At 63.6% G+C, this 56,627-nt stretch carries 50 protein-coding genes (2 of these 50 cut by a window edge); 23 read left to right on the forward strand and 27 right to left on the reverse strand.

All coding sequences use genetic code 11. From position 1 onward, the window contains the following. A protein-coding gene (locus tag JEQ47_RS14455; protein WP_198877143.1) for an SCO family protein crosses the window boundary here: on the forward strand, positions 1-302 show its 3' portion. The gene continues 289 nt to the left of window position 1, outside the view; only the last 302 of its 591 coding nucleotides appear in the window; the start codon falls outside the window, past its left edge; the stop codon is at positions 300-302. On the opposite strand, the gene JEQ47_RS14460 is transcribed toward JEQ47_RS14455, so the two are convergent. Beyond that, entirely contained in the window at positions 299-625 is a 327-nt protein-coding gene (locus JEQ47_RS14460; RefSeq protein WP_198877144.1) for a DUF1905 domain-containing protein, read from the reverse strand. The two genes, JEQ47_RS14455 and JEQ47_RS14460, sit on opposite strands and share 4 nt — an antisense overlap. A gap of 230 nt (positions 626-855) precedes the next feature. Beyond that, positions 856-2,109, reverse strand: coding sequence for an NAD(P)/FAD-dependent oxidoreductase (locus JEQ47_RS14465; protein ID WP_198877145.1), 1,254 nt, complete (start codon positions 2,107-2,109; stop codon positions 856-858). Positions 2,110-2,411: 302 nt separating this feature from the next. On the opposite strand from JEQ47_RS14465, the gene JEQ47_RS14470 reads away from it, so the two are divergent. Further along, entirely contained in the window at positions 2,412-4,361 is a 1,950-nt protein-coding gene (locus tag JEQ47_RS14470) for a hypothetical protein (RefSeq protein ID WP_198877146.1), read from the forward strand. 48 nt (positions 4,362-4,409) lie between these two features. Here JEQ47_RS14470 and JEQ47_RS14475 read toward each other — a convergent pair whose 3' ends face one another. Beyond that, positions 4,410-5,336, reverse strand: coding sequence for a LysR substrate-binding domain-containing protein (locus tag JEQ47_RS14475; RefSeq protein WP_198877147.1), 927 nt, complete (start codon positions 5,334-5,336; stop codon positions 4,410-4,412). A gap of 333 nt (positions 5,337-5,669) precedes the next feature. Then, positions 5,670-6,578, reverse strand: a complete 909-nt coding sequence (locus tag JEQ47_RS14480; RefSeq protein WP_198877148.1) for an extensin-like domain-containing protein — start codon at positions 6,576-6,578, stop codon at positions 5,670-5,672. Positions 6,579-6,681: 103 nt separating this feature from the next. Here JEQ47_RS14480 and lepA point away from each other — a divergent pair, with 103 nt between their 5' ends. After that, positions 6,682-8,487, forward strand: coding sequence for a translation elongation factor 4 (gene lepA, locus JEQ47_RS14485; RefSeq protein ID WP_198877149.1), 1,806 nt, complete (start codon positions 6,682-6,684; stop codon positions 8,485-8,487). Between the two features lie 263 nt (positions 8,488-8,750). Here the strand turns inward: lepA and drt3b are convergent, their stop codons facing one another. After that, on the reverse strand, positions 8,751-10,718 hold the full coding sequence (gene drt3b, locus JEQ47_RS14490; protein ID WP_328769120.1) for an antiviral reverse transcriptase Drt3b: 1,968 nt from the start codon (positions 10,716-10,718) through the stop codon (positions 8,751-8,753). Further along, positions 10,711-11,946 carry an antiviral reverse transcriptase Drt3a gene (gene drt3a / locus JEQ47_RS14495; protein ID WP_198877151.1) on the reverse strand — a complete coding sequence of 412 codons (1,236 nt, stop codon included), beginning with the start codon at positions 11,944-11,946 and terminating at the stop codon, positions 10,711-10,713. The genes drt3b and drt3a overlap by 8 nt, the downstream gene beginning before the upstream one ends. Positions 11,947-12,161: 215 nt before the next feature. On the opposite strand from drt3a, the gene JEQ47_RS14500 reads away from it, so the two are divergent. The 3 genes from JEQ47_RS14500 to JEQ47_RS14510 all read left to right on the forward strand — a co-directional run bounded on the left by JEQ47_RS14500 (position 12,162) and on the right by JEQ47_RS14510 (position 14,531). Then, entirely contained in the window at positions 12,162-12,806 is a 645-nt protein-coding gene (locus JEQ47_RS14500; protein WP_198877152.1) for a hypothetical protein, read from the forward strand. Positions 12,807-13,350: 544 nt separating this feature from the next. Next, positions 13,351-13,566, forward strand: coding sequence for a cold-shock protein (locus tag JEQ47_RS14505; protein ID WP_198877153.1), 216 nt, complete (start codon positions 13,351-13,353; stop codon positions 13,564-13,566). Positions 13,567-13,799: 233 nt separating this feature from the next. After that, complete coding sequence (locus tag JEQ47_RS14510) at positions 13,800-14,531, forward strand: SDR family NAD(P)-dependent oxidoreductase (protein WP_198877154.1); 732 nt, start codon at positions 13,800-13,802, stop codon at positions 14,529-14,531. On the opposite strand, the gene JEQ47_RS14515 is transcribed toward JEQ47_RS14510, so the two are convergent. The 3 genes from JEQ47_RS14515 to JEQ47_RS14525 are packed head-to-tail and all read right to left on the reverse strand — an operon-like array spanning position 14,532 to position 16,181. After that, complete coding sequence (locus tag JEQ47_RS14515; protein WP_198877155.1) at positions 14,532-14,948, reverse strand: DUF2177 family protein; 417 nt, start codon at positions 14,946-14,948, stop codon at positions 14,532-14,534. A gap of 10 nt (positions 14,949-14,958) precedes the next feature. Then, complete coding sequence (locus tag JEQ47_RS14520) at positions 14,959-15,609, reverse strand: ChrR family anti-sigma-E factor (protein WP_198877156.1); 651 nt, start codon at positions 15,607-15,609, stop codon at positions 14,959-14,961. After that, positions 15,606-16,181 (reverse strand): sigma-70 family RNA polymerase sigma factor, encoded by a 576-nt coding sequence (locus JEQ47_RS14525; protein WP_236020886.1) that lies wholly within the window; start codon positions 16,179-16,181, stop codon positions 15,606-15,608. Before JEQ47_RS14525 ends, JEQ47_RS14520 begins: the two co-directional genes overlap by 4 nt. Positions 16,182-16,421: 240 nt before the next feature. Here JEQ47_RS14525 and JEQ47_RS14530 point away from each other — a divergent pair, with 240 nt between their 5' ends. Together JEQ47_RS14530 and JEQ47_RS14535 are read left to right on the forward strand one after the other, a co-directional pair. Further along, positions 16,422-17,771, forward strand: a complete 1,350-nt coding sequence (locus tag JEQ47_RS14530; RefSeq protein WP_198877157.1) for an NAD(P)/FAD-dependent oxidoreductase — start codon at positions 16,422-16,424, stop codon at positions 17,769-17,771. Then, positions 17,768-18,595 (forward strand): DUF1365 domain-containing protein, encoded by an 828-nt coding sequence (locus JEQ47_RS14535; RefSeq protein ID WP_198877158.1) that lies wholly within the window; start codon positions 17,768-17,770, stop codon positions 18,593-18,595. The genes JEQ47_RS14530 and JEQ47_RS14535 overlap by 4 nt, the downstream gene beginning before the upstream one ends. Here the strand turns inward: JEQ47_RS14535 and JEQ47_RS14540 are convergent. Together JEQ47_RS14540 and JEQ47_RS14545 are read right to left on the reverse strand one after the other, a co-directional pair. Beyond that, the gene (locus JEQ47_RS14540; RefSeq protein ID WP_198877159.1) at positions 18,505-19,443 is read right to left on the reverse strand and encodes a Gfo/Idh/MocA family protein; all 939 of its coding nucleotides are present in this window, start codon (positions 19,441-19,443) and stop codon (positions 18,505-18,507) included. The two genes, JEQ47_RS14535 and JEQ47_RS14540, sit on opposite strands and share 91 nt — an antisense overlap. Positions 19,444-19,530: 87 nt before the next feature. After that, a complete protein-coding gene (locus JEQ47_RS14545) occupies positions 19,531-20,790 on the reverse strand; it encodes a glycerate kinase type-2 family protein (protein ID WP_198877160.1) in 1,260 nt (419 codons plus the stop codon). A 123-nt stretch (positions 20,791-20,913) separates the two neighbouring features. Between JEQ47_RS14545 and JEQ47_RS14550 the strand changes: the two genes are divergently transcribed. From JEQ47_RS14550 to JEQ47_RS14570, 5 genes are read left to right on the forward strand one after another with little or no spacing between them, the layout of a single operon-like run. After that, on the forward strand, positions 20,914-21,606 hold the full coding sequence (locus tag JEQ47_RS14550) for a DUF1045 domain-containing protein (RefSeq protein ID WP_198877161.1): 693 nt from the start codon (positions 20,914-20,916) through the stop codon (positions 21,604-21,606). A gap of 4 nt (positions 21,607-21,610) precedes the next feature. Then, entirely contained in the window at positions 21,611-22,747 is a 1,137-nt protein-coding gene (locus JEQ47_RS14555; RefSeq protein ID WP_198877162.1) for an alpha-D-ribose 1-methylphosphonate 5-triphosphate diphosphatase, read from the forward strand. After that, on the forward strand, positions 22,744-23,310 hold the full coding sequence (gene phnN, locus JEQ47_RS14560; RefSeq protein WP_198877163.1) for a phosphonate metabolism protein/1,5-bisphosphokinase (PRPP-forming) PhnN: 567 nt from the start codon (positions 22,744-22,746) through the stop codon (positions 23,308-23,310). The genes JEQ47_RS14555 and phnN overlap by 4 nt, the downstream gene beginning before the upstream one ends. A 54-nt stretch (positions 23,311-23,364) precedes the next feature. Then, positions 23,365-23,514 (forward strand): hypothetical protein, encoded by a 150-nt coding sequence (locus JEQ47_RS14565; protein ID WP_198877164.1) that lies wholly within the window; start codon positions 23,365-23,367, stop codon positions 23,512-23,514. Then, complete coding sequence (locus JEQ47_RS14570; RefSeq protein WP_198877165.1) at positions 23,501-23,707, forward strand: hypothetical protein; 207 nt, start codon at positions 23,501-23,503, stop codon at positions 23,705-23,707. The genes JEQ47_RS14565 and JEQ47_RS14570 overlap by 14 nt, the downstream gene beginning before the upstream one ends. A gap of 49 nt (positions 23,708-23,756) precedes the next feature. Here JEQ47_RS14570 and JEQ47_RS14575 read toward each other — a convergent pair whose 3' ends face one another. Beyond that, on the reverse strand, positions 23,757-23,972 hold the full coding sequence (locus JEQ47_RS14575; protein ID WP_198877166.1) for a hypothetical protein: 216 nt from the start codon (positions 23,970-23,972) through the stop codon (positions 23,757-23,759). Between the two features lie 500 nt (positions 23,973-24,472). On the opposite strand from JEQ47_RS14575, the gene JEQ47_RS14580 reads away from it, so the two are divergent. Next, the gene (locus JEQ47_RS14580) at positions 24,473-25,519 is read left to right on the forward strand and encodes a LacI family transcriptional regulator (protein ID WP_328769128.1); all 1,047 of its coding nucleotides are present in this window, start codon (positions 24,473-24,475) and stop codon (positions 25,517-25,519) included. A 143-nt stretch (positions 25,520-25,662) separates the two neighbouring features. Here the strand turns inward: JEQ47_RS14580 and JEQ47_RS14585 are convergent, their stop codons facing one another. Further along, positions 25,663-27,480 (reverse strand): ABC-F family ATP-binding cassette domain-containing protein, encoded by a 1,818-nt coding sequence (locus JEQ47_RS14585; RefSeq protein ID WP_198877167.1) that lies wholly within the window; start codon positions 27,478-27,480, stop codon positions 25,663-25,665. 236 nt (positions 27,481-27,716) lie between these two features. Then, positions 27,717-28,193, reverse strand: a complete 477-nt coding sequence (gene rirA / locus JEQ47_RS14590) for an iron-responsive transcriptional regulator RirA (RefSeq protein WP_198877168.1) — start codon at positions 28,191-28,193, stop codon at positions 27,717-27,719. Between the two features lie 193 nt (positions 28,194-28,386). On the opposite strand from rirA, the gene JEQ47_RS14595 reads away from it, so the two are divergent. Further along, complete coding sequence (locus JEQ47_RS14595) at positions 28,387-28,692, forward strand: HU family DNA-binding protein (protein ID WP_236020887.1); 306 nt, start codon at positions 28,387-28,389, stop codon at positions 28,690-28,692. A gap of 16 nt (positions 28,693-28,708) precedes the next feature. Here the strand turns inward: JEQ47_RS14595 and JEQ47_RS14600 are convergent, their stop codons facing one another. Together JEQ47_RS14600 and JEQ47_RS14605 are read right to left on the reverse strand one after the other, a co-directional pair. Then, positions 28,709-29,890, reverse strand: coding sequence for an ROK family transcriptional regulator (locus JEQ47_RS14600; protein ID WP_198877170.1), 1,182 nt, complete (start codon positions 29,888-29,890; stop codon positions 28,709-28,711). Between the two features lie 64 nt (positions 29,891-29,954). Continuing rightward, positions 29,955-33,149, reverse strand: a complete 3,195-nt coding sequence (locus JEQ47_RS14605) for an alpha-mannosidase (protein WP_198877171.1) — start codon at positions 33,147-33,149, stop codon at positions 29,955-29,957. 139 nt (positions 33,150-33,288) lie between these two features. Between JEQ47_RS14605 and JEQ47_RS14610 the strand changes: the two genes are divergently transcribed. After that, entirely contained in the window at positions 33,289-34,311 is a 1,023-nt protein-coding gene (locus JEQ47_RS14610) for a LacI family transcriptional regulator (RefSeq protein WP_198877172.1), read from the forward strand. 7 nt (positions 34,312-34,318) lie between these two features. On the opposite strand, the gene JEQ47_RS14615 is transcribed toward JEQ47_RS14610, so the two are convergent. The 3 genes from JEQ47_RS14615 to JEQ47_RS14625 are packed head-to-tail and all read right to left on the reverse strand — an operon-like array spanning position 34,319 to position 36,152. Next, positions 34,319-35,257, reverse strand: a complete 939-nt coding sequence (locus JEQ47_RS14615; protein ID WP_198877173.1) for an aldo/keto reductase — start codon at positions 35,255-35,257, stop codon at positions 34,319-34,321. Then, on the reverse strand, positions 35,254-35,787 hold the full coding sequence (locus JEQ47_RS14620; RefSeq protein ID WP_198877174.1) for a hypothetical protein: 534 nt from the start codon (positions 35,785-35,787) through the stop codon (positions 35,254-35,256). The genes JEQ47_RS14615 and JEQ47_RS14620 overlap by 4 nt, the downstream gene beginning before the upstream one ends. Next, positions 35,760-36,152 carry a VOC family protein gene (locus JEQ47_RS14625; RefSeq protein ID WP_198877175.1) on the reverse strand — a complete coding sequence of 131 codons (393 nt, stop codon included), beginning with the start codon at positions 36,150-36,152 and terminating at the stop codon, positions 35,760-35,762. The genes JEQ47_RS14620 and JEQ47_RS14625 overlap by 28 nt, the downstream gene beginning before the upstream one ends. A gap of 230 nt (positions 36,153-36,382) precedes the next feature. Between JEQ47_RS14625 and JEQ47_RS14630 the strand changes: the two genes are divergently transcribed. From JEQ47_RS14630 to JEQ47_RS14645, 4 genes are all read left to right on the forward strand, one after another. Further along, positions 36,383-37,960, forward strand: a complete 1,578-nt coding sequence (locus tag JEQ47_RS14630; RefSeq protein WP_198877176.1) for an ABC transporter substrate-binding protein — start codon at positions 36,383-36,385, stop codon at positions 37,958-37,960. A gap of 73 nt (positions 37,961-38,033) precedes the next feature. Continuing rightward, positions 38,034-39,014, forward strand: coding sequence for an ABC transporter permease (locus JEQ47_RS14635; RefSeq protein WP_198877177.1), 981 nt, complete (start codon positions 38,034-38,036; stop codon positions 39,012-39,014). A gap of 5 nt (positions 39,015-39,019) precedes the next feature. Then, entirely contained in the window at positions 39,020-39,979 is a 960-nt protein-coding gene (locus JEQ47_RS14640) for an ABC transporter permease (protein WP_198877178.1), read from the forward strand. Further along, positions 39,979-41,619 (forward strand): ABC transporter ATP-binding protein, encoded by a 1,641-nt coding sequence (locus JEQ47_RS14645; RefSeq protein WP_198877179.1) that lies wholly within the window; start codon positions 39,979-39,981, stop codon positions 41,617-41,619. Before JEQ47_RS14640 ends, JEQ47_RS14645 begins: the two co-directional genes overlap by 1 nt. A gap of 187 nt (positions 41,620-41,806) precedes the next feature. Here JEQ47_RS14645 and JEQ47_RS14650 read toward each other — a convergent pair whose 3' ends face one another. Beyond that, the gene (locus JEQ47_RS14650; protein WP_328769137.1) at positions 41,807-42,838 is read right to left on the reverse strand and encodes a Gfo/Idh/MocA family protein; all 1,032 of its coding nucleotides are present in this window, start codon (positions 42,836-42,838) and stop codon (positions 41,807-41,809) included. Positions 42,839-42,919: 81 nt separating this feature from the next. On the opposite strand from JEQ47_RS14650, the gene JEQ47_RS14655 reads away from it, so the two are divergent. After that, positions 42,920-43,645, forward strand: coding sequence for an SIMPL domain-containing protein (locus JEQ47_RS14655; RefSeq protein WP_198877181.1), 726 nt, complete (start codon positions 42,920-42,922; stop codon positions 43,643-43,645). 191 nt (positions 43,646-43,836) lie between these two features. Here the strand turns inward: JEQ47_RS14655 and JEQ47_RS14660 are convergent, their stop codons facing one another. The 7 genes from JEQ47_RS14660 to JEQ47_RS14690 all read right to left on the reverse strand — a co-directional run bounded on the left by JEQ47_RS14660 (position 43,837) and on the right by JEQ47_RS14690 (position 55,100). Beyond that, positions 43,837-46,449, reverse strand: a complete 2,613-nt coding sequence (locus tag JEQ47_RS14660) for a bifunctional diguanylate cyclase/phosphodiesterase (RefSeq protein ID WP_198877182.1) — start codon at positions 46,447-46,449, stop codon at positions 43,837-43,839. Positions 46,450-46,619: 170 nt separating this feature from the next. Further along, positions 46,620-47,024: a methylmalonyl-CoA epimerase gene (gene mce / locus JEQ47_RS14665; protein ID WP_198877369.1), complete on the reverse strand. Its 405-nt coding sequence runs from the start codon at positions 47,022-47,024 to the stop codon at positions 46,620-46,622. Between the two features lie 17 nt (positions 47,025-47,041). Then, positions 47,042-49,156 (reverse strand): methylmalonyl-CoA mutase, encoded by a 2,115-nt coding sequence (gene scpA / locus JEQ47_RS14670; protein WP_198877183.1) that lies wholly within the window; start codon positions 49,154-49,156, stop codon positions 47,042-47,044. 195 nt (positions 49,157-49,351) lie between these two features. Beyond that, positions 49,352-51,334, reverse strand: coding sequence for an acetyl-CoA carboxylase biotin carboxylase subunit (locus JEQ47_RS14675; protein WP_198877184.1), 1,983 nt, complete (start codon positions 51,332-51,334; stop codon positions 49,352-49,354). A 10-nt stretch (positions 51,335-51,344) separates the two neighbouring features. Further along, positions 51,345-52,877 (reverse strand): acyl-CoA carboxylase subunit beta, encoded by a 1,533-nt coding sequence (locus tag JEQ47_RS14680; protein ID WP_198877185.1) that lies wholly within the window; start codon positions 52,875-52,877, stop codon positions 51,345-51,347. 89 nt (positions 52,878-52,966) lie between these two features. Further along, positions 52,967-53,521 (reverse strand): gamma carbonic anhydrase family protein, encoded by a 555-nt coding sequence (locus JEQ47_RS14685; RefSeq protein WP_198877186.1) that lies wholly within the window; start codon positions 53,519-53,521, stop codon positions 52,967-52,969. A 169-nt stretch (positions 53,522-53,690) separates the two neighbouring features. Further along, complete coding sequence (locus tag JEQ47_RS14690) at positions 53,691-55,100, reverse strand: protein adenylyltransferase SelO (RefSeq protein ID WP_198877187.1); 1,410 nt, start codon at positions 55,098-55,100, stop codon at positions 53,691-53,693. A gap of 105 nt (positions 55,101-55,205) precedes the next feature. On the opposite strand from JEQ47_RS14690, the gene JEQ47_RS14695 reads away from it, so the two are divergent. Then, on the forward strand, positions 55,206-55,901 hold the full coding sequence (locus JEQ47_RS14695) for an HAD family hydrolase (RefSeq protein ID WP_198877188.1): 696 nt from the start codon (positions 55,206-55,208) through the stop codon (positions 55,899-55,901). A gap of 275 nt (positions 55,902-56,176) precedes the next feature. After that, positions 56,177-56,627 carry the 5' portion of a cell wall hydrolase gene (locus JEQ47_RS14700; RefSeq protein WP_198877189.1) on the forward strand. 443 nt of this gene lie beyond the right edge of the window, so 451 of the gene's 894 nt are visible here — the first part of the coding sequence; the start codon lies at positions 56,177-56,179; its stop codon lies beyond the right edge, outside the window.

Consider the following 56,627-nt stretch of genomic DNA (forward strand, 5'->3'; position numbering starts at 1 on the left):
ATCTCAAATCCTTCTTCATCACCGTCGATCCCGAGCGCGACACGGCAGACGTCGTCGCCGACTATGTCGGCTGGACCGGCCATGTCACCGGCGTCACCGGCTCGGTCGAGGAAACCGCCAAGGCCACCGCCTCCTGGGCCGTCTATGCCGAAAAGGTGCCGCTCGAGGGCGCCGACTACACCATGGACCACACCGCCTCGATCTTCCTCATCAATGCCGAGGGCGAGTTCGAGGGCACCATCGCCTATCGCGAATCGAGCGACACGGCCCTGGCCAAGCTGCGGCGCCTTCTCTCGCTCTAAAGCCGCGGCATCCGCGCCTCGATGCGCATCGTCACCTCAAGCCTGTCGCCGATCTCGATCGGCGGCAGTTTCTTTTGCAGGGCGACTTTCAACGGCAACAGATAGCTGCCCTGGCGCGGAAACAGCGATGTGGTGAAGGCGTGCCCGTCGATCTCCGCCGCAACCGGAATGCAGCCCCAGCCATAGCTGACCGCATGCGACACGGCCTGGATCTGCGCACTGATCTCACCCGGCAGCAGGGCAAACAGAAACGGCGCTGGCCCACGCCAATAGATCACCTCGGCGGAGAAGCTGTATCTGTCTCCGACTGGCGGTTTCCCCATCGTTCCGACCCGGCCTGTTCATCGTCACCACCCGACTTGATCGGGTGGTCCATGCTGCACCGGACTGGATTGCCGGGACAAGCCCGGCAATGACGAAGGGGGCGGCCTCTTGTGCCACTCGCCCCACCCCAGGGTCATTCCCGCGAAAGCGGGAACCCCCGTTGGATGCTCCAGCACAGCAAAACCCACGGCTCCGCCCTCGAGGGCGGAACTCCAGCGGATGAGGGGGCTCAGCCCCCCATGAACCGCTCCATGCGGAACGGCGTGATGTCGATTGCCGTCTCTTCCCCGGTCATGGTCTGGGCCAGCAGTTCACCCGTCGCCGGCCCCAGCGTAAACCCATGATGGGCATGGCCGATGCCGACATAGAGCCCCTTGTGCCTGGGCGCCTTGGAAATGATCGGCATCATGTCGGGCGTGCAAGGGCGGGCGCCCTTCCAGGGCTGCTTGTCGAGCCGTTCGCCCAGCGGGAACAGTTCGCGCGCCGCCCTCTCGGCCTTGCCCAATTGGATCGGCGTCGGCGCCGCGTCGCGCATGGCGAATTCCGCGCCGGTGGTGATGCGGATGCCGCGCGCCATCGGCGCCATGGCATAGCCCACTTCCGGGTCGAGCAGCAGGTGGTTGAGCTTGGCGCCCTCGCCGGTGCCGTAATGCATGTGATAGCCGCGCTTGACGAACAGCGGCAGCCGGTAGCCCAGCGGCTCCAGCACGTCGGGCGCCCAGGGTCCGAGCGCGATCACCGCCTCCCTGGCGCGGATGGTCCTGCCGTTGACTTCCGTGCTCCAGCTTTCTCCGTCCTGCCGCAGACCCTTTGCCGCGCCCTGGATGAAGCGGCCGCCCAAGGTCTCGAAGAGCTTGAAATATTGGGCCACCAGCGCGCCGGGATCCTTCACCGTCCACGGATCGGTCCAGTGGATGGCGCCGGCCAGCCCGCCCTTGAGGTCGGGTTCGACGGCCTTGAGCGCTGCCCAGTCGAGCACTTCGAAGCCGATGCCGAATTGATCTCGGTCGCCTTCGGCCTTGGCCACTTCCTTTTCCAGCTTGTCCGCGCTGCGGAAAGCCAGGTGCCAGCCATAGCGCGAAATCAGCTTTTCCGCCTCCGGCCCGGCGGCGGCGATGAGCTCGGCATGGGTGACGATCGATCGCCCGATCAGTGGCGCGTAGCTCGTCACCACCTTGCGATAATGCTCGGGCGAACTCTCCCACCAGTATTTGAGGAGCGGCGGCGCCAGCTTGGGCAGTGCCAACGGCTCGTAGCGCGCCGCGGTGGAAAGATGCAGGCCCACCTGCAGCAGCGTCTGCAGGTCGCGCGGGAAGGCATGAGGGCGGACGCCCTCGCGCTGGATGATGCCGGCATTGCCGAAACTGGTTTCGAGTCCCGGCGCACTCTTGTCGACCAGAACGACGCTGCGCCCGCGCTTTAATAAGTAAATACCCGTAGCTATGCCGACAATGCCTGCACCCAGGATGATAACGTCGTCCATTTTCCCTCTGCAACCAAAGCGGCGCCGTGAAAGTTACTGCACCATTCCTAACAGTCTGCGCGCGGCAATTCTTGCCAAGTTCGGGCGAAAACCACAGTGCAAACTAAATTATATTTAACACAACTACAATTTTACGCAATTTTGTTCGAAAGTGACCATTTCATGCGGGAAATTTCCAGCGACCGCACCAACGACCAGAGCTGATCATTCAACCAGCCTAACGCCGGATCACCATTGATCCAAGAGCGGTCCCCGGACCCCGCATGACAGGCCCTCGAACTTTGTTGAGGAGGCCACAAGCCATGCGTATTCAGTCACAGATTTCAGCCCTCGCCTTTGCCGCGGCCGTGCTCGCCGCGCCCCCTGCCTTTGCCCAACTCAGTCTCGGCATCAATCTTGGCGGCAATGCTGACGGGGGCGGTCTCGGCCTCGATGCCGGGGTCGATCTCGGCATTGGCGATACCGAGGTCAATGTCGATGCAGGGGTCGGTGTCGGCGGCGACAGCCTCGTCGATGCCGATGTTGGTGTCGATGCCGGATCCTCCGGCGGCTCCACCACCCAGGTCGATGTCGGTGCCGAAGTGCTGGGCGATGACGACGTCGTCGACGTCGATGTTGGCATCGGCTCGTCCGGCAGCTCCAGCAGTGGCGGGTCGACCGGTGGCGGTTCGAGCGCCGGCAGCACGGGCGGTCGGCTGATCGATGCCGACGTGACCATTGGCGGCGGCACGGGCGGCAGCGGCGGTAGCGGCGGCACGGGCGGCAATACCGGTGGCGGCTCCGCCGGCAGTTCCGAGCCGCTGGTCGGTGTCCGCGTTTCCGCTCTCGATGACGCCGCGCGCGTCGATGCGTTGATTGGCCAGCTCGGCGCGCCTGGCATTGCCGGCACCGATCTCGACGACATCGTCGACGATACACGGGTGTCCATCGTCGCCGTGGCCGACCTCCTCAATCAGGATGAGGTCGAGGATATAAGGGCTCAGGTTGAACTGGGCGGCGCCGGGCGTGACGAATTGCTCGCCGCCATCGATGCCAGCGTCGAACTGGGTGCCATCCTTGATCGCGCGGGCGTCGACAGCGAAGACGTCATCGCCCTCTCGGTCGATGCCGGCGGCAATACCGAACTGCTGGTCCTTGATCTTGGCGTCGATGTCGCCGACCTCGGCTCTGGCACTGGTGAGGATGGGCCGCTGCTCGATACCGATCTGGCCGCGCTCGACATCGATCTCCTCACCGACGAGGAACTGGCCGAAGTCGATCTGGCCCTCCTGCCCAATGAAGACCAGCGCCTCGACGCCATTGTCCGCATTCTCGGTCGCGATGGTGGCGATGCCGCGGCAGGCGGCGATTTCGAGCTGATCGCGGTCGATGCCCTCTTGGGCGAGGACTCCCTTGCCGAACTCGACGCCATTCTGGGCGGCGATGACAGCGAGGATGTCATCATCACCGCCGACCTGCTTGGCGTGCTGGATGGCGTCGGTCTGTCGCCCGAGGCCGTCATCGGCCTCGATACCCCGCAAAACGGTCCGACCCGCGTCTTTGTCGATGCCGGTCTGGGCGAGGGGCCGCTGGGCGATCTGGCCAGCGTCGACCTCACCCTGGGCACCGGCTCGATCGGCGGGGGTGGCGATGATGGTGGCGACGACGACGGCAATGGTGGCGGCGACGGCGGCAATGGCGGCGGCGATGACGGCACCGGCGGAGACGACGATGACGGCGTCAATGGCGGCGGTGATGATGGCACCGGCGGCGACAATGGCGGCGATGACGGCGGCGCCGGCAATGGCAATGGCGGCAACAACAATGGGGGCAACGGCACTGGCGGCAATGCTGGCAACGGCGGCAACGGTGGCACCGGTACCATTGGCAATGGTGGTGCCGGCTCCGGCTCCGGCTCCGGCGCTGCGGCCGGCGTGACCGGCAATCGCATGCCGGCGGTTCTGCAGCAGCCCGATATCGTCGTGGCGGAAGTCACCTGCGAGGCCGGCCTGCTCGCCCTCAGCGCCGCGAACGTGCCGAGCCCGGCCGATCTTCGCGCCATTGACGATCTGGAGCTGGTCAATATTGCCGGCTGCGTCCAGACCCTGCGCCAGGATGAACTGGCCGCCCTGCGGTCCGCCATCGAGGCGTCCGACGATCTGCGCAACCAGGTCGAAAGCGCCGGTCTTGCGCTCGACGATCTCGTCGGCGGCGGGCTCGACCAGGGCACGCTGACCCTCTACTTCGACGCCGACGGCACCACCGCCGTCTGATCGCCGGAGCACGGGTCAAGGCCGCCGCACTTCGGTGCGGCGGCTTTTCTATGTCACCGAACCCCCTGGCGGCTGCTGATGCACATAGCCGCAGACGCTGGCCGGCACTTCCGCTTCCAGCCACTGCCGGAACAGGCTCAGCTTCTTGGACTCCCGCCGCCCCTTGGCGGTGGCGAGGAAATATCCCTTTGCACCGGTCACCGGCAGGTCGAAGGGCCGCACCAGCCGCCCGTCGCTTACCGCATCGGCGGTCATCATGTCCGCCGCCAGCAGCACGCCCTGTCCCGAAATGGCGGCGTCGAAGGCCAGCGAGGCATCCGAATAGACCGGCCCACCCAGCGCCGTTTCCGGGTCGAGCCCGGCGCGACGGAGCCAGGCCGGCCAGTCGAGCATGCTGGTACGATCCTCGATCACGGGCACGCGCACGAGGTCCGTCGCCGATTTCAGTTGCTCGAGCAGCAGGGGTGCGCAGACCGGCTGGAAATCCTGCCCGCCGATTAGACGGGTATCGACGCCCGACCAGTCGCCTTCGCCATAGCGGATGCCGCAGTCGATATCGGGCCGGCCGAGATCGAGCATGGTTCCCGTCACCGTCAGCCGCAATTCCAGCCCGGGATGCAGGGCAGAGAACTTGTGCACCCGCCAGATCAGCCAGCGCGAGGCAAAGACGCTCCCCACCGTCACATTGAGTACCCCGTCCTGCGCGCCCGTCAGGCCCGCCAGCCCGTCCTGCAACTGCGTGAACCCGGCGCTCAGCTGTGGCAGCACCCGCACGAGGTCCGGCAGCGGCTTCAACCCCTGCGGCGTGCGGGCAAAGAGCTCGACACCTAGCCGCTCCTCGGCCCGGCGCAGATGCTGGCTGACCGCGCCAACGGTCACGCCCAGCTCCTCGGCAGCCGGCGCCAGCGCACCCCGCCGCGCCACGATCTCGATCGCCCGCAGCGCATTGAGGGGAATGGGAAAGCTCTTGCTCATATAGTTTTTCTAAACTCGGTTGCAGAGCTTGTCCATTGAGAACGGCGGCTCTCGGGCGCACTTTGGAGTCATAACAGTTCCCCAACGCAATCCTGGAGACACAAAATGTCGATCCTGGCCCGCCTCCTGGCATGGCTCGGCCGCGCCCGGCCGTCCCGCCCCACCCCCCATCCCGATTGCATGAGTGTCCACGACTGGGCCGACCTCCCGGCCTATCATCCGAAATGCGGGTGACAAAGCATCCGTAGAAGTCACCCCACCCTCATAGCGCCGGTGTTCATCGTCTCCCTCCCCCTTGTGGGGAGGGATCAAGGGTGGGGGTGCGATGGTGCCCTACTCGCAGATCCGCGCCGTGCAGGTCTGCCCGTGACACCCGAGGTCGAGGTGCAAATGGTCCGCGTGCTCGGCATTGGCTTCCGGCCCCAGCACGGTGGTGAAGCGCCCGCAGGCGGCGCCATGCGCCTGCCGCAGCAGCTTGCCTTCCAGGCTGGTTGCCTTTTGCCAGTCCGCCTCGACACTGATGCGCCGCCCATCCGCCAGCGACACGCCGATCACATCCACCGCATTGGCAAAGCCGTGTTCGGAAACGAACCCCTCGTCCCCGCCATTGCGGTTGCGGCACATCATCGACGTGCCGGTATCGAGAGTCGCGACCGGGCTTTCCAGCGCCGCCGCGGCATAGGCGTCCACCTCGCCCACCCAGTCGGCCAGCGCCCCCGCCATTTCGCAATTGGTGGTTACCGGAGCGGAAAACCCGATCTCGCGGCCATTGACCCGCACCGCCGTGATCGACAGCGGCGAGCGCTCCCCGCATATCCCTTCGGCGATCGGCTCGAGCATCTCGCCCATCACTGAGCCATCGAGCAGCGCCGGGCACGCCGTCTGGTAGATCCGCTCCGGCTCCGCTTCGACCGCCACCGGCTCCGGCTCCTCCGCTACAGGCGGCGCCGCAGGCTCAGGAACTGCTTCCTCCGGCCGCGGCCGGGGCAGGGGCGGCTCCTCCGCCTCTTCGACGGCTGCATCCGCATCCGGCCGTTCCACCGCCGGCGTCGGCACCGTGGGCGCCACCGGCTGCGCCACGCTGGGCGGCGTCGGGCGCACCGGCCCCGACTGACCGCCGCCCTGCGCCGGACGCGGCAGCGCGTCCTCGACGAAGCGGCCGAAACTTTCGAAAAAGTCCTGCGCCAGCGCCGGTGTGGAGGCGCTCAGAAGCGCAATGAGGGTGAAGGAGGTCAGCCGCATGTGGCCCAAACGCCCGATCGCGCCGGAATGTTGCGTCCGGCGCCGGGTTAACCCCCGCTAAACCATCTTTCTTGCCCGTTTGGCTTCTGCTATCAGCGCCCTCATGACAACGCCCCTCGCCAATATCCGCAACTTCTCCATCGTCGCCCATATCGATCATGGCAAGTCGACCCTGGCCGATCGCCTGATCCAGATGACGGGCGGACTCGACGCGCGCGAGATGAAGGAACAGGTCCTCGACTCGATGGATATCGAGCGCGAGCGCGGCATCACCATCAAGGCGCAGACGGTTCGCCTGAAATACAAGGCCAAGGACGGCGAGGACTATGTCCTCAATCTCATCGACACGCCCGGCCATGTCGACTTCGCCTATGAGGTCAGCCGCTCCATGTCGGCTGTGGAAGGCTCGCTGCTGGTCGTCGATGCCTCCCAGGGCGTCGAGGCGCAGACCCTCGCCAATGTCTACCACGCGCTCGATGCCAATCACGAGATCGTCCCGGTCCTCAACAAGGTCGATCTGCCCGCCGCCGACGTCCCGCGCGTCAAGGCGCAGATCGAGGATGTCATCGGCATCGACGCCTCCGACGCGCTCGAAATCTCCGCCAAGACCGGCGTCGGCATCGACACCGTGCTCGAAGCCATCGTCCAGCGCCTGCCCGCCCCCAAGGGCGATATCGACGCGCCGCTCAAGGCCCTGCTGGTCGATAGCTGGTACGACACCTATCTCGGCGTCGTCGTCCTCGTGCGCATCATCGATGGCGTGATGAAGAAGGGCCAGCGCATCCGCATGATGGCCTCGGGCGCCGTCTACGAGCTCGATCGCGTCGCCGTGCAGACGCCGAAACTGGTGGAAGTCGATCAGCTCACCCCCGGCGAGCTCGGCGTCTTCACCGCCTCGATCAAGGAAGTGGCCGATACCAATGTCGGCGACACCATCACCGATGATCGCAAGCCCACCACCACGGCTTTGCCCGGCTTCCGCCCGGCCCAGCCGGTGGTGTTCTGCGGCCTCTTCCCGGTCGACGCTTCGGACTTCGACGAGCTCCGCGCCGCCATGGGCAAGCTGCGTCTGAACGACGCCAGCTTCAGCTTCGAAATGGAAACCAGCGCCGCCCTCGGCTTCGGCTTCCGCTGCGGTTTCCTCGGCCTCCTCCATCTCGAAATCATCCAGGAGCGTCTCTCCCGCGAGTTCGATCTCGATCTCATCGCCACCGCCCCTTCGGTGGTCTACGAGGTCGTCATGACCAATGGCGAGACCATGCATCTGCATAATCCCGCCGATCTCCCCGATGTCATGAAGATCGAGGAAATCCGCGAGCCCTGGATCAAGGCGACGATCCTCACGCCCGACGAATATCTCGGCGCCATCCTGAAGCTCTGCCAGGATCGCCGCGGCATCCAGAACAACCTCTCCTATGTCGGCAATCGCGCCATGGTCGAATACGACCTGCCGCTCAATGAAGTGGTTTTTGACTTTTACGATCGCCTCAAGTCGATCTCCAAGGGCTATGCCAGCTTTGACTACAAGCTTGATACCCACCGCACCGGCGACCTGGTCAAGCTCACCGTCCTCGTCAATGCCGAGCCGGTCGACGCCCTGGCCATGCTGGTCCACCGCTCTGTTGCCGAAAGCCGCGGCCGCCAGATGTGCGAAAAGCTCAAGGAGCTGATCCCGCCGCATCTCTTCGTGATCCCGATCCAGGCCGCCATCGGCGGCAAGATCATCGCCCGCGAAACCGTCCGCGCCATGCGCAAGGACGTGACGGCCAAGTGCTACGGCGGCGACGCCACCCGCAAGCGCAAGCTCCTGGACAAGCAGAAAAAGGGCAAGGCCAAGATGCGGCAGTATGGGAACGTCAACATCCCGCAGGAAGCGTTCATCAAGGCGCTGAAGATGGGTGACGACTGAGGTGCGGAACTCGGCCGCCGGCGCCAAGCTCCACACCCATAGCGCTTTCATCTTCGGGTCAGAGCCATCGGCTCTTGTCGAGTTTTGCCCAAGTATCAATCAGAGTTGAAAGTGAAACGATCCGTCCGCGTCGTGTGTGACAGATAACTGCTCTGAGCCACTATGCTTAGGGGGTAATTTGCCCCGATCGCAAAAGTTTCCAGTAGACCTTCAGCCGAGGCAGAGGTTGAGCATCCGGATCGTTTCCATCAATCAATAGCTCGCTAGTATGCGCGGTTCAATTCGCGACGAGTGATTTCCCTCAGCAAATCGATGCTGCCCCAGCGGGTAAACCACGGATTTTGCTCAAAGTCGTTTGCGATGGCTTCGCGCCTAACCTTGTTTATTGCAGACATGCCGAGACCCGTCAGCGCTCCCTGTACGAGTCGCTGACGAATATCGAGTGATAAATGGGGGCAACTCAGCAAGTCGAAGAGTTTGAATAGGTCCTCTGCTTTGCGATGCGGTCGACTTTTATCGGTGACCGCAGCCGTCACTTTACTATAGAAAGGTGGGCCTAGTGCGGGTAGTAGGCCTGTGCGTCCCGCCACAAACAGGACATTGATAAGACTGAAATAGTCAGAAACCCCCGCCGCCATTTTGCGAACAAGCGGGGTGAGGGTACGGAAATACTCATTTGGCAGCTCGGTCAGGCACACTAGAACGTCTATTTGCTCAATGGGAACTACCCCAGATTGAGCCAACGACGTTTCCGTAGCTGCGTTCAGGAACCCGCTGCATTGTCGAATTAGGTGCTCACTGAAAATGGGTAAGAACTCTCGGTAATTTCTTTCCACAAAACGCGTGGCTAAAATTATGCTTCTCCCGAGCTTATACGAGGCAGGTACAGTGGGGTTTACTCCGTAGAGAAAGCAGGAGACCTCCAACAACGCCATTAGCAAATATATCTGGTTTTGGATGAGGGCTGAGGGAATGACGCCTCTGTCGTGACTATCTATAACTCGCTGAATCCGGGAGTCGATAGCCGCGGTTAAAACTGACGTTAGGCTCGAGTAATTTGCTTTATTTTCGTGACAAACGGTCTTGATCGACCTAATCAAGCTCTTGGCAAGCAAGTTGTGATTTTTGATAGGAATAGCGTAAGATAGCGCCATGCCATCTTTGTCCGTCGTGCGAGTGTTCTGCCGCCAGAACTCCTCTAAAACGGCCAGGCCAGCCTCGACTATTGAAGAACCTTTTGTTTGAAATGGCCGTTCGATTAGCTCTGTCTTTGCATTGTTAAAGTGAAGGTTTACATCCGCCAATTTTGACGCGACAAGCATCCTAATATGTTCGGCCATATCGCGATCTGAGCAAAATACAAAGAAATCATCTATGTATCGTCTAATGACGTAATCCCGCCCCTCTATACATTGTGCGTCCTGCAAATCATTTTTGATTTTAACGTCGACAGATTGCAGAATTATCTCGGCAAATATTCTGCTGAATTCAGGACCAACTGGTATTCCGCTGGTCTCATTGTAGTTCATCCTTTGCATAGCGCTATCAAGTTCGTTTCCGAATGATTTCGCCCTAACATTGTTCTTCCCGAAATCTATGTCCTTAACTGCCCAGCTAACAGTGTGAGTGTAAATGCTTGGAAAGCATTTACTCACGTCGAGGCGAAGCATGTAAGAAAATCTCTTCTCCAAATCGTAGAACTCGTCCGAATAGAAATATTTGTAGTATTTATTTATACCGCCGTAGACGAAGTATGACGACGGATGCCTGTACAGGCCGTCCTTGTCGTGCGGCGTAACGGTTGAATCACGATACTTATTTAAATCGGCCAGCGGATTGCGTCGGAAGAAGCTGCTTGAGATTTTGGAAGGAAAGCGCAAAGAGAAGCTGCTCTTTGTGCAGTAGTAAGTTATCAGGTCCGCGTATTCCAGATATATTTCGCAGACTCTCATCTGCGAGCTAGGATGAGGCAATGTCATCTGGCGGAAACCTTCGTCTCCGCTGGTTATGCGATAGCGCAAGGGGAGGGTGTACTGGTCCCCAAGCTCACCTAAGGCCTTCGTGACGAGCAACTGGCTATCTGGTCCAAACCGGCCATTGGACAAGAGATTTTTGCGGAGTCCGTAGTTTGAGAACGTAATTGGTACGTCATCTGGCGACGTGTCTGTTACAAGAGGTAGATACTTATCGTTTCGATCAAATGTATAAAGACGTCCTCTGCTTCTAGGCATATACCCAACACTTTCTCAGTTCTCGCAGGCGGTTAGCAGGAAAATGATAAAACCGACGCGACCTGAAGCTGGCCTCAAAGCTGAATGCGATAAGCCTCGCGGACTGCTGAGGTGTTAGTGCCGCAGCGAGCCTACTCGAGAGCGTGCCGCCATATCCCAAAATCCAGGCCCGTAGAAATTTATCCATTGCGGGGAGAGACGTTGAGCGATCAGCGTCTACAAGCCGGTAGTTGCAGTACAGACCAACGTTTATTCTTCGGCGCCACCGGCTTTCAACTATATTGTAGTTGCCAGACAGTACTTTCATTCGGTCTTCGAAATCCGAAAATTTCCCGTCTGTCAGGAACTCTAGCGTTGCCCGTGCAATGCGAACTTTGAGCCTGCTGACTTTTTTGGAAGAAATATCCAAACTTACTATGCGGTGAAGTCGTTCGTCTTCGGTCCGCCGAATTTCTGAAATCGCCATCCTGTACCCGAGGAAGTTGATCTCGGACTCACTCGCGGGGGAGTTCTTCGCGTGAGCAGCCAAATCAAAGTGCTTTGATTTAGTTGGATGTAACCGCAGACCAGATGGGAGAAGGCCAGCGACCAGCTCGTTAGTCTGCAAGGGCGCCTCGTCACCGGACGTGATCAGCAGTATGTCGTCGACATACCGAGCGTAGAAATACGTTGTAGCAAGGGACTTTAGCTTTAGGTCGAATTCCCGAAGCGACAGCTCGGCCAAGACAGCACTAATTCCGAGACCTCTCGGTGCGCCGGATATAGAGTTGTCTGAACAGAGGTCAACAAATGACCGAAGAACTTTCGACGTCTGCCGGTCAGTTGAGGGCAGATTATCGACGTAGTCCCACACATCGCTTAAATCTATTGTCTCGTAAAACGATTGAATATCAAACTGATATACCCGGTGCCGTGCGCCTTCCGACAAAATTTTGGATATTCTTTTAACCGTAGTTGTTCTGTCAGTCTGCTTTACATTGGCTCCGGATCGAAGAATGCGCGACGCTCTATTCAGCACAATGTTGGTTGCAGGGTCTGAAATGCGGAATATTTCCTTTCCCTTAAAAGGGTGCGAGTAAACCGCGACTGGGGGCAGTCCTGTGAGTGCTATTTGCACTGCTTGATTTACCACGCGCTCTGCCTGTTTGGCGTCGCCAGCCGCAGTCGGATTTTTCCGCCAGACGCTCCTTAGTTCTTCGTGCAATTCTTCTCGGGAGTAACTAAGCATCGCGGCTATTCCAGCAGTTGGACGGCACATCAAAATCAGGTGGGTGTAGTGCAACGGAGCTTACTTCGACAAAAGGCGTCAGGCGAGCATCGTTTGTCGTTATTAACTATCTGCAGTTGTGAGGCGCATAGTGGAGCTGACCCAAAACTAATCCCCACCCCCTCCACCTGTGTGCACCCTCTCCTGTCCGGCCTCCCGCCGAACAGGAGAATCCCATGCCCACACACACCAACCCCGCGTCCTTCGGCCAAATGCCTCAGGACCAGCCTGCGCCGCAGGCTGCGCCCGCCCCACCGCTCCGCGAAGGCACCACCAAAATCCAGGCCGAGCGGCACGAAACGCTGTGGCTGAGCCTTGCCGCCCTCCACAAGGACACGATTGCCCTCGGCGCCAAAAAGCCCAATGCGCCCGTGTCCGAGGCCCTGCGCATCAGCGCCGAAGGCCTCCTCAGCGATTGCGCCGCCTTTACCCGCCGACGCAATGAACGCCTGCCCGTCGCCGCGCCCGATCTTGCCGGTCTTGCCGCCCAGCTCGGCCAGGCGCTGGCGGCGCTCGAAGGCTGGGAGGCGCACCACACCACCTGGGACACCCGCTTCAACTGCCGCATCTGGAACCTCCACACGGGTTACCTGCCGATCATGCGGCTCCATCCGCCCGCCGCGGCGCTCAAGTTTCAGCGCGACGATCCCGACGCCATCCGCCACAAGCTCGTTCGCATGATGGAGAGCCGCCAGCGCCAGGCCTATGAGGAGGGTTTTGCGGCCGGCCGTGCCGCGCGAGAGGGCGTTCCCGTCCCGGAGACCGGACCGGCGCCCGAGACAGCCGCCGCAATTTATCCCCGGTTGCGCCGGCTCGATTAGACTGGCTCCATTGCCCCGCGCGGCGGCCTGCAGGCGAACAGTGGCGGGGCAGGCCGGGTGGGGGCTTTGCCTCTCCCACAGGTTCCAGGTCGGCACAGCGACGGGACGAGCGATCCCCCGCTGCCGATCAGTTCCAAAAACCGGCGCCGGAGACAGGTTTCGTCTCACTAAAACATATCCAGAGACGCAATCTGTCTCCGGCCTGCCTGACATGCCGTCAGGCAAAATCTCTCCGGTGGAGAGATTCTTGGGAAGGCAGGCCATGAGAGCTATGCTCGAATGGCGCAAGCCATCCGCACCCCGGGGCGCTGGTGCCATCGGGCGCCTTGTCATGTCCCCCGAAAACTACCGCCTTGCTCCCGTCACCTTTTCCTGTCACAAACCCTGTCATACGTTTTCAGCCTAAGTCGGCTGCCTCAGCCGGTCATTTCCGGTTCCGGGCTCACTGATCTGCCTTGCGAACGTTGGTAGGACCTCTTGCATGTCGCGGAGGGAACCGCTCGTTCTGCTTCGGCATCGAGCTTTCGAAAAAAGGAAATGCATCATGGCCACCCATAACGGCACCGTGAAATTCTTCAACACCACCAAGGGTTTTGGTTTCATCACCCCCGACAATGGCGGCAAGGACCACTTCGTCCACATCTCCGCCGTGCAGCGCTCGGGCGTTGATGGCCTCTACGAGAACGACAAGGTCTCCTACGATGTCGAGACCGGCCGCGACGGCCGTGAATCCGCCGTCAACCTGACCCTGCAGAAGTAACTTCGAGCCGTCCCGCAAGGGCTAAACGCTCCAGCGGAGCGTTTTGAGGCAAGAAGGCCATGAGGGCTACGCTCGAATGGCGATAAGCCGACTTCCGAGAAAGCCGCCGCGAGGCGGCTTTTTTGTTGCCTGCGTCGGAGCGCCGCACGAAATAATTGCGTCAGCCCTGCGTCCATTTCCGGCTCCACCTCGTACCTGCTCTCGCAAGAGCGAGAGAAACACGGAAAGAGTGCATGATGGCATCGGGTGAAAAGGTCTGGATCATCGGCGGATCGAGCGGCATCGGCGAGGCCCTGGCGAAAGCCTATGCGACGCACAAGGCCCTGGTCGTCATTTCCGGACGGGACGAAAAGGCCCTCGATGCCGCGCTGTCCCGCATCGGCAACGGCCACTTTGCCGCCCGCGCCGATGTCACCGATCCCGATAGCCTGGCCGCCGTGGCCGAACTCCACGGCCCCTTCGACAAGATCATCACCACCGCCGCCATCTACGATCCCGGTCCGGTCGGCAAGGCCGAGCAGAAAAAGGCCGAGGCCATTTTCGCGGTCAACCTCACCGGCACGTTCAACGTGGCGCGGGTGGCGCGCGGGGCGCTCAAGCCCGGCGGTCAACTGGTGCTGTTCGGCTCGGCTGCCGCCATTTTCGGCCTGCCCAATGGCCAGGTCTATTCCGCCACCAAGGCTGCCATCGTCAACCTGGCCCAGTCGCTGCGGGTCGAATATGCGCCCGACGTGGATGTGCGGCTGGTGACGCCCGGCTTCGTGCGCACCCCGCTGACCGATCTCAACGAGTTTCCCATGCCGGGGCTGATGGAGCCGGTCGATGCGGCGCAGCGCATCATCCGCGGGCTGGACGGCAGGGCGTTCGAAATCGCCTTTCCCCGCCGCCTGATCTGGCCGCTGCGGCTCCTTGCCCTGCTGCCGCGTCCGCTGGCTTTCGCCATCACCCAGCGGGTGAACGGCTGATTATTTGACGAGGCTCACGGCGAAATAGCCGGCCAGCGCCGCCGACCCCGAGAGGAAGGCGCCCCAGGCGAGGTCGATGAGGCTGATCTGCAGCGACCAGCCCTTGAGTGTCGACAGGTTGGTCATGTCATAGGTGCCATAGGCGAGCAGACCCAGCGCCACGCCCGCCACCAGCGCCCAGACCCAGCTCCCGGCATTGGCCGCCGGCAGCACGGCAAATCCGACCAGGCCCGCGACATAGAACAGGTAGAATAGTCCGGCCGGCACGAGGTTGGGCTGGTCGAGCAGCAAGTCCCCGATCTCGGCGCGGTAGAAGCCGATGCCGAGCACGGTCAGCCACAGGAAATCGAGCCCGAAGAAAACCAGCGCCGTGCCGCCATAGGCCGCCAGGATGGTCGCAAGCGAAAAGCCGAACATTGGTCTCTCCTCAGATTCCCAGAATGGGCTGGATCAGCCGCACCAGGCGGCTCGAAAATTTGAGCGGCGCATCGGTGACCGCAAGGCATATGCAGTCCGCCTCCGGCCCCGCGATCGGCTGGTGCGTCACCGAGCCGTCGGCATCTTCGACATCGCCGGGCCCGAAGCTGTCGAGCTCGTCGTGAAAGCTCCCGGTCAGGACCAGCGTCAGTTCGCGCCCGCCATGGCTGTGCTCGGGCACCGGCTTGCCGGCGGCGATGCACAGGAGGCGCGTCTGCGTGGTCTCGTCATCGGTTTCGATCAGGATCTGCCGGGCATTGCCGAGGTTGCGCCACTTGAGGCTCTCGACATCGCCGCCCAGATATGAGCGCAGGGGCTCGGGCAGGGTGGCGCTGGCCGGGCGGGCGATCGGCTTTGCCTTGGGCTCCGGCTCGGCGTCGAGCCGGGCTTTCAGCGCATCCCAGCTCCCGCTCGGGCCATCCGCAGGCTGCAGCTCTTCGAGCATCGCGCCGGCGGTGGCTTCCGCCAGCGCCAGTTGCTGACGGCATTGCGGGCACATGGCCAGGTGGCAGGCAACGGCCAGCGACCATCCTTCGGAAAGAGTGCCGGCGGCGTATTCGATCAGGAGGTCTTCGCCGATATGGTGTCGAATTTGGGTCATTTGAATTCCTCCAGCGCCGTGCGAAGGCGGCCGAAGGCCAGTCTGATGCGGGATTTCACGGTACCGATCGGCAGGCCCGTCTGGGCAGCGATGGTGCTGTGCGAGGCGTCGTCGAAAAAGGATAGGCGGATGAGTTCGACCTGTTCCGGTGGCAAGGTCTTGAGCGCTTCATGCAGGGCCGCGCCGCTCTGGCTCAGCACCATGCGCTCGGGCGCGTCGGGCTCCGGGTCGGGCACCAGCGCCGGGTCGTCGTGGTCGAATGTCGGCCGCTTCTGCTTGCGCCAGGCATCGATCCAGATGTTGCGGGCAATGGTGAAGATCCAGGCCGAGGCCTGGCCGCGCGCCGGGTCGAATTGCCCGGCCTTGCGCCAGATGGCCAGCATGGTCTCCTGCATCAGGTCCTCGGCCGCCTGGCGGTCGCGGGTGAGTTTGAGGAGATAGGCGCGGATGCGGGGCCCGAAATCGCGGAACAGCGCTTCGAAGGCGGCCATGTCCTGCGTTGCGGCTATGGCGACGATTTGCGCGCTGGTCTCGCCGGGCGGCGGGGCACCGGCTTGGGTCGGCTGCGTCATGGGCTGCGCACCCTTTCTTGGCGCGGGCACGGCAAGGCGACGGCGCGTTGGTAACGCTCCATCCTGACACGGCCCGGCAAAAGGGTAAATCGCGAGTGACATGCCCCAGATACGGCGCCACTTTTGGGCTGGATCAGTGCCGCGGCAAAAAACTGTGCTGGGGCCGAAATAATTTTGCGTAGGTTGATCTATGTTAGCCCTGCGACCGTATCTGCTTCAAACAATGCAGGACACGAGACCATGTTTCACGCCGCCTCCGGCTTCTCCCATCCGTCTTCCGCGCGCCAGCGCATTGCCGTGGTGGGCAGTGGTGTGTCCGGCCTCTCCGCCGCCTGGCTCCTGTCGCAAAGCCACGATGTGGTGCTCTACGAAGCCGACAATCGGGTCGGCGGCCATGCCAATACCGTCGATGTGCCGGGCACCGGGCCGGTCGATACCGGCTTCATTGTCTACAACGAGAAGAACTATCCCAATTTCACCGCCATGATGAGCCATCTGGGCGTCGAGAGCATCAAGTCGCAGATGTCCTTCTCCGCCTCGCTCGATCAGGGGAGCTTTGAATATTGCGGCGAGGGGCTGACCGGCCTCCTCGCGCAGAAGCGCAATGCCTTCCGTCCGCGGTTCTGGAGTCTCTTGCGCGATCTGCTGCGCTTCTATCGCGAGGCCCCTGCCGTGCTCGACCGGCCGGACCTCCAGAAGCTCACGCTTGACGAATATCTGCGGGCCCAGCGCTATTCGCAGTCCTTTGTCGACGATCATCTCCTGCCCCTGGCCGCCGCCATCTGGTCGTCCTCGGCGACCGATATCCGCTCCTACCCGCTGCTGGCCTTCGTGCGCTTCTTCCAGAGCCACAATCTGCTGCAGATCTGGGAGCGGCCCAACTGGCGCACCGTCAAGGGCGGCAGCCGTGCCTATGTGAACGCGCTGCTCAGTCAGTTCGCGGGCGAAGTGCGGCTCTCCACCCCTGTCACCAGCATCCAGCGCGATGCCGCCGGCGTCACCATCGTCGACGGCAAGGGCGGGGTCGACCGCTTCGACCAGGTCCTCATTGCCAGCCATGCCGACCAGGCGCTTTCCATGCTGGAAACCCCGAGCGAGGCGGAGCGCGAGCTGCTCGGCGCCTTCGGCTACACCGTCAACACCGCGGTGCTGCATGCCGACAAGCGCTTCATGCCGCGCCTCAGGAAGGTCTGGAGCTGCTGGAACTACATGTCGGTCGAGCAGTCCGAAAGTGCTCATCCGCTTTGCGTCAGCTACTGGATGAACCGCTTGCAGAGCCTTTCCGGCCGCGACCTTTTCGTTACTCTCAATCCGCCCGCCGATCCCGAGCACGAGATCGCCCGCTTCGACTATACCCACCCGCTTTTCGATACCCGCGCCATTCACGCCCAGAACCACCTCTGGCAATTGCAGGGCCAGAACCGCACCTGGTATGCCGGCGCCCATTTCGGCCGCGGCTTCCATGAGGATGGCTTGCAGTCCGGCCTCGCCGCCGCCGAGGCCATGGGCTCGCTGCCTCGCCCGTGGACGGTTCCCAATCCGTCGGGCCGCATCGTGCTCGGGCCGCCGCAACGGGCCCTTGCCGCATGAGCTCGGGCTCATCCATCTATGTAGGTCATGTGGTGCACCAGCGGCACCGGCCGAAAAAGCATCATCTGCGCTATCGCGTCTTTTCGGTGCTGATCGATCTCGACGAGTTGCCGCTGCTGAACCGCCTGCGCTGGTTCGGCCACAACCGCCCGGCGCTGTTTTCCTTTCGCGACAGCGACCATGGCGATGGCCTGGCTTTGCGCGACTGGGTTACGGCGCAATTGGCCGCCGAGAACCTGCCGGCGCCGGGGCGCATCCGCCTCCTCTGCTATCCGCGTATCCTCGGCTATGTCTTTAATCCGCTGACCGTCTGGTATTGCGACGATGCGGCCGGCAATCCGCTGGCCACCATCTACGAGGTGCACAACACCTTTGGCGAGCGCCACACCTATGTCCTGCCCTCGGCCGCGCCCGAGCAGCAGGCCAACAAGGCCTTCTACGTCTCGCCTTTCATCGACATGGATTGCCGCTACGAATTTAAGTTGAGCCAGCCCGACGAGCGCATCCGCGTCGCCATCAACGAGACCCAGGCAGGCGAACCGCTGCTTTATGCGGCCTTCACCGGCAAGCAGCAGCCCTTCACCGACGCGACCTTGCTGAAACTGTTCTTCACCCATCCGCTGATGACCCTGAAAGTCACCGCCGGCATTCACTGGGAAGCGCTTCGCCTCATCGCCAAGGGCATCCGCATCCGCTGGTACACGGATCGGAAGCCCAGGGCATCAGGCGAGGCTCACCACTCGAAGTCAGGGCCGTTGTCGCGGGCGCCGAGGAAGAACACGTCGCTCATCAGTCGCAGCGGCGCCGCGTCGACATCGGACTGACGCGCGTCGAGCAGATCGGCGAAGCGGTCATAGATACCCGCATATTCTTCATCGCCATGCTCGAGCACCACGTCGCCATTGATGCGCAGCGTGCGGCCGCCGCGTTCGAGCTTGAGGTCGTCACCGGTGCCCGTCGTCACCGAAATCGTCCAGATTTCGCCGCTCTCTTCGAGCCAGTTGAAGCCCGAGGAGATGGCCGGCTTGTGCGGCTGGCCAGACTTGAATTTGACCTCGACATCGACAGGCGTCTGCCGGTTCGCCGGGAACGTCAGCTTCGCGCTTTCCACGAAGACCGGGAAGGGCATGATCTTGGTGAAGATCGAATAGGCGTTGATACCGGGGTCGCAGACGCCGAACCCGCCCGGCTCCCACACCCAGTCCTGGCCCGGATGCCATTTGCGCACGCTTTCGCGCCAGTCGATGCGGACGGCGTTGACCCCCTGGTCCAGGAGGATCGCCTTGGCCCTGTCGACGGCGGCATTATACTGGCTGTGCCAGGTCTGGAACAGCACGCGGTCGAGCCGCGCTGCATGGGCGATGAGGTCGTCGAGTTCGGAAATCGTGGTGGTGGGCGGCTTTTCCATCATCACGTCCTTGCCCGCGTCGAGCGCCTCGCGCACCAGCGTGTGGCGCACGCCCGGTGGCGTACAGATGGAGACCAGCCCTACTTCGGGCATGGCGGCATAGAGTTCGGCGGCGGTGCGGAACACCGGCACATCGCCATGGCCCACACCGCGCGACGACACGGTCGCCGCCAGCTCGAAATCATCCGATGCGTCGATGACCGGCAGATGCTGGTCCTGGGCGATTTTGCCCACGCCGATCACCGCAATCTTGCGCTTGGCCATAGCTCGTCTCCGCTCTCTTGAGGCGCGGCTATAGAGCAGGTCTTGCCCCGTCCTGCCAAGGTCCCGTCTGCAACAATAGTATGATTTTTATTGCGCGATCAGGATGGCGCGGAAGTCGTTGACATTGGTGCCGGTCGGCCCGGTGACAAACAGGTCGCCGATTGCCGCAAAGGCTCCATAGGCATCGTTGTTGGCCAGCGCCGCCTGCGGATCCACCCCCGCCTCGCGCATCCGCTGTGCCGAGGTCCCATCGACAAAGGCGCCGGCATTGTCTTCCGAGCCGTCGATGCCGTCGGTGTCCCCCGCCAGCGCCGTCACGCCGTCGATCCCGTCGAGCGCGATGGCCAGCGACAGGAGGAACTCGCCATTGCGCCCGCCGCGTCCCTTGCCGCGAAGTGTGACGGTGGTTTCCCCGCCCGAAAGCAGTACGACAGGTTTGCTGAACGGCCGATCGCGCGTCGCGATTTCGCGGGCCAGCGCCGCATGCACCTGCGCCACGTCGCGTGCTTCGCCCTCGATACTGTCCGACAGGATCGCCGCCTCGACGCCATTCTCGCGTGCAAGCGCCGCCGCCGCCTCCAGCGACAAGGCCGCCGAGGCTATGGTCACGACGCTGTTGCCCGCAAAGACTGGATCGGCTGGCTCGGGCGGCAGGTTCTCCTGGCTCGCCAGCAGTCTTTGCGCGGCCTCCGGCAGGTCGAGCCGATAAAGCGATGCCAGCCTGCGGGCTTCGGCGCGCCCGCCGCCGAGGGGTAGGGTCGGACCCGAGGCCACCAGCGCCGCATCGTCTCCCGGCACGTCCGAAACCACCAGCGTCGCGACGCGTGCCGGTGCCGCCGCGGCAGCGAGCCGTCCACCCTTGATGGTCGAAAACTGGTTGCGGATGAGGTTCATCACCCCGATCGGCGCGCCTGAAGCCAGCAGCGCCCGGTTGGTTGCCTGCTCGTCTTCCAGCGTCAGGCCGGCGGCGGGCGCCGGCAGCAGCGACGAGCCGCCACCCGAGATCAGCGCCACGACGAGATCGTCTTCGGAAAGGTCCGAGACCAGCTCGGTCAGCCGTGCCGCTGCCGCCAGGCCCGCCGCATCCGGCACGGGATGGGCCGCTTCGACGATCTCGATCCGCTCGCATGTCTCGGCATAGCCATAGCGCGTCACCACCAGCCCGGCGGCAATCTCGCCCGTCCATGCCCTTTCAAAGGCCCGCGCCATCTGCGCCGCTGCCTTGCCCGCGCCGATCACAATAGTCCGTCCCCTGGGCGGATCAGGCAGGTGCCGCTCCACCGCCAGTGCCGGCTGGGCCTGGGCAACTGCCCGATGAAAAAGGCTTTCGAGCAATGCGCGTGTCATGGGTCCGGGGTGGTTTGCGGCGCTGGGTGGCAACTTGTCGCCACCATGAGGGGTTTTGTCCAGCCCTCCGCCTTGTCAAATGCCTGCCATATAGCTCCATTAGCTCCCCGCGCAGGAGGTCCCATGCCGCAAAGATTCGCCATCTACTACGCCCCTTCAGTCACCGATCTGATCTGGGAGCGCGCTGCGGTATGGCTGGGTCGCGATCCGGCCAATGGCCAGTCCTATGACGGCGCCGTGGCTGGGCTCGAGCGCACGCGCCTCCTCAACCTCACCCAGTCGGCCGGACGCTACGGTTTTCATGCGACGCTGAAGCCGCCCATGGCCCTGGCCCAAGGCGAAACCGAGGAGAGCCTGCGCGCTGCCCTTGCCAAGGCCGCCGCCGAGCTGCCCAAAGTGTCGCTGGGGCGCCTCATCATTGCCAGCCTCGATGGCTTTCTGGCCCTTGTTCCCGATCCGGCCGACAATCCGGCCCTGCAGGATCTGGCCGCCAATGTGGTCGAAACTTTCGAGCCTTATCGCGCGCCGCTGACCCCGCGCGACCACGCCGCCCGCCGCGCCAGGGGCCTCACCCCGCGCCAGGAAGAGCTGCTCGACGCCTATGGCTACCCTTACGTCTTCGATGAATTCCGCTTCCACATGACGCTGACCGATCGTCTCGCGCCCGAAGACTATGACGAGGTGCTGCAGGCTGCGCGCACCTGGTTCGGCCCGGTCCTGGGCGAAGAGGTCGTTCTCGATCGCCTGGTCCTCTTCCACGAGCGCGAGAACAAGCTGCCCTTCAATCGCATCGCCGAATTCCCGCTTGGAGGCTGAGCCCATGTCCGAAATCGCCTTCACCAATGCCCGCATCGTGCTGGCCGACGAAGTCGTCAGCGGCAGCCTCCTGGTGCGGGACGGCCTGATCGTCGCCGTCGATGCCGGCGCGGGCAGGGTGGGCGAGGATTTCGGCGGCGACTATCTCATCCCGGGCCTGGTCGAACTCCACACCGATCACCTCGAAAACCACTATCGTCCGCGCCCCGGCGTCTTCTGGGAGCCGCTGGCCGCGCTGCATGCCCATGACGCGCAGATTGCCGGCTCGGGCATAACCACAGTCTTTGACGCGGTGCGCATCGGCTCCGATGTCGATCTGCCCGATATGCTGACCCATGCGGAAAAGCTGGTTGCGGCGGTGCGATCGGGCGGCGAGGCGGGCTGGCTGCGCGCCGAGCATTTCATCCACCTGCGCTGCGAACTGCCCAGCCACGACGTGGTCGCTCATTTCGATGCACTGGCCGATCACCCATCCACGCGGCTGGCCTCGGTCATGGATCACACCCCCGGCCAGCGCCAGTTCCGCTCGATGGATGCCTACCGCGCCTTCTATGCCCGGCATATGGGCGGCACGGCCGCGGATGCGCAGGCCTATATCGATGCGCGCCAGGCCGAGCATGAACGGTATTCGTCCGCCAATCGCCAGGCGCTGGTGTCCCGCGCCCGGCAGATGAACATCGCGCTCGCCAGCCACGACGACGCGACACTCGCCCATGTCGAGGAAGCCGAGGCCGATGGCGTCGCCATTTCCGAGTTTCCGACGACGCTGGAAGCAGCAGCCGCCGCCCACGCTGCCGGCCTCGCCATTCTGATGGGCGCCCCCAATGTGGTCCGCGGCAAATCCCATTCGGGCAATGTCTCTGCCACCGATCTCGTCGCCTCCGGCCTGCTCGATATCCTCAGCTCCGACTATGTGCCCTTCGCGCTTCTGCAGGCGGCCTTCCTTCTGCCCAGCCGGGTCGAGGGCCTTGACCTCTCCCGGGCGCTTGCTACCGTGACCTCCAATCCGGCGCGCGCTGCCGGATTCGACGATCGCGGCGAGATCGCGCCGGGCAAGCGGGCCGATCTGGTGCGCGTTGCCGGCAGCGGGACCTTGCCGGCGGTGCGCGGTGTGTGGCGCCAGGGAATGCGAGTGAGTTGAGCGATAGGCCGCCCGGAGTCCTGGTCCTCGTCATCGGTCCCTCCGGGGTCGGAAAGGACACGCTGATCGGTGGCGCCCGCCAGGCCCTCGATGGCGACAAGCGCTTCAGTTTCGTGCGGCGCCTCGTCACCCGCCCCGCCGATATGGATCTGGAAGATCACGTTGGCATGGATGTCGATGAGTTCGCCCGCGCCGACAAGGCCGGGCGCTTTGCCCTCACCTGGCAGGCCCACGGTCTCGACTATGCCCTGCCCATCGGCGTCGATACCGATCTGACCCTGGGCCGCGTCGTCATCGCCAATATCTCGCGCCATGCCGTGCCGCAGGCCATCGCCAAATATCCGCTCTGCCGGGTCATCCAGATTTCCGCCGAGATTTCCCTGCGGGCCGAGCGCCTCGCCCGCCGCGGCCGCGAGAACCGTGATCAGATCGTGGCCCGCCTGGCGCGCGAAGGCGCGGCCCTGCCGGCCGACGTGTCGCCCATCGTCATCGACAATTCGAGCTCGGTGGGCATCGGCGTCACCGCCTTTGTCATGGCCCTGCGCGGTATTGCCGCCGATTGAACCCGAACCCGCCCTGTTGCGTTTGAACAGCAATCCAAGCGTCAGGAGTTCTGAGTGTCCCGCAATAGTCTTTACGGCGTGATTGCCATTCTGGTCATCGCGCTCGTCGCCTTCGGCATCTACACCTACCAGCAGCAGCAGGCCCGCCCGGGCATCGAGGTGCGTGTCGACGAACAGGGGATTTCCATCGATGGAAACAGCTAGCGATCACACCAGCCAGCGTCGCCAGGCCATCGTCACCGCGCTCACCGCCGAACTCGAGCGGCAGGCCCAGTCGGGCGCATCGCGCATCGATGTCGAGGCCCTGGCCACTGCGGTGGATGGCGCGCTCGATCCGGCCCCGCCGGCCTCCGAGGGCAAACGGCCCTCCGAGCTCAACGCCACCAACGACGACTGATCCATGTTGAAGAATCGGCAAAAAGCCGGTGGTCACGCCACCGGCTTTGTCATGCGCCCTCGCTGCCCTCGACGGCACGGCTGACGGCCAGGTGCGCCGTCTCGATCGAGGGGAACAGATGCCCGTCCATGGCGAAGGCGGGAAGCTTCACGGCCACGAACTTGTAGCCGCCCTCAGCAGGCACGATGACGCCCTGCGGCTCGCCGGCCACTTCGATGACGATGGGTCTGAGCCTTTCGGCCCTGTTCAGATTGTTTTCCTGCATGGGTGGAATCTCCACTTGCGCGCTGGTCCGGCACGGCCCCTTCCATCGAAGGCGGCTCTCGGACTGGCAACGCGGGTTCTATCGGGTTTGTGAGACGGGGATGTGACGGGTGGTCACATTCGTTTCGAGCGACAGGACCCTTGCCAGCGTTTATTGGCGGCTTGCAGGTGGGCTACTACGGTCGAACACGTGGCATGGATTGTAAGGGTCGTCGATGTCGTCATCGTCATTCCTCTCCTTGCAGGTGTTGGACGTAGGGTGCAGCGTCATTGCGGCGCAGCGAAGGCAAGATAGTTCACGCGCTTTGGTTTTGCCAGTGCACCTTTATGCGTATTGGCGACAAATCTCGGAAAAGAAACCCGAAATCTTCCGCCGACGCAAAATCCTGATACATCTTGTCATGATATCTGGCAAGTGCTTCGGCTTGCACATGCTGTCGCAATCTGGTGTTGTCGCCCGATAGCGTCCCCGCCATCCGTGGCGGGTCAGAGGGGAATGTAGTGTCGCAGGAAGAAGGACCGCCCGCCACGCGCGGCAAGCGGGGCGTAAAGCCATCGGGCAAGCCCACGCTCAAGACCATCGCGCAGATGACCGGGCTGGCCGTGACCACTATTTCGCGCGCTCTCAACAATGCGCCGGAACTGGCGCAGGACACGCGTGACCGGGTGCAGAAGATCGCTGCCGAGATCGGCTACCTGCCCGACCGTGCCGCTCTGCGCTTGAAGACCGGCCGCACCAATGTGATTGCGCTGATTCTGGAGCCCGACGAACAGATCTACGGGTTCGGCACCAATCTCGTCACCGGCATTACCGAGGCGCTGCGCGATACCAGCTATCACCTGGTCATCACGCCTCTGTTCCGCAATGTGCAACCGATCGTGCCGATCCAGCACATCGTGCGCAATCGCATGGCCGATGGGGTGATCTTCTCCAAGGCGGAGACCTTCGACGAGCGCATCCGCTTCCTCATCGACAACGACTTCCCCTTTGTCAGCCATGGGCGCAGCCAGTGGCCCGAGCCCCATCCCTATGCCGATTTCGACAACGAGGCCTATGCCTATGGCGCGACCTTGCGCCTGGCCGCCAAGGGATGCCGCAAGGTGTCGATCATCCTGCCCGACAGCGCCCTGACCTATACCGATCACCTCAAGAAGGGCATCGAGCGGGCCGCGCAGGAAAGCGGCATCGCCTATGAATTCGCCGCCGACGTTAACCTCGGCAGCGCCACCGATGCCATCCGCAACTATGTCATCAAGCGCTCCAAGCGCCCCGACCACCCCGATGGCTATGTCTGCGCTTCGGAAGTTTCGGCGCTGGCCGTGATCGGCGGCCTCACCGATGCCGGTCTGGATGTGGGCCGCACCGCCCATGTCGTCACCAAGCAGTCGACCTCGATGTTTGCCCAGTTCCAGCCGGGCGCCGAAACCGTGCACGAGGATTTCGTCGGCGCCGGTCGCAACCTCGGCGCCCTGCTGCTCCGCCGCATATCCGGGGAAACCGACAACCTGCATTTCATGCAAAGCCCGGTTTTCGACTGGAAGGATTGAGGCCCGACAACCTCAAAAAGTACTGCGCCGCCCTCGGGCCTGACCCGAGGGCCGCTGCCCACCAGCACATTGTGGATGTTCTGAACGGTCCTCGGGTCAAGCCCGAGGACGGGCCGGTGGTTTTGTTCCGTCTGCGGACCGGCTTAGGAGCCCTCCAGCTCCTCGCGCAGCATCTCCAGCTCCAGCCACTGTTCTTCGGCTGCTGCCTTCTTGGCGGTCGCCGCTTCCAGCGCCTTGGACTTGGCGGCAAAGCCGTTCGGGTCCTTGCTGTAGAGGTCGGGCGCAGCAAGAGCCTTGTTGAGCGTGACGATCTCGGCGTCCAGCTTCTCGATATCCTTGGGCAGGGTTTCGAGCGCGTGCTTTTCCTTGAAGCTCAGCTTGCGCTTGCCCGCTGACGGCGCGGCCGCCAGGGGCTCGCTCCGGGGTTTGTCGGCCTTGACGGTCTTGTCGACGACCCGCGCCGTGACGCCCTGGCCGCGCTGTCTCACCATGTCCGAATAGCCGCCGGCATATTCGGTCCAGCGCCCATCGCCCTCGGCCATGATGACGGAAGTGGCCACCCGGTCGAGGAAGTCGCGGTCGTGGCTCACCACCACCACCGTGCCGGCATAGTCCGAGACCATTTCCTCGAGCAGGTCGAGTGTTTCGAGGTCGAGGTCGTTGGTCGGCTCGTCGAGCACCAGGAAATTGCTGGGCAAAGCCAGCGCCCGTGCCAGCGCCACGCGGGCGCGTTCGCCGCCCGAGAGTTTGCCGATCGGGGTATTGGCCTGCTCGGGCGTGAACAGGAAATCCTTCATATAGCCAACGACGTGCTTGTTCTCGCCGTTGATCTTGAGCGTGTCGCTGCCCCCGCCCGTCAGCGCATCGCGGAGGCGCGTTTCCGGCTCGAGCCGCGCGCGGCCCTGGTCGAGCATGGCCAGTTCCAGCGCCGAGCCCAGCTTGATCGTGCCGGTGTCGGGTTCGAGCAGGCCCGTCAGCATCTTGATCAGCGTGGTCTTGCCCGCGCCATTGGGCCCGACGATCCCCACCCGGTCGCCGCGCAGCACGCGGGTCGAAAAATCCTTGACCACGGTGCGCGGGCCGAAGCTCTTGGAGATGTTTTCCGCCTCGGCCACCAGCGCGCCCGAAGTCCGGCCCTCGGTCACCGCCATGGCGACCGAACCGGTCACCTTGCGCTGCTCGCGCCGCTCCTGTCGCAAGCCGGCCAGCCGTTCGAGCCGGCCCACATTGCGCTTGCGCCGGGCCGTCACGCCATAGCGTAGCCAGTGTTCCTCGCGCACGATCTGCCGGTCGAGCTTGTGGCGGTCCTTTTCCTCCTGTTCCAGCACTTCGTCGCGCCAGCCCTCGAAGGCGCCAAAGCCCTTTTCGATGCGGCGGGTGACGCCGCGGTCGAGCCACACCGTGGAGCGGCTGAGATCGGAGAGGAAACGCCGGTCGTGACTGATCAGCACCATGGCCGAGCGCATCTGATTGAGTTCGTCCTGCAGCCATTCGATGACCGGCAGGTCGAGATGGTTGGTCGGCTCGTCCAGCAGCAGCACGTCCGGCTGCGGTGCCAGCACACGCGCCAGCGCGGCGCGGCGGCCCTCGCCACCCGACAGCGTTGTCGGATTTTCCGCCCCGGTCAGCCCTAGCGCATTGAGCAGGTATTGCGCCCGATATGGGTCGTCGCCCGGCGCCAGGCCCGCTTCGACATAGGCCAGGGTCGTGGCATGGCCGGTCAAGTCAGGTTCCTGCGGCAGGTAGCGGATGGTGGCGCTCGGTTCGGCAAAGCGCTTGCCCCCGTCATGCTGCACGATGCCCGCCGCGATTTTGAGCAGCGTCGACTTGCCCGAGCCATTGCGGCCCACCAGGGAGATGCGCTGGCCGGGCGAAACGATCAGCTCCGCCGCCTCCAGCAGTTGCGTGCCGCCGAAGGTGAGCTGGATATCCTGCAGGGAAAGGAGAGGGGGCTGGGCCATGACGGTTCCGGATGCGTTCGGCCGCTCTAGAGCATAGGGCAGGGGAGGGGGCAATGAAAAAGGCCGGTCAGGACGTTGAGGATCCTGGCCGGCCCGGGGAGACGGTAGCAGCAAGCCCCGTCGTGTTCTGGCGCTCGGACCCACAGGCCCCAAGGGGTCGCAGCGCCATGACCCCTATCAACCACGTATAAACATGATAGTCAAACTCATAATTGAGTTTTTGAGTCAGATTTTGCTCAGGCGGCCGAAATCGCCGCGATGCTCTCATTCACCGCCTCGGCGGTGGTGATGCCCAGGCGTTCGCGGATCGAGCGCTTCTTGCTGGCGAGGTCGGCTATGGTGTGGCGGCTCAGCACCTCGAAGAAGGCGCCCAACGCCTCGCGCAGCGCGCCGTTGAGGTCGCATTCGCCGATCAGCGGGCAGTCCGCGCCATCCTCGAAGCACTCGGCCAGGGCGAAGTTTTCTTCGGTGAGGCGAATGGTGTCGAGCAGCGTAATGTCCTCGGCCTTCTTGCCCAGCTTGATGCCGCCATGGCGGCCGCGCACGGTCTGCAACAGGCCCGCTTCCACCAGCGGCTTGATCAGCTTGAACAGGAACAATTCCGAAATCCCGTAAGCCCGGGCGATCTCTGCAACCCGGCTCAACCCTGGCTCGTTGACTGCGCAATAGACCAGCGTGCGGATGGCATAGTTGGATTGGCGGGTAAGTCTCACGGGAAACCTTTCTGCGGCCTCGAACAGGTGCGAAATCAGCGTTACGCGCTTCTATCGCGTCCCGTAGCTTATAACCATTCTAAAAAATGTCAATTAATCTTGAAAGCGGTCATCAGGTTTTTTGTGATCGTTGCCGATCTGGACACAGGTTTATGTTCCGCCTATGAACTTAATGGCTGGAGGAGGCTTCAACTTGGACCAGACTGTCACCAGGGCGGCGCTGAGCGAGAGCGCCGCCGAGGCCACGGGTCTCTCGCGTTATGACATTGCCCAGATCGCCGATCGCATGTTCGAACTGATCGGCGAAGCCCTCAAGACCGGCGAAACCGTCAAGCTGACCGGCTTCGGCACGCTTGAAGTGCGCTCCCGCGCCGAACGGGTCGGGCGCAATCCGCGCACCGGCGACGAACATCGCATCGCGCCGCGCCAGACCGTGGTGTTCATTCCAAGCGCCCGCATGCGTGACGCGCTCGATCATCTGGCCTCCGAAAAGGCCTAGACGGTTCGTATCCGGGTCAGAAATAGCGCCTGAACAGCGGCAGTTCCGCAGCCCCAATGGCGGGTGCCAGCCCGCCAAGCTGGCCGGCAATGACGCGTGGCGCGCCATGGGGCCGGCTGGGCAGGCGCGCCATCTCGGCTTCGACCAGCCCCGCCAATCTGGCGCTGACGGCCGGTGCCAGCACCGTGTCGATGATCACCAACGGCTGTTCCACCACCGTATTGGCGTTGAACAGGACCTGCGCCAGCGCCTGCGCCGTCGTGTTCATCCACCCGGCGGCCCCGGCGAGATCGGGGTCGAGATCACGCGCCGGCATGGCCCCGGCATCATGACCGGCCGCGTCGAGACTGTTGCGCAGCGCCCAGATCGACGCGATCCGATGCGCCAGTTGCGGCCTGCCCCCTGCAGGGTTGACCAGCATGGCGCCCAGTTCGGCGGCATTGCCCGTCGGCCCCTCCCACAGCGCGCCATCCCCGACAATGCCGGCGGCGATGAAGTGCGAGACCAGGACATAGATGATATTGGCCGGGCGCGGCGGCGCCAGGGCGATCAGTTCCGCCCAGCATCCGGCATTGCCGTCATTGAGCCGGGTGATCGCAAGACCCGTGCGGGCCCCTAGTGCGGCGACGAGGTCCAGCTCCTGCCAGAGCGCGATCTGCTCCGCCGGCGCTCCCAGCGCGTCAAGCCCCGCGGCCAGGTCGCCGGGCATGGCGAGCCCGAGGTCCATGAGGCGTGCGCGCTGCTCCGGGCGCAAACCGCCGGTGAACTGCTCGATCACCGTGGCAATGGTGTCGACCAGCGTCGCCCCGTCGGGATAGGCATAGTCTACATGATGCCGCGCCAGGACCTGCGCATGCATGTTGAGCAGCACCACGTCCATATGGCGCCAGCCCACCTCGATGCCGATGGCAAACCCGCCGTCGGGATCGAGCATGATCGGCGTGGCGGGCTGGCCGCGCCGGCCGCGCAGCACCGGTCCGCGCAGGATCAGCCCTTCGCGCTCGAGGTCGACCAGGATGGCCGACACGGTCTGCGGCGCCAGCCCGGACAGGCGCGAAATCTCGGCATTGGAGACGCCGGCGTTAAAGCCCACGACCGTCAGCACGGTTCGTTCGTTTGCCCGCCGCACGCCCACATGGCTGAGCCCACGCCGCCCCGATTCGAAGACATCGCGGGTCGGTTCGCCGATTTTGCTCATGTGTTTGACCCCAGCCCGTCGCGCCGCTGCGCGGGGGGAACGACGAAGGTTGCCTTTCGCTGCGCTAGAGTTCGACGAGCAGCGTGACGATTTCGAATGGTCGCAGAGACAACAGAAGCGAATTGCCGTCAAGCACCAGCGGCGCCTCGATCTCCTCTTCCATGAGATTGGCACGCCGTACCGACCTGACCGGCAGGCCGAAAGTCAGCCGCGCCTCCGCCCGCCGGTTGGCATGCTCGAACACCCGCAGGACCAGCGCGTCGGACGCCTCCGCCTTCTTGACCGTCTCGATGCTCACATTGGCCGCGTGCACCGCCACAAGCTCGAAACATGACAGCTTTTCGTCCACCGGCTCGCTCCGTCGCGCCGTCCCCACCACCATGACCGGGTTGTTGAAGCGTTCGGCCGCCCGGTGCACCTCCCCGAGGTCGGTAACCCCTTGATGGATGAAGAGGCCATAGCGCAACCGGTGCTCGCCGCGATCGGCGTCCGGGCTGGGATAGTTCGGTCCGCGCACCAGCGTCAGCCGCACCATCTGCTCATGCGCATCGTAGCCATATTTGCAGTCGTTGAGCAGCGCGGCCCCGAAATCGGCCTCGCTCATGTCGACCCAGCGATGCATCGAGGCTTCGAACCGCGCCCGGTCCCAACTGGTATTGCGATGGGTCGGGCGCGTCACATGGCCGAACTGGATTTCGGATCGGACCTCCGAGGTGTTGAGGTCGAAGTCGAACTCGGCCTTCAGCACCTGCGCCCGTTCCTGCCACTCGATGAAGGTATCGAACTCGAGCTGCCGCTCGCCCGACGCCAGCGAGATCACCTGCACCACGCGCGATGCGCCATACGTGCGCTCCACCCTGATGGCGGCGCGATGCGGTCCGCTTTCCACCACCGAGATGCTGCTGGCCCTGTCGAGCTGCCAGAACTGTTCCTCGAAATAGGCGTCGATATCCCAGGCGTCCCATTCCATCGGCTTGTCTTCATAGGCAACCAGCCGATTGGCACGCCGGCCCGGCTTCAGCACCTGCCGGCCGCTGGTCTTGTCGAGGATGGCGCTGATCTCGCCCGACGCGTCGAACTCGACGCGCAGCAAGCGGTTTTCGAGATGCCCTTCCGAGACAAACAAGTCGGACGCCGTTGCCGGCCCCGCGGCGATCACCCGCGCATCGGCCCAGCCGAGTGCTGGCAGGGTATGCACCGGCGCCAGCCATTCCTCTGTCCCATCGGCCCGCATCGCTTTTTGCAGAACTGCACTGCCGTCACCGACCCGCAGCGCCGCGCCATCGAGGTCAGCGGCGTCGCCCAGGCTCACCAGTCGGTCCCGGCGCTGCGATGTGAAATTGATCAGTCGCACATGCCGTTCATCAAGAGGGTCCAGGGCCCTGGCCAGGTTTTGCCATGGTCCCTGTGCCGCCTCGCAGGCCGAAAAGATCCGTGCATAATCGGCGTCGCTATCGACATAGGCCTCCGGGATCGAGGTCCCGGGCAGGATGTCGTGGAACTGGTTGATCAGGGCCAGCTCCCAGAATTCCCTCAATATCTCGGTGGGATAGGCATTCCCCGCCCGCACCTGCGCCATGGCGCCCAGATATTCCAGTTCGCGCAGGCGCCGCTCGGCCAACCGGTTCTTGGCCTTGTTTTTGGCCCAGGTGGTCAGCGTACCTCTATGATATTGCAGGTACAATTCGCCGTTCCAGGTCGGGAAACGCGTGGGGTCGGACTCCATCCGCGCACTCAAGCGGTCAAGGTAGGGCACGATGCCTTCGAGCTTCACTTTGGGCGCGCCGGGAATGCCGCGCTCCAGCCGTGTCCCCCGCTCGATCATCGCTCGCGTCGGCCCGCCGCCGCCATCGCCATAGCCATAGGACATGATGACTTCGCTGTTGGCGCGCTTGGGCTCGTAGCGCTTCCAGGCGCCCATGGTTTCGCTCACCGACAGGTCGCCATTATAGGTCGTATAGATGGCATCGCTTTCGAACCGCTGCGCGGTGATCAGCTGCGCCTTGGTCACCGTGCCGTCGATGCCGCGCCAGAAGAACGTGTCATAGGGATGCCTGTCGGTGTCATTCCAGCTCAGCTTCGAGGTGACGAAATAATCGAGGCCCGATTTCTCCATGATCTGCGGCAGGTTGGCTGAATAGCCGAAGGTATCAGGGAGCCACACGGTGCGCGGCGTCACTCCGAAATGCTCCTGGTGGAAGCGCCTGCCGCGCATGATCTGGCGCACGAGGCTCTCGCCCGAGGCGATGTTGACGTCGGGCTCCACCCACATAGCGCCCTCGATTTCGAACTGACCCGCCTTGACCCGTTCCAGCAGCCTTTCCCAGAGTTCCGGATAGTCTTGGCGGAGGAAATCAAACAGCACCGACTGGTTGTACATGAAGACGAATTGCGGGAATTCCTCCATCAGCCTCAGCACCGTGGCGAAGCTGCGCGCGGTCTTGTCCCGCGTATGGATCACCCGCCAGAGCCAGGCGACATCGAGATGGGTCGATCCCACGGCGCTGATCTGCGGCTGCACTTCGGTATCCACCAGCGCATAAATTTCCGCGGCAATGGCCTCGGCCTCCTCGAGGCTGTCCCATAGTCCCTCCGCATGGTGGTCGCGCCGGTCCAGCGCCCGCAGCGCCCGTTCGACCCGATCGAGAATGGCATGCCGCCTTGCGTCGCTCTGGTGCAGCCGCACGGCCACTTCGAGCGGCGTCATCAGGTCGTAGTAAAGGCTCTCGATCCGCCGGTTGCGGGTGAAGAAGTCGACCTCGAACCCCACCAGCGGCCGGTCGAAAAAGGTAAAGGCATCGACGACAACCACATGCCGGTTGCCCGGCACGGCCTCGGTCTCGATCACCAGCTCGGTATGATTGCCATCCAGCGCCTGGGCGATCCGCCCGTCGAGATAGACGAGGCATTGCGGGTCGGTCGAACCCGGCCGCTCCTGCCACTGGCTGGACACGCGCATCACGAAGGTCTTGCCGCGCGCCGTCTCGGGCACCACGACTTCGGCGGCAAACCAGCTATGATCCTGGCTTTTCGCCCAGACTGAATGGGCGTCGAACGCCTCCCAGCTTCGCCAGTCGGCTGCCAAAGCTTCGGCGGCGGTCATGCTCTCGCGCTGGATGCGCCAGGCAAAGGGCATGTCGGGGATCGGCGTCCTGATCTTGGCTTCGAGATCGGCGCAGAGCCGCAGCAGCTTGCCCTCGCGCTTCATGTCATCGACACCGAGGCCGAGCCGACCGGCCAATGGATTGAGATAGGTCATGCCTTCATCCTCCCGGCGCATTGGACAGCGCCTTTGGTCGCAAGCTAGAGGTGAAGTTGCAACGTTGCAATGACGATACGGATTGCGCTCTTCCCCTGGGCCTGTTTCACGCTACAAGAAGGGCTCATGGAGCACATTGATGCAGGATCGTGACGACCCGCCGGGGCGACCGACGCTCAGGACCATCGCCGAGATGACCGGCCTCAGCCTGTCGACCGTGTCGCTTTCCCTACGCGGCGGCGCCTCGCTCAAGCAGGAAACCCGCGACCGGGTGGCCGAAGCCGCCCGGCAGGTGGGCTATGTCCCCGACCGCGCTGGCGTGCGCCTCCGCACCGGCAAGACCAATGTCCTGACGCTGATCCTCCATGGCGGCGACGACTCCATCGACTTTGCCCGGCAGATGATCCAGGGCATCGGCAAGGCCCTGTCGGGCACCCAGTACCATCTCAACGTCACGCCCGAATTCGGCGCCAATGGTGGCGTCGCGGCCGTCCGCTACGTGCTCGACAACCGCGCGGCCGACGGGGTTATCATCACCCACACCACGCCCGATGACCCGCGCGTCGCGGTCCTTTCCGAGGCGGGCTTTCCCTTCGTCACGCATGGCCGCACCGCCCATGCGGTGCCGCATCCCTTTCATGACTTCCATTCCGAAATCTTTGCCGAGACGGCTTTGGACCGCTTGGCCGACAAGGGCTGCCGGCGGGTCATGCTGTTTATCGGCAATCCGGGCATCACCAACTTCGCCAATATCGCCAATGCCTTCCGCGCGGCAGCGCGGCGCCGCGACGTTGCGGCCGAAATCCTCGATGTCGGTGACACCAGGCGCACGCCTGATGAGGTGCGCGTGCTCGGCGCTGAACTCGCCCAACGCGCCGACCGGCCTGATGGCATCATCACCGACAACGAAATCCGCACCATCGCCCTCCTCGCCGGCATGCAGAGCGCCGGCCTTGCCCCGGGGCAGGGCGTGGAACTGGTCTACAAACAGACCTCGGGCATCCTCCCCGCCTTCTTTCCCGATCTCGATTCCATCGAGGAGGATGTTACCGCTGCCGGCGCCGAACTGACCCGGCTGCTGCTCGGGCGGATCGATGGGGCGCCCGCAGACGAACTACAGACGCTGGCCGAGCCGGTGCTGCATTGGCGCAGTGGCCCCTGATCGCATCTTAAGTGCCCGCTGCGGTTAACAGTCTGTTAGCATTTTCGGGCAGCGCCAGGCGCACGCCCCGCACCAGGCTCTCGACCTGTTCGACCGACGTTGCCGAGGCGATGGGGGCGCTGACACCCTCCTGCGCCACGAGCCAGGCCAGTGCGACCTCGGCTGGGGTAGCCTTTAGCTCCTTGCCGACGTCGTCCAAAGCCTTGAGGATTTTCAGTCCCTTATCGTTGAGATACTGCCCGGCGCCGCCGCCACGCGGCGATTTGCCGAGGTCGGCTTCATTCCGGTACTTGCCCGTGAGGAAGCCCGAGGCGAGGCTGTAATAGACGATCGAACCCACTTCATTTTCAATGAGATAGGGTTTCAGCGCCTCGAACTCGGCGCGGTCGTAGAGGTTGAAACGGTTCTGCGTTACCTCATAGCGCGGCAGCGATTTGATGATCGCCGTCTGCTGCGCATCGCGCATCATCTCGGCAGTATAATTGGAGGCGCCGATGGTCCGCACTTTGCCCGAGCGGATGAGGACGTCATAGGCTTCCAGCGTTTCCTCGTGGCTCGCCTGGTCATCCGGCCAGTGGCTGAAATAGAGGTCGACATAGTCGGTCTGCAGGCGCCTGAGCGACGCCTCGATGCTCTCCTTGATCGCATCGGGCTTGAGGCCCCCCGGCTTCTTGCCCGAATTGACCTTGGTGATGATGTGGACGCTGTCCCGATTGCCCCGGGCCTTGAGCCACTTGCCGATGATCGTCTCGCTCATGCCCGGCGGATTTCCCGGCACCCAGTTGGGATAGCCTTCGGCCGTGTCGATGGCGGTAAAGCCCGCATCCACATAGGCGTCGAGAATGTCGAAACCCTTGGCTTCGTCCACGGTCCAGCCGAACACATTGCCGCCCAGCACCAGGGGCTCGATCACCAGTTCGCTGCGGCCAAGGGGGCGACGGTTCATTCTCTGTCTCCTTCATCCATTTCGGTTTCAACGTCCTGGACGGCGTTTTGTTCGCCCGCCGGCGCACGCGGCGCGCACCAGTGCAGGGCCTCGGCGATGGCAGTGAAGGAGCCGGAAAGGCCGATCAGGGCAAAGCCGTCCTCCGCATCGTCCTCGTGGCGAAGGTAGACGAACGTGCCGTGGCGCAGTCCGTCGAGCAGCCAGCCGTCCTGGTCCAGGAGGCGTCCGCCATAGGGCCCGCCGGCCTCGGCGACAAGACTGCGGGTTTCCCGGTCGAGGGTGAATTCCCACGCTCCCGCCACCCCGCCAACGCGGCTCGAATGGACATGGACGCCGGTCGAGAAATCGTCCTCGCAGCGCACGGCAAGGCAGGTGTAGTTGCCCGCTTCGGACTCCTGGCTGCAGCCGAGGCTGGCCCGGTCGCCCTCGCCCGGCAGGTGTGAATAGTGCCAGCCTGGCTCCTGCGACAGCGCGGGCCCGGCACACAGCGCCAGCATGGCGATCAACGCTTTGGCTGGATGAGATCCCATTTTGTCCCGTAGAGGTCGACGAAGACCGCCACAGAACCATAGGGCTCGTGGCGAGGGTCTTCGAGAAAGGTGACACCCGCTTCGACCATACGCTTGTAGTCGGCGGCGAAGCTGTCGGTTTCGAGAAACAGCATGACGCGTCCGCCGGCCTGCCGGCCGATCACGGCCGCCTGCTCGGGGCCATCCGCCCGCGCCAGCAGGAGCCGCGCACCGGACCCGCCCGGGGGCGCCAGAAGCACCCAGCGCTTGCCCGAACCCATGTCCACATCTTCGAGTAATGCGAAACCGACGGCATCGCGATAAAAGGCGATCGCTTCATCATAATCGGCGACGACAAGGGCAATGGTTGCAATGGCTTGGCTCATGCAGCCATGCTGGCGCGTGCAAATGAAACGGTCAAGCTGCGCAATTTTTGATCGAACGGTTCGAGAAAAAACCGTCCATTCCTGTGGAATTGTCTTTAGGGCGTCACGTGATTGACCAACTGGTCAATGATTCCCGTTGCGCTCCCCCGAATTCTACGCTTTTGTGTCGCCCAAGCCTCCGGCACTGAGGGTGCTGAGAAGGCGTAAAGTCAAGGAACGGGAGATTTCCAATGCATTCTTCACTGACCCGCATTGCGGCGGTACTTGTTGCCTCCACGATGCTCGCCGGTGTTGCGAACGCCGAAACGATCCGCTGGGCGCGCTCGTCTGACGCGCTGACGCTGGATCCGCATTCGCAGAACCAGGGCAATACGCACACCCTGGCCCACCACATCTACGAGACCCTTTTGGGCCGTGACAATGACGGCAATCTGACACCGCGCCTGGCGACCGAATGGGCGCTCAAGGAAGGCGACGACACCGTCTGGGTGTTCAAGCTGCGCGAAGGCGTCAAGTTCCACGACGGTGCCGATTTCACCGCCGAGGACGTGGTCTACTCGATCACCCGCGCCAAGAGCGAATTCTCCAACATGAAGCAGCTCCACGCCGAAGTGGAGTCGGTGACCGCCGTCGACGACTACACCGTCGAGTTCCAGATGGCCGGCCCGTCGCTCATCTACCCGAACAACCTCACCAACACCTTCATCATGGACAAGACCTGGTCGGAAGCCAACGACCTCGACACCGTCCAGGATTTCGCTTCGGGCGCCACCAACTATTCCGTGCTGAACACCAACGGCACCGGCCCCTATACCCTGGTGTCGCGTGAAGTCGACGTGAAGACCGTGCTCACCGCCAATCCGGAATGGTGGGGCGACGCTCCGGCCGTGACCGACATCGAATATGTCGTCATTGCCGACGCCCAGACCCGCATTTCGGCCCTGCTCTCGGGCGAAATCGACATCGTCCAGGACGTGCCGCCGCAGGACATCGAGCGCCTCTCTTCAACCGAAGGCTTCAAGGTCGAAACCGGCCCGGAAAACCGCGTCATCTACTTCGGCTACAAGGTGAGCGAAGAACCGCTGGCCTCGTCCAATGTCACCGACAAGAATCCGCTGAGCGACCCCAAGGTGCGTGAAGCCTTCGAGCTGGCGCTCGATCGCGATGCCATCAAGCAGGTCGTGATGCGTGGCCAGTCGATCCCGACTGGCGTCGCCAACCCGCCCTTCGTCGCTGGCTGGACCGAAGAACTCGACGCCTATCCGGCGCCGGACGTGGAAAAGGCCAAGGCTCTCCTGGCTGAAGCCGGTTACCCCGATGGCTTCTCGATCACGCTCGACACGCCGAACAACCGCTATGTCAACGACGAAGCGATCTCGACGGCCTATGTCGGCATGCTCGGCCAGATCGGTGTCGACGTCACCCTGGCCTCGCGCCCGGTTGCCGAACACTCGCCGCTGATCCTCAACGGCACCACCGACTTCTACCTGCTCGGCTGGGGCGTCCCGACCTTTGACAGTGCGTATGTCTTCAACGACCTCTACCACACCAATGACGAGACCCACGGCACCTACAATCCGAGCGGCTACTCCAACGCCGAAGTCGACGAGATGATCATCTCGCTCGGTACTGAAAGCGATGAAGCCACCCGCAACGAAACCGTTGCCAAGATCTGGGAACAGGTGAAGGCGGACCGCGTCCTCCTGCCGGTTCACATCCAGGTTCTCGCTTATGCGATGCGTGATGGTGTGACGCTGCCGGTTCAGCCGGAAAACCAGCCGAACATGACCACGGTCACCTTCGAGTAAGCGTCCCGCAATCAGGAGCCGCCGCGCCTGGGCCTGATGGTCCCGCGGCGGCTCCGTCGTATCGGAGGGCACCATGCTGGCCTTCATCGCCCGACGGCTGTTTCAGTCCGTCATCGTCATGCTTGTCGTGGCCTTCATCGCCTTCCTGGTGTTCCGCTATGTCGGGGACCCGCTGGCGAACCTTCTCAGTCAGGATGCCAATCAGGCCGACTATGACGCCGCGCGTCAGCGTCTCGGGCTTGACCAGCCATTCTACATCCAGTTCTTCCACTTCGTGGGCAATGCGCTGCAGGGGCAGTTCGGCACTTCCTACCGGCTGCAGCAGCCGGTGAGCCAGTTGATCCTCGAGCGCCTGCCGGCCACCATCGAGCTGGCCGTGGCCTCCTCGATCATCGCCTTGATCGGCGGCGTGGGCCTCGGCATCTATTCGGCCCTCAGGCCGCGTGCCATCTCCACCGGCTTCATCATGACCGCCTCGCTGATCGGCGTGTCGCTGCCCACTTTCCTTATCGGTATCGGCCTCATCTATATCTTTGCGGTCGAACTCAAGTGGCTGCCCAGCTTCGGGCGCGGCGAAGTGGTGCAGATCGGCTGGTGGCGTACGGGTCTGCTCACCTCTTCAGGCCTGCGCTCGCTGATCCTGCCGGCCATCACCCTGTCGCTGTTCCAGTTGACGCTGATCATGCGGCTCGTCCGGGCCGAAATGCTCGAAGTGATGCGCACCGATTACATCCGCTTCGCCAAGGCCCGCGGGCTTTCCAAGCGCGCGATCAATTTTGGCCATGCGCTCAAGAACACCATGGTGCCCGTCATTACCATTACCGGCCTGCAACTGGGTTCGGTCATCGCCTTCGCCATCATCACCGAAACGGTGTTCCAGTGGCCGGGCGTCGGGTCGCTCTTCGTCAATTCCGTCGCTGCCGTCGACGTGCCGGTTATGGCTGCCTACCTCGTCTTCGTGGCGCTGGTCTTCGTGGTCATCAACCTCATCGTTGATATCCTTTATTTCATCGTCGATCCGCGCCTGCGCGACGGCGCAAAATCCGGGAGGTAGGCTCCATGAGCGATCTGCCCCAAACTACAGCCGCTCCTGTCGTGGTCCCCAAGACCTCGCGATGGAAGATGTTCCTCCGGTCCGACATTGTCTGGTCGTACCGGCATTCGCCGATCACCATCGTGGCGTCCATCGTGGCACTGCTGCTGGTGCTGATGGCCATCTTCGCCCCCTGGCTGGCGCCCTATAATCCGTTTAACCCGGCCACGCTCAACCTGATGGATGGGTTTACTCCGCCCAATTCGACCTCGTTTGCCGGCAACTACTTCGCGCTCGGCAGCGACAGCCAGGGCCGCGACGTGCTCTCGACCATCATGTATGGCCTGCGCGTTTCGCTGTTCGTGGGTCTCATGGCGACGCTGTTCGCCATGGTGCTGGGCGTCAGCCTGGGTCTCGTTGCGGGCTATGTCGGCGGCGCCCTCGACGCGGTGATCATGCGCATTGCCGACGTGCAATTGAGCTTCCCGGCCATCCTCATCGCCCTGCTGATCTTCGGCATTGCCCGCGGCATCATCCCGCCCAACCAGCAGGAAGGCGCTGCCGTCTGGGTGCTGATCATCGCCATCGGCCTTGCCAACTGGGCGCAGTTTGCCCGCACCGTGCGCGGCGCCACCATGGTCGAGCGGCAGAAGGACTATGTCGCGGCCGCCCGCATCCTGGGCGTCAATCCCTTCATCGTCCTCCTGCGCCACGTCCTGCCCAATGTCACCGGCCCGGTTCTGGTGATCGGCACGATCGGCCTTGCGCTCGCCATCATCGAGGAGGCGACCCTGTCCTTCCTCGGCGTCGGCGTGCCCCCGACCCAGCCCTCGCTCGGCACCCTGATCCGCATCGGCCAGCAGTTCCTGTTCTCGGGCGAATGGTGGATCCTGCTGTTCCCCGCCATCACCCTTGTTCTGCTCGCTCTGTCGGTCAACCTCCTGGGTGACTGGCTGCGCGATGCCCTCAATCCGAAGTTGCGCTGATGACCGAGCCCGTTCTTTCCATCAAGGACCTCGTCGTCGAGTTCCCCTTCCGCGATGACGTGTTCCGCGCCGTCGACGGCGTCTCCTTCGACATCATGCCCGGCGAAGTCGTCGGCGTGGTGGGTGAATCGGGCGCCGGCAAATCGATGACCGGCTCGGCCGTCATCGGTCTCATCGATCGACCCGGCCACATAGCCGGCGGCGAAATCCGTTTGAAGGGCGAGCGCATCGACAACTTGCCCGAAGCCGCCCGCGCCAAGCTGCGCGGCAAGCGCATCGGCATGGTGTTCCAGGATCCGCTGACCAGCCTCAACCCGCTCTATACGGTGGGCGACCAGTTGGTCGAAACCATCCGCACCCACCTGCCGGTCTCGGAAGCCGAAGCCCGCCAGAAGGCCATCGACCTCCTCGCCGAAGCCGGAATTCCCAAGGCCGCGGAACGCATCGACTCCTATCCGCACCAGTTCTCCGGCGGCATGCGGCAGCGCGTGGTGATCGCGCTGGCCATTGCGGCCGGCCCCGAACTGATCGTCGCCGACGAGCCGACCTCGGCGCTCGACGTGTCGGTGCAGGCCCAGATCATCAAGGTGCTCAAGAAGCTCTGCACCAATCATGGCGCCGCGGTGATGCTGATCACCCACGACATGGGCGTCATCGCCCAGACGGCAGACCGCATGGTGGTGATGCACCAGGGCAAGGTGGTCGAGACCGGCACGGTGGGCGACATCATCCGCCGCCCGCGCGAGCCCTATACGATCAAGCTCATCAACTCGATCCCTACCATCGAGCGCAAGGATGGTGCGGCAACGCCGGCCCCTGCCGCCAATGACGACGGCGCCTATGTGCAGGTCAAAAAGCTGGTCAAGGATTACGAGATCGGTGGCGGCGGCTTCCTCAAGCTCATGCCAGGCAAGGTCGAGGTCTTCCGCGCCGTCAACGAAGTCAGCTTCTCGATCGAAAAGGGTAAGACCTTTGGCCTTGTCGGCGAATCCGGCTCGGGCAAATCCACCTGCGCCAAGATGATCGTCGGTCTCGTCCGCCCCACCTCCGGTCAGATCACCGTCGACGGCCATGATATCTGGGCCAGCGGCGCCGGGCATCAGGAACGCCGCAAGCGCGTGCAGATGATCTTCCAGGACCCCTATGCCAGCCTCAATCCGCGCTGGCGGGTGGCCGACATCATCGCCGAACCGATGCGCACCCTGGGCATTGCCCGCAATCGTGGCGAGGTCGACGACCGGGTGGCCGAACTTCTCCGTCGTGTCCGCCTCGATCCGGTGGTCATGCGCAAGTTTCCGCATGAATTCTCCGGCGGCCAGCGCCAGCGCGTCGCTATTGCCCGCGCCCTGTCGAGCCAGCCCGAATTCATCGTCTGCGACGAACCGACTTCGGCTCTCGACGTCTCGGTGCAGGCCCAAGTGCTGGACCTGATGAGCGAGCTGCAGGCCGAATTCGGCCTCACCTACCTGCTCATCAGCCATAACCTGGCTGTGGTGCGGCAGATGTCGAGCTCGGTCGGCGTCTTGCACAATGGCGTCCTCGTCGAAAACGGCCCGACCGACGCCATCTTCGACAATCCGCAGGCGGACTATACCCGCATGCTGCTCGACGCGGTGCCGGATATTTCCAAGGTGGCTTAGCGCCATCAGATACTGCGGCCTCCACTCCTGCGCCTCCCTCCCCTTGAGGGGGAGGGACTAAGGGTGGGGTGACCAAGACACTTGATGTCGAGTGCTTCGCTCACCCCACCCAGCTTTGCTACGGACCTGACGGTCCGAGCGCCGCTACCCTCCCCCTCCAGGGGAGGGAGAAGAAGGGCGCCCTCGCCTAAACCTCCACCCGTCTCCCCTCTTTCCCTGACCGGATCAGCGCATCGATGAGCCGGTGTACGGCTAGCGCCGTGTGGCCGGTCGACACCGGCTGCCGCCCCGCCTGCACCGCCTCGGCGAATTCGGCGATCTGGGCCATGTGCCAATCGAAGGGAAAGGCCATGGGGTCGGCGCCGCCGCCCGAATTGCTGGCCTCGCCCACGGTCTCGGTGCGGCCGTCGAACCAGTTGAGCGTGAGGTTGCCACCGGTCAGCGTCGCGCTGGCCTTGGCGAAGTTGAGGGTGAGGCTTTCCGCCCCGCCCGGAAAATTGGCGGTGGTCGCCATCAGCCCGCCCACGGCGCCACTGGCGAATTCCATGCCGCCGGCGACGAAGTCTTCGGTCTCCATCTGGTGGAAACCGGTCGTGGCCGCGAGGGCGGTGACCGCCTTGACCGGGCCGGTGAGGCTCAGCATCAGGTCGAGCGAGTGAATGGCCTGAGTGATCAGCACGCCGCCGCCATCCTGCGCGAAGCTGCCGCGACCCGGCTTGTCGTAATAGCCCCGTTGCGGCCGCCACCACGGCACCACTAGGTGCACGGCATGCAGCGCGCCCAGTTCGCCGCTGGCGACCTTTTCGGCCAGCGCCTTCGAGGCAGCGCGGAAACGGTGCTGGAAGATGATGCCCAGCGTCACCCCGGCATCATCGCAGGCGGCGACAATGCGTTCGGCCGCTTCGGTGGTGCGCTCCACCGGCTTTTCCATCAGCACATGCTTGCCGGCCTTCGCCGCGGCCGCGACGATCTCCTCGCGCGCATTGGGCGGGGTGAGGACCAGAATGGCATCCAAGTCCGGATCGGCCAGCAGGGCTTCGTAGCTCTCCGCAGCCGGAAAGTCATAGGTGGCGCAGAACTGCTCGAGCTCGGTCCGGTTGCGGCGCCAGACGCCGCGCACGGCGATGCGGTCCCTGAGCGCATTGAGCGCCAGCGCATGCGGCTTGGCGGCCATGCCGGCGCCGACGACACCCAGTCCAAATTTTCTCTGTTCAGCCACCATTCAGCCGCCTCCTTCTAAGCCTTGGTTGCGCCACGTTTTCGGCGCTCATTCTGTCCTGGGGACAGCAGGGGGATTATCATGAAATCGGTTGGGATTGTTGCAGCGCTTTTCGTTGCGGCCGGCATTGCGCTGGCTGGTTGGTTTGTCAGCACCGGGCTCGTGGATAGCCGGCAGCCGCTGCGCACCGTAACGGTCAAGGGTCTCAGCGAACGGTCGGTCGAGGCTAATCTGGGCTTCTGGCCCATCCGCTTCGTCGCCACCGGCCCGACCCTACAGGCGGCCCGCGCCAGCCTCGAAACCTCGGAAGCCGCCGTTCGCGCCTTCCTCGCCGATCGCGGCTTTGCCGAGACCGAAATCCAGGTCCAGAACGTCCTCGTCGAGGATCGGGCGGCCGGCTACAATGCCGGCTCGACGCCTGATGACTATCGCTTCGTCCTCACCGAGGACATGCTGGTCACCACCGACCGCGTCACCGACCTGGCCGATGCCAGCCGCTCCGTCGCGGATCTCCTGCGCCAGGGCGTGGTGTTCTCCTCCGATGCCTATAGCGCCGGGGCCAGCTTCGTCTTTACCGGCATCAATGACTTGAAGAGCGAAATGCTGACCGAGGCGACGCAGCGCGCCAAGGAAACCGCCGCCCAGTTCGCCACCGAATCCGGCGCCCAGGTCGGCGATATCCAGAGCGCCAACCAGGGCGTGTTCGAAATCCTGCCCGCGGTGGAAATCCCCAATGACCGGCCGGAAAAGCAGATCGACAAGAAGGTGCGGGTGGTGACCACCATCACCTATTTCCTCGTCGACTGAGCGCCGTACCGTCCACGGTGCGGTCCTCGGGCTTGACCCGAGGACCACTCCTCACCGGCATGAGGTCATTGGGTGTCGCAACGGGCCCTCGGGTCAAGCCCGAGGGCGGTACGGTGCCTGGGGCAAGTTTGGAATGTCATAGGGCGCGTGACGCTCCCCCGCAAACGGGCGAGGATAGGCGCCAACGGCCGTCAGCCCACTTGGGCCCAGGCCTTTTCGTGCAGAAAGTCTTCGAGCGCGTCGCGCGACATCGGGCGGGCAAAGGCATAGCCCTGGAGGATGTCGCAGCCCAGGTCGCGCAGGATCACCGCGTGTTCCATGGTCTCGACCCCTTCGGCAACGATCTCGATATCCATGGACTTGCCGATATCGACGATGGAAGCCACGAGCTGGCGCTGCGCCGGCTCCTTGAGAATGGGCATGACCAATTGCCGGTCGATCTTGAGCCGGCGCGGATGCAGCTTCTGCAGCGATACGATCGACGCATAACCGGTGCCGAAATCGTCGATTTCGACGTCGATGCCCAGCTCCTTGATCTGGTCGATATTCCAGGCGACGACGCCATCGCTTTCGTCGAGATAGATGCTTTCCACCAGCTCGAAGGCGAGCCGGCCCGGCTCCACCGGCAGGGCGCGGAGGCTCTCGATCAGGCCCTCGTCATGCAGGCGCTTGAGCGAGACATTGACCGAGGCGCGCGGCACGCAAAGGCCGAGCTTGTCCCAGCGGGCGAGATCGGCCAGCGTATGGTCGAGCACCAGGCGGTCGATCTGGGCCACCACGTTGAGCTCCTCGGCCACCGCCATGAAGCTGTCCGGGGTCTTGATCCCGTCCTTGGGGTGCTGCCAGCGGGCCAGCGCCTCGACGCCCACCAGTTCGAGCGTGCGGGCGCAGAACTGCGGCTGGTAATAGGGAATGAAGGCCTCCGCCTCGAGCCCCTTGAGCACCTCATCGGCGACGCGCTTGGTGTTGACCACTTCCGCCTGCAACGCCTCGGAGAAGAATTCATGCCGGTTGCGGCCCAGCGCCTTGGCCCGGTAGAGCGCGATATCGGCATTGACCAGCAATTGCTTGACGTCGATGTTGACCGCGCGTGACACGGCGACGCCAATGCTGACGCCGAAGCGACATTCATGCCCTTCATGCGAGGCCGGCCGGCGCATTTCGCGCACGATGCGGTCGGCAATGACGGTGAGGCGCGCATCGCTTGATCCGGCGCTGGAAACGATGACGAATTCGTCCCCGCCGATGCGGGCGACGAAGTCGGTTTCACGGCAATTGGCGCGCAGCACCTGGCTGGCATGGACCAGCATGGCGTCACCCGCTGCATGGCCCAGCGTATCGTTGATCTGCTTGAAGCGGTCGAGATCGATATGCAGGAGCGCGATGGAGCCGCTGCCGTGGTAGCCGTCGGCGGCGTGGCGCTTCAGCACTTCGTCGAGATAGCGCCGGTTGGGCAGGCCGGTCAGGCTGTCATGCAGCGCATTGTGCTCGATGCGAATGCGGGCCGCTTCCAACTCGTTGTTGCGCGCTTCCGCCTGCCGCTTGGCGCGGCGCAGGTCTTCGTTGAGCTCGACATCGCTGGTCACGTCCCAGTTGACGCCGATGACCCTGTCGGGCTGGCCGGGCTCCTGGAACAGCGCTCCGACCGAACGCACATGGCGCGTGCGGCCGTCGGGCGTCACCACCCGATAGTCCGATTCATAGCGGCCCCCGCCGATCATCTCGCGGAAATTGGCTTCGGCGCGATCGCGGTCGTCGGGATGGAGGAGGGCGCGCCAATCGTCGTGGTTGCGGGTCTTGCCGTCGGCCCGCATGCCGTAAAGCGCATAGGTCTGGTCGTCCCAGGTTTGAAGACCGGTGGACATGTCCATTTCCCAGACGCCAATCTTGGACACGTCGAGTGCCAGGTTGAGCCGGCGCGTCAGCCGCGCCAACTGGCTTTCCCGTTCGCCTAGGGCGTGGATGTGTTCGTGCCGCTCGCGGATCATGCGGCTGGTGACGACGACGGGAAAAAGAATGAGAGCGGCGGCGCCCACGAGCATGCCGCGCAGTGCCCAGAGCGAGACCGGATTGCCGGACCAGCCCGATTTCGGAACGGCCGCGATCTGCCATTTGCCCGAGGGCAGCACGACATCGACGACCACCGGGCGCTCGCCGCTGAGATCGGGGCCGAAGAACCGCCGGCCTTCCTCGCCCGTGCCATCGTGGCCGGTGATGGAAATGCGCAGGCTCAGCAGCGGGTTGAAGAGCCCGCTTTGAAGATAGAGCCGGTCCACATCGACCACGGCCGAAACGATGCCCCAGAAACGGCGCTCGTGACCTTCGCCGGTGAAGACTGGGAAGCGTCCGATAAAGCCGCGCCCGCCCTGCACCAGATCGACCGGCCCGGCAATGGAGAGCTTGCCCGTGGTTGCGACCTTTTCGACCGCTTCCCACTGGTTGGGCAGGTCGCGGTAATCGATCCCGATCACCGCCTCGTTGCCCTTGAGCGGATAGCTCATGCTCACCACGAGATCGGGCGCCGCCGCGACCGAACGCAACTGGCTTTTTTCCTCGAAAAGGTTGCTGACCAGCGCATCGTAGCGCTCCTGGTCCATGTCCGGCTCGGTGGCGATCACCGAAACCAGCCCTTTGACGAGCTGCACATTGCTCGAAATATTGCCTTCGAGCTTGGCGCGGATCACCGAAATCTGGTTGAGGGCCTCTGTCCGCAGCCGGTTCTCGGTGATCTGCTGGTTCTGCTGGTCGAGGAATATGCCGATGATCAGCATGGCCACCAGCGCCACCAGCACCGGCAGGACCATGGTGCGCCGCCAATCCCCGCGATGTGTGCCTGACCGAGTATCGACCATCTTTGCCTGAGCGCCCCGACACCTTCTGTGTCAGCAGCAATACTAGGCGGCGAGGCGTTGATGAGTACCTTACCGGTGGTCCAATGTGACAAATTGGTAAATGCGCGGCAAACGGGACGCGCCTAGACTTCTTCGAGTTCGATCAACGTCCCGAAAAAATCCTTTGGATGGAGAAAGATCACCGGCCTGCCATGGGCGCCGATGCGCGGCTTGCCATCGCCCAGGATACGCGCACCCTCGGCCGTCAGCCGGGCTATTGCCGCTGAAAGATCGGGCACTTCGAAACAGACATGATGCATGCCGCCCGCCGGGTTCTTTTCCAGAAACGCGGCAATGGGCGAGGCTTCACCCAGGGGCTCGAGCAGCTCGACCTTGGTATTGCCGGTATCGACGAACACGACCGTCACCCCATGCTCGGGCAGAGCCTGCGGCGCCCCGACACTGGCGCCGAGCTGGTCGCGATACTTTGCGGCGGCAACGGCGAGGTCGGGTACGGCGATGGCAATATGGTTGAGCCGGCCGATCATGAGGGGGCCTTCCAAACTCATCGATTGCTCAGCCTTCCCTCGATCTCGTTCAGCACCGAGAAGGCGGCGTCGAGCACGTTGGTGCCGGGCCCGAAGATCGCCGCGACACCTGCCGCATAGAGGAAGTCGTAGTCCGGTTCGGGAATGACCCCGCCCACCACCACGGTGACCTCGCCGAGATCGCGATCGCGCAGCGCCGCGATCAGTTCGGGAACCAGCGTCTTGTGGCCGGCGGCGAGCGACGAGACCCCCACCGCATCCACCTTAAATGTATCCGCATGCGCAGCCACTTCGGGCGCGGTCTCGAACAGGTCGCCCATATGAACGACGAAGCCCAGATCGGCAAAGGCCGAGGCGATGATCTTGGCGCCGCGATCATGCCCATCCTGCCCCATCTTGGCGATGAAGATGGAGGGCGCGCGGCCGCGCGCGGCCTTGAAGGCCGAGATACGGTCGACCACCGAGGCCAGTTGCGGGTCGTCGCCATACCCACCGGCATAGACGCCCGAAATCACCCTGGTGACGGCGCGGTGGCGGCCGAACACGTCTTCCAGGGCCAGCGAAATCTCGCCCAGCGTGGCGCGGGCCCGGGCCGCTTCCACCGCGGCGGCAAGGAGGTTGCCCTCGTCCTTGGCCGCGAATTCGCGCAATCCCGCCAGCATGGACTGGCACTTGGCCTCGTCGCGCGTGGCGCGGATGCGCTCGAGCTGGGCGATCTGCTCGGCCCGCACTTTGGCATTGTCGATCTCGCGGACCTCGATCTTTTCCTCGGCCTCGACCCGGTAGCGATTGACGCCGACGATCACGTCCTCGCCCCGGTCCACCCGCGCCTGCCGGAGCGCCGCGGCCTGTTCGATGGCCAGTTTCGGGCCGCCGGACTGCACAAAGGCGGTCATGCCGCCCTGCGATTCAGCTTCTTCGATCAGCTTACGCGCCCCGGCGACCAGCTCCGCCGTCAGCGCCTCGATGTAGTAGGAGCCGCCCAGCGGGTCGACGACGTCGGTAATGCGCGATTCATGCTGCAGGATAAGCTGGGTATTGCGGGCGATGCGGCTCGAAAACTCGGTGGGCAGCGCAATGGCTTCGTCAAAAGAATTGGTATGCAGCGACTGCGTGCCTCCCAGCGTAGCGGCCAGCGCCTCGATCGTGGTGCGCACGATATTGTTGTGCGGGTCCTGCTCTGTCAGCGACACGCCGGACGTCTGGCAATGGGTGCGCAGCATCTTGGAACGCGGGTCTTTGGCGCCGAGATCGGTCACGATCTGGCTCCACAGCTGCCGCGCGGCGCGCAGTTTCGCGACTTCGAGGAAGAAGTTCATGCCGATGCCGAAAAAGAAGCTGAGGCGCCCGGCAAAGGCGTCGATATCGAGCCCGCGCGCCTGGGCGGCGCGCACATAATCCATGCCGTCGGCCAACGTATAGGCCAGCTCCTGCACCGCTGTCGCCCCGGCCTCGTGCATGTGGTAGCCCGAGATCGAGATCGAGTTGAAGCGCGGCATGTGCTCGGCCGTATGGGCGATGATGTCGCCCACGATCCGCATCGATGGCTCGGGCGGATAGATATAGGTGTTGCGGACCATGAACTCCTTGAGAATGTCGTTCTGGATGGTCCCCTCGAGCTGATCCTGCCGCACGCCCTGTTCCTCGGCGGCGACAATGAACATGGCGAGTACCGGAATGACCGCGCCATTCATGGTCATCGAGACGCTCATCTGGTCGAGCGGAATGCCGTCGAACAGCACCTTCATGTCCTCGACACTGTCGATCGCGACGCCGGCCTTGCCGACATCGCCGACGACGCGCGGATGATCGCTGTCATAGCCGCGATGGGTGGCAAGGTCGAAAGCCACCGATAGGCCCTTCTGTCCCTTTTCCAGAGCCTGACGATAAAAGGCGTTACTTTCGCGTGCGGTCGAGAAGCCGGCATACTGGCGGATGGTCCATGGCCGGTTGGCATACATGGTCGCCCGCACGCCACGGGTGAACGGCTCCGCGCCGGGCACTTCCGAGCCTTCCCCGAAGTAGACCGGTTTCACGCCGATGCCGCCATAGTCGCGGTCAAGCGAGGACAGCGGCGTATCGCGGAGTTCGTGCTGGGCGAGGGCGGCCCATTTGTCGTGACTATCGGACATGGGCGACATCCTGAGCGAGAGCCACGTTCCTGCCCACCCTCCCCCTTGAGGGGAGGGTAGTGCAGCTAGGCGCCTTGCGCCGTAGCGGAACTGGGGAGGGGGTGGCCATGTGGCCCACTGACCGACCCCCACCCTCGATCCCTCCCCTCAAGGGGGAGGGAGGCGAAGGAGACGGGGCTTCCATGTGAGCCATCATCACACCGCCTCGAATTCCAGCATCACCGCATCCACCGCCAGCACGGCGCCGGGGGCGACATGCACCTTGCTGACCCGCGCCCGCTTCTGCGCCTTGAGCACGTTTTCCATCTTCATCGCTTCGACAATGGCGAGGGTCTGTCCGTCCTCGACCACGTCGCCTTCCCGGACATCGACGCGCACCACCTGGCCCGGCATCGGGCAGAGCAGGAAGCGGCTCATGTCCGGCGGCACTTTGACCGGCATATGTTTGAGATACTGTGCGATATGGGGCCGCAGCACGAGCACCTTCCGATCGGCGCCGCGATAGCGGATGCGGAAGCCCGAGCCTGTCGGCTCGACCTTGAGCACGGCATTGCGGCCGCCCGACCAATCGAGATGGGCGATCGTGTCACCCGGCTGCCAGGTAAGGCGCACCGCCTCTGAGCGCCAGTCGAGGTCGACCAGCGTATCGAGTCCATGCTGATGCAGAACCACGGTCTCGGCCTTGTCGCCGATCTGCACATGCCATTGGCTCTCCGACTCGACGCCCAGCCGACGCGCCTCGCGGCGCGCCATCAGGAGGGCGGCGCCGGCTACCACATCGACATGATGCTCCTCGCTGAGTTCGGCGCCCGCAAACCCCTCGGGAAACTCTTCGGCGATATAGCCCGTGGTCAGCCGCCCCTCGCGGAACCGCGTCTGCTCCATCACGGCCGAGAGGAAGGGCAGGTTATTGCCCACGCCCTCGACTTCAAACGTATCCAGTGCCACGGCCATGGCATCCACGGCCTCGATGCGCGTCGGCGCCCAGGTGCAGAGTTTTGCGATCATCGGATCGTAGAAGGTGGAAATCTCGCCGCCTTCAAAGACGCCGGTATCGTTGCGCACCACCAAGGTGTCCGAGGCGCTTTCCGCTGGCGGCCGGTAGCGCGTCAGCCGCCCGGTCGAGGGCAGGAAATTGCGATAGGGGTCTTCGGCATAGAGTCTCGACTCGATGGCCCAGCCGTCGCGGCGCACCTCGTCCTGGCTCAGCGGCAGTTTCTCGGCATTGGCCACGCGCAGCATCAGCTCCACGAGGTCCAGTCCGGTGATCAGCTCAGTCACCGGATGCTCGACCTGCAGCCGCGTATTCATCTCGAGGAAATAGAAATTGCGGTCCTTGTCGACGATGAATTCCACCGTCCCGGCGCTCTGATAGCCAACGGCTTTGGCGAGGGCCACCGACTGCTCGCCCATGGCTTTTCGCGTCGCCTCGTCGAGGAAGGCCGAGGGCGCTTCCTCGATCACCTTCTGGTTGCGCCGCTGGATCGAGCATTCGCGCTCGTTGAGATAGAGCGCATTGCCATGCGCGTCGGCAATCAACTGGATTTCGATATGGCGCGGCTCGGTGACGAACTTTTCGATGAAGATGCGATCATCACCAAATGAACTCGCCGCTTCGGACTTCGACCGCTCAAAGCCCTCGCGCGCCTCTGCGTCATTCCACGCGATGCGCATGCCCTTGCCGCCGCCGCCCGCCGACGCCTTGATCATCACCGGATAGCCGATCGACTGCGCGATGGTCACCGCATGCTCGGCATCATCGATCAGACCCATATGCCCGGGCACAGTCGACACACCCGCCTCGGCAGCGATCTTCTTGGACGTGATCTTGTCGCCCATGGCCTCGATGGCTTTTTGCGGCGGGCCGACAAAGATGATGCCGGCGGCTTCCAGCGCCTCGGCAAACCTAGGGTTCTCCGAAAGAAACCCATAGCCCGGATGCACCGCCTGAGCCCCGGTCTCCCGGCAAGCGGCAATGATCTTGTCGATCTGCAGATACGAGTCCTTGGCCGGCGACGCTCCGATATGCACGGCCTCATCAGCCATCCGCACATGCAGCGCCTCGCGGTCGGCATCGGAATAAACGGCGACAGTGGCAATGCCCATCTTCCGGGCCGTCTTGATGACCCGACAGGCGATTTCACCCCGGTTGGCGATGAGGAGTTTGGTGATGCTCATGTGTCGCCCCTCACAACGGAATATTGTCGTGCTTCTTCTTCGGCCCCAGCACGCTCTTGTGCCGGAGGGTCGAAAAGGCCCGGATCACCCGCCGCCGCGTTCCATGCGGCATAATCACGTCGTCGATAAACCCGCGTTCGGCGGCGACGAAGGGATTGGCGAAGCGGGCTTCGTAGTCGGCGGTACGCTGGGCGATTTTCTCCTTGTCGCCTAGTTCCGAGCGATAGAGGATTTCCGTCGCGCCCTTGGCGCCCATCACGGCGATTTCGGCCGAGGGCCAGGCATAGTTGACGTCGGCCTTGATATGTTTTGAGGCCATCACGTCATAGGCGCCGCCATAGGCTTTGCGGGTGATGACCGTCACCAGCGGCACGGTCGCTTCCGAATAGGCGAACAACAGCTTGGCGCCATGCTTGATGATGCCGCCATATTCCTGCGCCACGCCGGGTAGGAACCCGGGCACGTCAACAAAGGTCAGGATCGGGATTTCAAAACTGTCGCAGAAGCGGATGAAGCGCGCGGCTTTCTTTGAGGCATTGATATCGAGGCACCCGGCCAGCACCAGCGGCTGATTGGCGACGACGCCCACGGTTTCGCCGTTGAGCCGGATGAAGCCGACCAGGATATTGCCCGCGTGGTTCTTCTGGATTTCGAGGAAATCGCCCTCGTCGGCCACCGTGGTGATGACCTCGTGCATGTCATAGGGCTTGTTGGCGCTGTCAGGAATGATGGTGTCGAGCTTGTCGTCGCGCCGGTCGATCGGGTCATGGGTCACGACGCGCGGCGGCTTCTGCCCGGCGGCCAGCGGCAGATAGGCAAAGAGCCGTCGCACTTCGAGCAGGGTTTCGATGTCATTGGCGAAGGCCGCGTCGGCCACCGACGAGATTTTCGTATGCGTCGAGGCGCCCCCCAGCTCTTCCTGAGTGACAGTCTCATTGGTGACGGTTTTGACCACATCCGGTCCGGTCACGAACATGTAGCTCGTATCCTCGACCATATAGATGAAGTCGGTCATGGCGGGCGAATAGACCGCGCCACCGGCACATGGGCCCATGATCACCGAAATCTGCGGAATGGCGCCCGAGGCCTGCACATTGCGCCAGAACACGTCGGCGTAGCCACCGAGAGACGCGACACCTTCCTGAATGCGCGCACCACCGGAATCATTGAGGCCGATGACAGGCGCGCCATTCTGCATGGCGAGATCCATGATCTTGCAGATCTTCTTGGCATGAGTTTCCGAGAGCGAGCCGCCGAAGACGGTGAAATCCTGGCTGAAAACGTAAACCAGCCGCCCCTCGATCGTGCCCCAGCCGGTGACCACGCCATCGCCTGGAATGATGGTCTTTTCCATGCCGAAATCCGTCGCCCGATGGGTGACGAACATGTCGTATTCTTCGAAACTACCGGGATCGAGCAGCACGTCGAGCCGCTCGCGTGCGGTCAGCTTGCCCTTGGCGTGCTGCGTATCGATGCGCTTCTGCCCGCCGCCCTGCCGCGCCTCCTCGCGCCGTGTTTCCAGGGCGGAAATGATCGTCTGCATGGGCTGGCCTCCCGCTGCCTCTTGTTTTTTGACCGGACAGTCAAATCCGAGATTGGCGGGAACGGGCGCAAAAGGCAAATGGCTTCCGCTCAGCCGGGCTCGAAATCCGGACCCAGATCGGCAACCGGCGCCATCCCGGCGGCGAAGCGCTTTGCATTGGCGACATAGCGGTCCGCCGAGGCGGCAAGGGCGGCCTCGCCTTCGCTGTCGATCTGCCTGACGATTTTTGCGGGAGCACCCACGACCAGGGAATTGTCGGGGATCACCTTGCCTTCGGTCACCAGCGCATTGGCGCCGACGAGGCAGTTCTTTCCGATCACGGCGCCGTTGAGCACGGTGGCGCCCATGCCGATCAGCGTATTGTCGCCAATGCTGCAGCCATGGACGATGGCGGCGTGCCCCACGGTGACATTCTCGCCGATGGTGAGCGGAAAACCCTTGTCGGTATGGAGCACGCAGTTTTCCTGGATATTGCTGCGCGCGCCGATGCTGATGGTCTCGATGTCTCCGCGCGCCACGACACCGAACCAGATGCCGACCTCGGCCCCGACCACCACATCACCCACGATGACAGCCGTCGGCGCGATCCAGCCGACGCCGGGATCAATGCGGGGCGCGATGTCGTCGAGGGCGTATAGGGGCATGGTGGGGGTCTCCTCGGGGAGAGGCTAGCGGCTGGGCTCATGGAGTTCAACAAACACGGCGTCACCCTCGGGCTTGACCCGAGGGCACTTCACTTGCCAATGCCGCCACAAGTGCAACCCCCTCGGGTCAAGCCCGAGGGTGACGACCTGTGCATATGTGGGACAAAGCCTAGGGAACCACCCCATACGCGTCACGCATCACCGCAATCTCACCCAGCGTATCGTGAAACAGCCCCCAATCATCCCGCTCGGCAATGGGCGCCCAGATGGCTTCCATCTCGTCGATCAGCATGGTGCGGGGTGTTTCGCGCGCGAAATAGGCGTGGCCGAGATTGACGTCGTCGCTGGGGCCATAGGCTTCCAGGAGGTCGGCCACCGGCCGGAATTCCTCGCGGGCATAGAAGTGGGCCGATGGGCTGCGCGCCGCCCGGTCCATGCTGAGCACGCCGCCGCGCCAGTCGAAGAAGAACTGCTCATAGGGCGCCCTGCTGGCCGAAAGAAAGCCGAACAGCGCGGTGACGAACGCCCCGTCCTGTTCCACGTCGCGCGGCTGGAGGCCGAGCCGCCGCAGCATCTGGCGCGGGAGTTCCTCGCGAAACACCGGCCATACCGTATTGAGCGCCGGTTCGAGCCGTTCAAGCGAGGACAGTGGAAGAAGACATTCGGCCAGCCGGGTCAGGTTCCAGGCCAGCGTGTCGGGTTGGCGGCCGAAGGCATAAAGACCGGTCTCGTCGAAATAGGCCGCGGTGAAGTCCGGGTCGTAATGCGGCAGGAAACGCCACGGCCCGTAATCGAAGCTCTCGCCGCTAATGTTGATATTGTCGGTGTTGAGCACGCCATGCACGAAGCCGGCCGCGATCCATTGCGCGCCGAGCCGCGCTACCTTTGCGACGACTGCTTCCAGCAGCGCTGCCGCCTTGTCCCCGGCGTCCGCCAGGTCTGGGTAATAGTGGGCGATGGCGTGGTCCACGAGCCGCGATAGGTTTGCGGTGTCATCGAGATAGGCGAGGCGCTGGAAGGTGCCGATGCGGATATGGCTGTGGCTGAGGCGCGTCAGCACCGAGGAGCGGGTGGGAGAGGGCTCGTCGCCGCGATAAAGCGGCTCGCCGGTTTCGACGAGCGAAAAGCTCTTCGACGTATAGACACCCAGGGCTTCCAGCATTTCGGTGGCCAATACCTCGCGCACCCCGCCCTTGAGGGTGAGGCGGCCGTCGCCGCCGCGCGACCACGGCGTCTTGCCCGAGCCCTTGGTGCCGAAATCGAGGAGGCGGCCATCCACCGGGTCCACGCACTGGCCGAAGAGAAAACCGCGCCCGTCACCCAGTTCGGGATTGTAGGAGCGGAACTGATGGCCGTGGTAGCGCAGCGCCAGGGGCTGCTCGAACGAGCCGGGCAGGGGCTCGAAGCGGCCGAAATGGGCAAGCCACTCCGCGTCCGTCAGCGCGCCGAGGCCAAGGCGCTCTGCCCAGCGTCCGTCGCGATGGCGGAGCACGGTCGTGGGGAAATCCGCAGGCGCGACCGGATCGTAAAAATCCCGGCCGAGAGCGGCATGGGCCTTGGAGGCAAGAAACTGGGTCATGGCGGCGCAACGCTAGCAGAGGCGGTTTCGTTCGTCGCGGGTCGCAACCCGGCCTTGCGCCGCCCCGTCTGGCACATGTCGCCGAATGCGCCTATAGGGAGAAGGATGATCACGTCATCTCCCCTCCGCAGCCCCGCCACCCGCCTCGCGCCGTTTGACGCCGCCATCTTCGACATGGACGGGACCCTGCTCGATACCGAGTCGGTCTTCCGCGACATCGTCTTCGATGTCTGCACCGAACTGGGGTTCGAGATGACCCATGACGTGCATCGCTCCATGGTCGGATCAAGCCACGAGCGGACCCAGCAATTGCTGGTCGAAAGCTATGGCGTTGCCTTTCCCTATGCCTTGTTCGACGAAAAGTGCCGCGTCACCATGCGCGAGCGCAGCCATGCCGGCGTGCCGGTGAAGGCCGGGGCGGTGGAGTTCATCCGGGAATTGCGGGCGCGCGGTATCCCGACGGCGGTCGCCACGTCCTCGCGCAATCCCCATGCCCAGCATCATCTGGGCGCGGCGGGCCTGCTCGACCTCTTCGAAACCGTGGTGACGCGCGACGATGTGGTTAATCCCAAGCCCCATCCAGAGCCCTATCTCACCGCCGCCAGCCGCCTCGGCGTCGAGCCGGCGCGCTGCCTCGCGCTCGAGGACAGCCATGCCGGCGTCAGGGCCGCCCATGCCGCCGGCATGCAGACGGTGATGGTGCCTGATCTCGTTCTCGCCAGTGACGAGATCCATGCCCTGGGCGTGCATGTGATGACATCTCTTGTGGATGTTCACCTGGCCGCCTTCGATCACGATTAACCATCTGACGAAATCGTTAAACCTTTAATCAAGCCGTCAAGGCTCGGTTCAGCACGTCCAAGTTGAGGAAATTTCTGGGGTTTTCCTGGGTTCTCCGCTCCATTAACTCTGTCTTAAGTCGCTAATGCTTATGGTTAACCAGCCGTAAATTTCGACTTCCATCCCGGCGCCGCCTTGGCTAGTGTGCAACCGGGAAGTGCAGGGGCCCCTCGCGGGTGCTCTCGATAGAAGGCCCGCCGGAGGCACTGGCAGGGCTCAGGGGTAAGGACTAAGCGTTGACACCTGGCTGGCAGCAGAAAATCGCGCGCGCCGTATCGCCCGTTCTGGCGTTGGGTGCGGCCGCACTGGTGCTCTTCGTCACGCTCTCGCCTGCCCATGCCGAAACCAATCTGACGCTGCCCGCTGCGATCCCGGCCGATGTCCTGAGCCTGCGCGCTCAGCCGGCCCTCGGTCCCACGGCCATGCCGCTGGCGCCCGGCCAGCAGAAGCTGACCCCGGAACTGCTCGCCAACTACGTCAAGCGCCAGCAGGAACTGCGCGCCGTTGACGTGACGCTGTCCGGGCCGCAGCCCGAACTGACCAGCGATCTGCTGATGGGCTATATCGGTCGTGGTTCGCTCGAGGGCGGCAATACCGCGCTCTCCGCCATTGCCAGCTTCACCGCCCCGGCGCCGCGTGTCGAACCCTCCGTCACCTCGGCGCTGCTGGCCGACTATGTCGCCAATG

Source organism: Devosia sediminis, from assembly GCF_016411825.1.
In the GTDB taxonomy this organism is placed as follows: domain Bacteria; phylum Pseudomonadota; class Alphaproteobacteria; order Rhizobiales; family Devosiaceae; genus Devosia; species Devosia sediminis.

Excerpts from the sequence above, each read along its gene's own strand:
- JEQ47_RS14585 (WP_198877167.1), bottom strand. The coding sequence starts at position 27,480 with ATGGCCCAGCCCCCTCTCCTTTCCCTGCAGGATATCCAGCTCACCTTC.
- JEQ47_RS14570 (WP_198877165.1), top strand. The coding sequence starts at position 23,501 with ATGGAAACAGCTAGCGATCACACCAGCCAGCGTCGCCAGGCCATCGTC.
- JEQ47_RS14635 (WP_198877177.1), top strand. The coding sequence starts at position 38,034 with ATGCTGGCCTTCATCGCCCGACGGCTGTTTCAGTCCGTCATCGTCATG.
- JEQ47_RS14660 (WP_198877182.1), bottom strand. The coding sequence starts at position 46,449 with ATGGTCCTGCCGGTGCTGGTGGCGCTGGTGGCCATGCTGATCATCGGC.
- JEQ47_RS14515 (WP_198877155.1), bottom strand. The coding sequence starts at position 14,948 with ATGTTCGGCTTTTCGCTTGCGACCATCCTGGCGGCCTATGGCGGCACG.
- JEQ47_RS14525 (WP_236020886.1), bottom strand. The coding sequence starts at position 16,181 with ATGACGCAGCCGACCCAAGCCGGTGCCCCGCCGCCCGGCGAGACCAGC.
- JEQ47_RS14465 (WP_198877145.1), bottom strand. The coding sequence starts at position 2,109 with ATGGACGACGTTATCATCCTGGGTGCAGGCATTGTCGGCATAGCTACG.
- JEQ47_RS14625 (WP_198877175.1), bottom strand. The coding sequence starts at position 36,152 with ATGAGCCAAGCCATTGCAACCATTGCCCTTGTCGTCGCCGATTATGAT.
- JEQ47_RS14655 (WP_198877181.1), top strand. The coding sequence starts at position 42,920 with ATGAAATCGGTTGGGATTGTTGCAGCGCTTTTCGTTGCGGCCGGCATT.
- JEQ47_RS14550 (WP_198877161.1), top strand. The coding sequence starts at position 20,914 with ATGCCGCAAAGATTCGCCATCTACTACGCCCCTTCAGTCACCGATCTG.
- JEQ47_RS14520 (WP_198877156.1), bottom strand. The coding sequence starts at position 15,609 with ATGACCCAAATTCGACACCATATCGGCGAAGACCTCCTGATCGAATAC.
- JEQ47_RS14575 (WP_198877166.1), bottom strand. The coding sequence starts at position 23,972 with ATGCAGGAAAACAATCTGAACAGGGCCGAAAGGCTCAGACCCATCGTC.
- mce (WP_198877369.1), bottom strand. The coding sequence starts at position 47,024 with ATGATCGGCCGGCTCAACCATATTGCCATCGCCGTACCCGACCTCGCC.
- JEQ47_RS14540 (WP_198877159.1), bottom strand. The coding sequence starts at position 19,443 with ATGGCCAAGCGCAAGATTGCGGTGATCGGCGTGGGCAAAATCGCCCAG.
- JEQ47_RS14500 (WP_198877152.1), top strand. The coding sequence starts at position 12,162 with ATGCCCACACACACCAACCCCGCGTCCTTCGGCCAAATGCCTCAGGAC.
- JEQ47_RS14555 (WP_198877162.1), top strand. The coding sequence starts at position 21,611 with ATGTCCGAAATCGCCTTCACCAATGCCCGCATCGTGCTGGCCGACGAA.
- JEQ47_RS14630 (WP_198877176.1), top strand. The coding sequence starts at position 36,383 with ATGCATTCTTCACTGACCCGCATTGCGGCGGTACTTGTTGCCTCCACG.
- JEQ47_RS14535 (WP_198877158.1), top strand. The coding sequence starts at position 17,768 with ATGAGCTCGGGCTCATCCATCTATGTAGGTCATGTGGTGCACCAGCGG.
- JEQ47_RS14605 (WP_198877171.1), bottom strand. The coding sequence starts at position 33,149 with ATGACCTATCTCAATCCATTGGCCGGTCGGCTCGGCCTCGGTGTCGAT.
- JEQ47_RS14510 (WP_198877154.1), top strand. The coding sequence starts at position 13,800 with ATGATGGCATCGGGTGAAAAGGTCTGGATCATCGGCGGATCGAGCGGC.
- drt3a (WP_198877151.1), bottom strand. The coding sequence starts at position 11,946 with ATGCTTAGTTACTCCCGAGAAGAATTGCACGAAGAACTAAGGAGCGTC.
- JEQ47_RS14610 (WP_198877172.1), top strand. The coding sequence starts at position 33,289 with ATGCAGGATCGTGACGACCCGCCGGGGCGACCGACGCTCAGGACCATC.
- JEQ47_RS14615 (WP_198877173.1), bottom strand. The coding sequence starts at position 35,257 with ATGAACCGTCGCCCCCTTGGCCGCAGCGAACTGGTGATCGAGCCCCTG.
- JEQ47_RS14480 (WP_198877148.1), bottom strand. The coding sequence starts at position 6,578 with ATGCGGCTGACCTCCTTCACCCTCATTGCGCTTCTGAGCGCCTCCACA.
- lepA (WP_198877149.1), top strand. The coding sequence starts at position 6,682 with ATGACAACGCCCCTCGCCAATATCCGCAACTTCTCCATCGTCGCCCAT.
- JEQ47_RS14505 (WP_198877153.1), top strand. The coding sequence starts at position 13,351 with ATGGCCACCCATAACGGCACCGTGAAATTCTTCAACACCACCAAGGGT.
- JEQ47_RS14640 (WP_198877178.1), top strand. The coding sequence starts at position 39,020 with ATGAGCGATCTGCCCCAAACTACAGCCGCTCCTGTCGTGGTCCCCAAG.
- JEQ47_RS14545 (WP_198877160.1), bottom strand. The coding sequence starts at position 20,790 with ATGACACGCGCATTGCTCGAAAGCCTTTTTCATCGGGCAGTTGCCCAG.
- JEQ47_RS14675 (WP_198877184.1), bottom strand. The coding sequence starts at position 51,334 with ATGAGCATCACCAAACTCCTCATCGCCAACCGGGGTGAAATCGCCTGT.
- JEQ47_RS14685 (WP_198877186.1), bottom strand. The coding sequence starts at position 53,521 with ATGCCCCTATACGCCCTCGACGACATCGCGCCCCGCATTGATCCCGGC.
- JEQ47_RS14475 (WP_198877147.1), bottom strand. The coding sequence starts at position 5,336 with ATGAGCAAGAGCTTTCCCATTCCCCTCAATGCGCTGCGGGCGATCGAG.
- JEQ47_RS14690 (WP_198877187.1), bottom strand. The coding sequence starts at position 55,100 with ATGACCCAGTTTCTTGCCTCCAAGGCCCATGCCGCTCTCGGCCGGGAT.
- JEQ47_RS14460 (WP_198877144.1), bottom strand. The coding sequence starts at position 625 with ATGGGGAAACCGCCAGTCGGAGACAGATACAGCTTCTCCGCCGAGGTG.
- JEQ47_RS14695 (WP_198877188.1), top strand. The coding sequence starts at position 55,206 with ATGATCACGTCATCTCCCCTCCGCAGCCCCGCCACCCGCCTCGCGCCG.
- scpA (WP_198877183.1), bottom strand. The coding sequence starts at position 49,156 with ATGTCCGATAGTCACGACAAATGGGCCGCCCTCGCCCAGCACGAACTC.
- JEQ47_RS14600 (WP_198877170.1), bottom strand. The coding sequence starts at position 29,890 with ATGAGCAAAATCGGCGAACCGACCCGCGATGTCTTCGAATCGGGGCGG.
- JEQ47_RS14620 (WP_198877174.1), bottom strand. The coding sequence starts at position 35,787 with ATGGGATCTCATCCAGCCAAAGCGTTGATCGCCATGCTGGCGCTGTGT.
- JEQ47_RS14680 (WP_198877185.1), bottom strand. The coding sequence starts at position 52,877 with ATGCAGACGATCATTTCCGCCCTGGAAACACGGCGCGAGGAGGCGCGG.
- JEQ47_RS14530 (WP_198877157.1), top strand. The coding sequence starts at position 16,422 with ATGTTTCACGCCGCCTCCGGCTTCTCCCATCCGTCTTCCGCGCGCCAG.
- JEQ47_RS14645 (WP_198877179.1), top strand. The coding sequence starts at position 39,979 with ATGACCGAGCCCGTTCTTTCCATCAAGGACCTCGTCGTCGAGTTCCCC.
- JEQ47_RS14470 (WP_198877146.1), top strand. The coding sequence starts at position 2,412 with ATGCGTATTCAGTCACAGATTTCAGCCCTCGCCTTTGCCGCGGCCGTG.
- drt3b (WP_328769120.1), bottom strand. The coding sequence starts at position 10,718 with ATGCCTAGAAGCAGAGGACGTCTTTATACATTTGATCGAAACGATAAG.